The sequence below is a fragment of the Curtobacterium sp. 22159 genome (assembly GCF_052045775.1).
Lineage (GTDB): Bacteria > Actinomycetota > Actinomycetes > Actinomycetales > Microbacteriaceae > Curtobacterium.
The window spans coordinates 225,441-270,330 of record NZ_JBQEPN010000004.1; the positions used below are offsets into that span (position 1 = coordinate 225,441).

46 protein-coding genes (1 of these 46 running past the window's edge) are annotated in these 44,890 nt (G+C 70.3%); 27 read left to right on the plus strand and 19 right to left on the minus strand.

The genetic code is table 11. The annotated features are described in order from the left end of the window. From glmS to ACTJKO_RS06860, 6 genes are all read left to right on the plus strand, one after another. A protein-coding gene (glmS, locus tag ACTJKO_RS06835; RefSeq protein WP_440687006.1) for a glutamine--fructose-6-phosphate transaminase (isomerizing) crosses the window boundary here: on the plus strand, nucleotides 1-408 show its end. 1,440 nt of this gene lie to the left of the window's left edge; 408 of the gene's 1,848 nt are visible here — the last part of the coding sequence; the start codon falls outside the window, past its left edge; the stop codon is at nucleotides 406-408. Between the two features lie 6 nt (nucleotides 409-414). Beyond that, complete coding sequence (locus tag ACTJKO_RS06840) at nucleotides 415-789, plus strand: holo-ACP synthase (RefSeq protein WP_440687008.1); 375 nt, start codon at nucleotides 415-417, stop codon at nucleotides 787-789. Nucleotides 790-939: 150 nt separating this feature from the next. Further along, nucleotides 940-2,043, plus strand: a complete 1,104-nt coding sequence (gene alr, locus ACTJKO_RS06845; protein ID WP_440687010.1) for an alanine racemase — start codon at nucleotides 940-942, stop codon at nucleotides 2,041-2,043. After that, nucleotides 2,040-3,200, plus strand: a complete 1,161-nt coding sequence (gene alr / locus ACTJKO_RS06850; protein ID WP_440687012.1) for an alanine racemase — start codon at nucleotides 2,040-2,042, stop codon at nucleotides 3,198-3,200. The genes alr (ACTJKO_RS06845) and alr (ACTJKO_RS06850) overlap by 4 nt, the downstream gene beginning before the upstream one ends. Before the next feature lie 41 nt (nucleotides 3,201-3,241). Next, a complete protein-coding gene (gene tsaE, locus ACTJKO_RS06855) occupies nucleotides 3,242-3,697 on the plus strand; it encodes a tRNA (adenosine(37)-N6)-threonylcarbamoyltransferase complex ATPase subunit type 1 TsaE (protein WP_440687097.1) in 456 nt (151 codons plus the stop codon). Nucleotides 3,698-3,837: 140 nt separating this feature from the next. Continuing rightward, complete coding sequence (locus ACTJKO_RS06860) at nucleotides 3,838-5,340, plus strand: hypothetical protein (protein ID WP_440687014.1); 1,503 nt, start codon at nucleotides 3,838-3,840, stop codon at nucleotides 5,338-5,340. Nucleotides 5,341-5,401: 61 nt separating this feature from the next. On the opposite strand, the gene ACTJKO_RS06865 is transcribed toward ACTJKO_RS06860, so the two are convergent. After that, nucleotides 5,402-6,214: a DNA/RNA non-specific endonuclease gene (locus ACTJKO_RS06865; RefSeq protein WP_440687016.1), complete on the minus strand. Its 813-nt coding sequence runs from the start codon at nucleotides 6,212-6,214 to the stop codon at nucleotides 5,402-5,404. A gap of 76 nt (nucleotides 6,215-6,290) precedes the next feature. Between ACTJKO_RS06865 and tsaB the strand changes: the two genes are divergently transcribed. The 4 genes from tsaB (at nucleotide 6,291) to ACTJKO_RS06885 (ending at nucleotide 9,352) form a co-directional block, all read left to right on the plus strand. After that, a complete protein-coding gene (gene tsaB / locus ACTJKO_RS06870) occupies nucleotides 6,291-6,917 on the plus strand; it encodes a tRNA (adenosine(37)-N6)-threonylcarbamoyltransferase complex dimerization subunit type 1 TsaB (protein WP_440687018.1) in 627 nt (208 codons plus the stop codon). Then, nucleotides 6,914-7,444, plus strand: coding sequence for a ribosomal protein S18-alanine N-acetyltransferase (gene rimI, locus ACTJKO_RS06875; protein ID WP_440687020.1), 531 nt, complete (start codon nucleotides 6,914-6,916; stop codon nucleotides 7,442-7,444). The genes tsaB and rimI overlap by 4 nt, the downstream gene beginning before the upstream one ends. Then, on the plus strand, nucleotides 7,431-8,486 hold the full coding sequence (tsaD, locus tag ACTJKO_RS06880; protein WP_440687022.1) for a tRNA (adenosine(37)-N6)-threonylcarbamoyltransferase complex transferase subunit TsaD: 1,056 nt from the start codon (nucleotides 7,431-7,433) through the stop codon (nucleotides 8,484-8,486). The genes rimI and tsaD overlap by 14 nt, the downstream gene beginning before the upstream one ends. Nucleotides 8,487-8,569: 83 nt before the next feature. Further along, nucleotides 8,570-9,352, plus strand: a complete 783-nt coding sequence (locus ACTJKO_RS06885; protein WP_440687024.1) for a DUF4190 domain-containing protein — start codon at nucleotides 8,570-8,572, stop codon at nucleotides 9,350-9,352. A gap of 83 nt (nucleotides 9,353-9,435) precedes the next feature. Here the strand turns inward: ACTJKO_RS06885 and ACTJKO_RS06890 are convergent, their stop codons facing one another. Next, entirely contained in the window at nucleotides 9,436-10,638 is a 1,203-nt protein-coding gene (locus ACTJKO_RS06890; RefSeq protein ID WP_440687026.1) for a class I SAM-dependent methyltransferase, read from the minus strand. A gap of 160 nt (nucleotides 10,639-10,798) precedes the next feature. Between ACTJKO_RS06890 and groES the strand changes: the two genes are divergently transcribed. Both groES and rarD read left to right on the plus strand, forming a co-directional pair. Then, complete coding sequence (gene groES / locus ACTJKO_RS06895) at nucleotides 10,799-11,095, plus strand: co-chaperone GroES (protein WP_440687028.1); 297 nt, start codon at nucleotides 10,799-10,801, stop codon at nucleotides 11,093-11,095. A 134-nt stretch (nucleotides 11,096-11,229) separates the two neighbouring features. Further along, nucleotides 11,230-12,192, plus strand: coding sequence for an EamA family transporter RarD (gene rarD / locus ACTJKO_RS06900; RefSeq protein WP_440687030.1), 963 nt, complete (start codon nucleotides 11,230-11,232; stop codon nucleotides 12,190-12,192). Between the two features lie 186 nt (nucleotides 12,193-12,378). Here rarD and ACTJKO_RS06905 read toward each other — a convergent pair whose 3' ends face one another. Continuing rightward, the gene (locus ACTJKO_RS06905; protein ID WP_440687032.1) at nucleotides 12,379-13,710 is read right to left on the minus strand and encodes an ABC transporter substrate-binding protein; all 1,332 of its coding nucleotides are present in this window, start codon (nucleotides 13,708-13,710) and stop codon (nucleotides 12,379-12,381) included. Between the two features lie 242 nt (nucleotides 13,711-13,952). Between ACTJKO_RS06905 and ACTJKO_RS06910 the strand changes: the two genes are divergently transcribed. Then, nucleotides 13,953-14,753: an SDR family oxidoreductase gene (locus ACTJKO_RS06910; protein WP_440687034.1), complete on the plus strand. Its 801-nt coding sequence runs from the start codon at nucleotides 13,953-13,955 to the stop codon at nucleotides 14,751-14,753. Between the two features lie 68 nt (nucleotides 14,754-14,821). Here the strand turns inward: ACTJKO_RS06910 and guaB are convergent, their stop codons facing one another. Continuing rightward, on the minus strand, nucleotides 14,822-16,324 hold the full coding sequence (gene guaB / locus ACTJKO_RS06915; protein ID WP_440687036.1) for an IMP dehydrogenase: 1,503 nt from the start codon (nucleotides 16,322-16,324) through the stop codon (nucleotides 14,822-14,824). Nucleotides 16,325-16,665: 341 nt separating this feature from the next. Between guaB and ACTJKO_RS06920 the strand changes: the two genes are divergently transcribed. From ACTJKO_RS06920 to ACTJKO_RS06950, 7 genes are all read left to right on the plus strand, one after another. Continuing rightward, nucleotides 16,666-18,015 carry a branched-chain amino acid ABC transporter permease gene (locus ACTJKO_RS06920; protein WP_440687038.1) on the plus strand — a complete coding sequence of 450 codons (1,350 nt, stop codon included), beginning with the start codon at nucleotides 16,666-16,668 and terminating at the stop codon, nucleotides 18,013-18,015. 12 nt (nucleotides 18,016-18,027) lie between these two features. Continuing rightward, a complete protein-coding gene (locus tag ACTJKO_RS06925; RefSeq protein ID WP_440687040.1) occupies nucleotides 18,028-19,014 on the plus strand; it encodes a branched-chain amino acid ABC transporter permease in 987 nt (328 codons plus the stop codon). After that, complete coding sequence (locus tag ACTJKO_RS06930) at nucleotides 19,007-19,891, plus strand: ABC transporter ATP-binding protein (protein WP_440687042.1); 885 nt, start codon at nucleotides 19,007-19,009, stop codon at nucleotides 19,889-19,891. The genes ACTJKO_RS06925 and ACTJKO_RS06930 overlap by 8 nt, the downstream gene beginning before the upstream one ends. Continuing rightward, complete coding sequence (locus ACTJKO_RS06935; protein WP_440687044.1) at nucleotides 19,888-20,697, plus strand: ABC transporter ATP-binding protein; 810 nt, start codon at nucleotides 19,888-19,890, stop codon at nucleotides 20,695-20,697. Before ACTJKO_RS06930 ends, ACTJKO_RS06935 begins: the two co-directional genes overlap by 4 nt. Nucleotides 20,698-20,920: 223 nt before the next feature. Next, on the plus strand, nucleotides 20,921-21,145 hold the full coding sequence (locus ACTJKO_RS06940; RefSeq protein ID WP_440687046.1) for a hypothetical protein: 225 nt from the start codon (nucleotides 20,921-20,923) through the stop codon (nucleotides 21,143-21,145). A 9-nt stretch (nucleotides 21,146-21,154) separates the two neighbouring features. Then, entirely contained in the window at nucleotides 21,155-22,276 is a 1,122-nt protein-coding gene (locus tag ACTJKO_RS06945) for a GuaB3 family IMP dehydrogenase-related protein (protein ID WP_440687048.1), read from the plus strand. 61 nt (nucleotides 22,277-22,337) lie between these two features. Continuing rightward, nucleotides 22,338-24,230 carry a glycerol-3-phosphate dehydrogenase/oxidase gene (locus ACTJKO_RS06950; protein ID WP_440687050.1) on the plus strand — a complete coding sequence of 631 codons (1,893 nt, stop codon included), beginning with the start codon at nucleotides 22,338-22,340 and terminating at the stop codon, nucleotides 24,228-24,230. 68 nt (nucleotides 24,231-24,298) lie between these two features. Here the strand turns inward: ACTJKO_RS06950 and ACTJKO_RS06955 are convergent, their stop codons facing one another. Beyond that, complete coding sequence (locus ACTJKO_RS06955; protein WP_440687052.1) at nucleotides 24,299-24,838, minus strand: hypothetical protein; 540 nt, start codon at nucleotides 24,836-24,838, stop codon at nucleotides 24,299-24,301. 76 nt (nucleotides 24,839-24,914) lie between these two features. Between ACTJKO_RS06955 and ACTJKO_RS06960 the strand changes: the two genes are divergently transcribed. From ACTJKO_RS06960 to guaA, 5 genes are read left to right on the plus strand one after another with little or no spacing between them, the layout of a single operon-like run. Continuing rightward, entirely contained in the window at nucleotides 24,915-25,445 is a 531-nt protein-coding gene (locus ACTJKO_RS06960; protein WP_440687054.1) for a cation:proton antiporter regulatory subunit, read from the plus strand. A gap of 3 nt (nucleotides 25,446-25,448) precedes the next feature. Then, nucleotides 25,449-26,927, plus strand: a complete 1,479-nt coding sequence (locus ACTJKO_RS06965) for a cation:proton antiporter (RefSeq protein ID WP_440687056.1) — start codon at nucleotides 25,449-25,451, stop codon at nucleotides 26,925-26,927. A gap of 5 nt (nucleotides 26,928-26,932) precedes the next feature. Beyond that, on the plus strand, nucleotides 26,933-27,712 hold the full coding sequence (locus ACTJKO_RS06970) for an SURF1 family cytochrome oxidase biogenesis protein (protein WP_440687058.1): 780 nt from the start codon (nucleotides 26,933-26,935) through the stop codon (nucleotides 27,710-27,712). A 10-nt stretch (nucleotides 27,713-27,722) separates the two neighbouring features. Next, nucleotides 27,723-28,169, plus strand: coding sequence for a DUF3817 domain-containing protein (locus tag ACTJKO_RS06975; protein WP_440687060.1), 447 nt, complete (start codon nucleotides 27,723-27,725; stop codon nucleotides 28,167-28,169). Beyond that, the gene (gene guaA, locus ACTJKO_RS06980) at nucleotides 28,166-29,761 is read left to right on the plus strand and encodes a glutamine-hydrolyzing GMP synthase (protein WP_440687062.1); all 1,596 of its coding nucleotides are present in this window, start codon (nucleotides 28,166-28,168) and stop codon (nucleotides 29,759-29,761) included. The genes ACTJKO_RS06975 and guaA overlap by 4 nt, the downstream gene beginning before the upstream one ends. Before the next feature lie 272 nt (nucleotides 29,762-30,033). On the opposite strand, the gene ACTJKO_RS06985 is transcribed toward guaA, so the two are convergent. After that, nucleotides 30,034-30,894: a Bax inhibitor-1/YccA family protein gene (locus ACTJKO_RS06985; protein ID WP_440687064.1), complete on the minus strand. Its 861-nt coding sequence runs from the start codon at nucleotides 30,892-30,894 to the stop codon at nucleotides 30,034-30,036. Nucleotides 30,895-30,925: 31 nt separating this feature from the next. After that, nucleotides 30,926-31,966: a DUF817 domain-containing protein gene (locus ACTJKO_RS06990; protein ID WP_440687066.1), complete on the minus strand. Its 1,041-nt coding sequence runs from the start codon at nucleotides 31,964-31,966 to the stop codon at nucleotides 30,926-30,928. Nucleotides 31,967-32,102: 136 nt separating this feature from the next. Between ACTJKO_RS06990 and ACTJKO_RS06995 the strand changes: the two genes are divergently transcribed. Both ACTJKO_RS06995 and ACTJKO_RS07000 read left to right on the plus strand, forming a co-directional pair. Next, a complete protein-coding gene (locus ACTJKO_RS06995; RefSeq protein ID WP_440687068.1) occupies nucleotides 32,103-33,113 on the plus strand; it encodes a glycerophosphodiester phosphodiesterase family protein in 1,011 nt (336 codons plus the stop codon). Nucleotides 33,114-33,125: 12 nt separating this feature from the next. After that, a complete protein-coding gene (locus ACTJKO_RS07000; protein ID WP_440687070.1) occupies nucleotides 33,126-35,576 on the plus strand; it encodes an ATP-dependent helicase in 2,451 nt (816 codons plus the stop codon). A 72-nt stretch (nucleotides 35,577-35,648) separates the two neighbouring features. Here the strand turns inward: ACTJKO_RS07000 and ACTJKO_RS07005 are convergent, their stop codons facing one another. From ACTJKO_RS07005 to ACTJKO_RS07060, 12 genes are all read right to left on the minus strand, one after another. Then, nucleotides 35,649-36,287 (minus strand): pyridoxal 5'-phosphate synthase, encoded by a 639-nt coding sequence (locus ACTJKO_RS07005; RefSeq protein ID WP_440687072.1) that lies wholly within the window; start codon nucleotides 36,285-36,287, stop codon nucleotides 35,649-35,651. A gap of 18 nt (nucleotides 36,288-36,305) precedes the next feature. Then, on the minus strand, nucleotides 36,306-36,959 hold the full coding sequence (locus ACTJKO_RS07010; RefSeq protein ID WP_440687074.1) for an NUDIX domain-containing protein: 654 nt from the start codon (nucleotides 36,957-36,959) through the stop codon (nucleotides 36,306-36,308). Beyond that, nucleotides 36,956-38,512 (minus strand): nicotinate phosphoribosyltransferase, encoded by a 1,557-nt coding sequence (locus tag ACTJKO_RS07015; RefSeq protein ID WP_440687076.1) that lies wholly within the window; start codon nucleotides 38,510-38,512, stop codon nucleotides 36,956-36,958. Before ACTJKO_RS07015 ends, ACTJKO_RS07010 begins: the two co-directional genes overlap by 4 nt. Further along, the gene (locus ACTJKO_RS07020; RefSeq protein WP_440687078.1) at nucleotides 38,509-39,339 is read right to left on the minus strand and encodes a ribose-phosphate pyrophosphokinase; all 831 of its coding nucleotides are present in this window, start codon (nucleotides 39,337-39,339) and stop codon (nucleotides 38,509-38,511) included. The genes ACTJKO_RS07015 and ACTJKO_RS07020 overlap by 4 nt, the downstream gene beginning before the upstream one ends. 341 nt (nucleotides 39,340-39,680) lie before the next feature. Next, entirely contained in the window at nucleotides 39,681-39,842 is a 162-nt protein-coding gene (locus ACTJKO_RS07025; RefSeq protein WP_440687079.1) for a hypothetical protein, read from the minus strand. An 8-nt stretch (nucleotides 39,843-39,850) separates the two neighbouring features. After that, nucleotides 39,851-40,318, minus strand: a complete 468-nt coding sequence (locus tag ACTJKO_RS07030) for a hypothetical protein (protein ID WP_440687081.1) — start codon at nucleotides 40,316-40,318, stop codon at nucleotides 39,851-39,853. Nucleotides 40,319-40,480: 162 nt separating this feature from the next. Then, entirely contained in the window at nucleotides 40,481-40,915 is a 435-nt protein-coding gene (locus tag ACTJKO_RS07035) for a hypothetical protein (RefSeq protein WP_440687083.1), read from the minus strand. Nucleotides 40,916-41,067: 152 nt separating this feature from the next. Then, nucleotides 41,068-41,766, minus strand: coding sequence for an enhanced serine sensitivity protein SseB C-terminal domain-containing protein (locus ACTJKO_RS07040; protein WP_440687085.1), 699 nt, complete (start codon nucleotides 41,764-41,766; stop codon nucleotides 41,068-41,070). A gap of 222 nt (nucleotides 41,767-41,988) precedes the next feature. Further along, on the minus strand, nucleotides 41,989-42,267 hold the full coding sequence (locus ACTJKO_RS07045; RefSeq protein ID WP_440687087.1) for a YrhB domain-containing protein: 279 nt from the start codon (nucleotides 42,265-42,267) through the stop codon (nucleotides 41,989-41,991). A 211-nt stretch (nucleotides 42,268-42,478) separates the two neighbouring features. Further along, nucleotides 42,479-43,312, minus strand: coding sequence for a hypothetical protein (locus tag ACTJKO_RS07050; RefSeq protein WP_440687089.1), 834 nt, complete (start codon nucleotides 43,310-43,312; stop codon nucleotides 42,479-42,481). Then, nucleotides 43,303-43,791: a hypothetical protein gene (locus ACTJKO_RS07055; protein WP_440687091.1), complete on the minus strand. Its 489-nt coding sequence runs from the start codon at nucleotides 43,789-43,791 to the stop codon at nucleotides 43,303-43,305. The genes ACTJKO_RS07050 and ACTJKO_RS07055 overlap by 10 nt, the downstream gene beginning before the upstream one ends. Nucleotides 43,792-43,921: 130 nt before the next feature. After that, the coding region (locus ACTJKO_RS07060; protein ID WP_440687093.1) for a hypothetical protein at nucleotides 43,922-44,890 on the minus strand (969 nt) is incomplete at its 5' end.

Genomic DNA, 44,890 nt, shown 5'->3' on the forward strand with positions numbered 1-44,890 from the left:
ATCGCGCTCGAGGGTGCGCTCAAGCTCAAGGAGCTCGCGTACATCCACGCCGAGGGCTTCGCCGCCGGTGAGCTCAAGCACGGCCCGATCGCGCTGATCGAGCCGGGGCAGATCGTGTTCGTGATCGTGCCGTCGCCGCGTGACCCGCGGTCGCTGCACCCGAAGGTCGTGTCGAACATCCAGGAGATCCGTGCCCGCGGTGCTCGGGTGATCGCCATCGCCGAAGAGGGCGACGCCGCCGTGCTGCCCTTCGCGGACGAGGTCCTGCGGATCCCGCTCGCGACGCCGCTGTTCGAGCCGCTGCTGGCCGTGGCGCCGCTGCACATGTTCGGCATGGAGCTCGCGGCTGCGAAGGGTCTCGACGTCGACCAGCCGCGCAACCTCGCGAAGTCGGTCACCGTCGAGTAGTCGGCGATGATCATCGGCATCGGGGTCGACGTGGTCGACCTGGACCGGTTCGAGCGGGTGCTCGGCCGGACCCCGGCGATGCGCACGCGGCTCTTCACGCCGTCCGAGCTCGTGCGCGACGGGGAACCGCGGCCGATCGCGTCGCTCGCGGCACGGTTCGCGGCGAAAGAGGCGCTGATCAAGGCGTTCGGGTCGAGCGCGGGGCTGAGCTGGCAGGACCTCGAGGTCGTGTCGGACGACCAGCGGAACCCGTCGCTCACACTGCACCAGGGGGCGCGGCAGGTCGCCGAGCAGCGCGGCGTCTCGACCGTGCACCTGTCGCTGTCGCACGATGGAGGGATCGCGACGGCGTTCGTGGTCATCGAAGGGAAGTCGGATTGACCAGCCACACACGCAGGCCGCGCCGATCGGCGCGGCGGAACCAGCGCCTCCGGGCAGGGGGTGCGCGGTGAGCGCGTTCACGGGGAACGCCCTCGATCGTCCGGTGTTGGTCCGGTCGCTCATCGCCGAGCCGGGCGAGGGGGTCGCGTCGTGAGCGCGTTCACCGGCATCACCGTCGACCGGGAGGCGCTCATCGCCAACTACGCGACGGTCGCCGAGCGGGTGGCCCCGTCCGGCGTCATCGCGGTCGTCAAGGCCAACGGGTACGGCCACGGCGCAGCCGAGGCCGCGCAGGCCTTCGTGGACGCCGGCGCGGAGTGGCTCGGCGTCGCGGACATCGACGAGGGCATCGCGCTCCGGCACGCGGGCATCGACGAGGGCGTCCGGATCCTCGCGTGGCTGCACGCCCCCGACGAGGACTTCCGGCGCGCCGCCCAGTACGGCATCACCCCGGCGGTGTCGAGCGTCGACCAGCTCTCCGCCGCGGCCGACTCCGAGGTCCCCGCGGTGCACATCTGCGTGGACACCGGACTGAGCCGCAACGGTGCGGTCGAGTCCGAGTGGGCGGAGCTGTTCGCCACGGCGGGGCGGATCGTCCGGAGCGGCGGCCGGACCCACGTCGAGGGGCTCATGTCGCACCTGTCGAACGCGTCCCGCTCGGACGACCTCGACCAGGACGCTGCGCTCCAGCGTGCCCTCGACGGTCTCGCCGCGAACGGCATCGTGCCCGACATGGTGCACCTCGCCGCCAGCGCCGCGAGCATCGCTGTCCCCGAGACCCGACGCGACGTCGCCCGGGTCGGACTCGCGCTCTACGGGCTCAGCCCGTTCCCGGACCGCACCTCGGCGGACCTCGGGCTGCGTCCGGCGATGCGCGTGACCGCGTCGGTCCTGCGCACCGTGCCGGTCCGCGCCGGTGAGGGCGCGAGCTACGGGTACACCTGGCGGGCGACCGAGGACACCCGACTCGCGGTGATCGGTCTCGGGTACGCCGACGGGTTCGACCGCGACTTCGGCAACCGGGTGTCGGTGCGGATCGGCGACCGGATGTTCCCCGTGGTGGGTCGGGTCGCGATGAACGCGATGCACGTCGACATCGGTGACGCCGACGTCCGGACGGGCGACGAGGCCGTGCTCTGGGGCGACCCGGCGAACGGCGACCCCGCGGTGGAGGACTGGGCGGCTGCGGTCGGCACGATCAACTACGAGGTGGTCGCCCGGGTCGGCCGCAGCGTGGAACGGAGGACGACGTGAACGCCCCGCTGCGACGGGCCCAGATCGACCTCGACGCCTACCGGGCCAACCTCGACCTCGTGCGGGAGTGGATGGACCCCGTCGAGCTGATGGCCATCATGAAGGCCGACGCGTACGGGCACGGCCTCGAACCGATCGCCCTCGCCGCCGTCGACGCGGGCATCCGGTGGATCGGCGTGCTCACGGTCCCGGCAGCCCTGCGGCTGCGGTCGGTCGGTGTCGGCGAGGACGTGCACCTCTTCACCTGGCAGCACGACCCTGCGCTCGACTTCCGCGACGCCGTCGACTCGGCGGTCGACCTCGGCGTCTCGAACGTGCCGGAACTCCAGCGGGTCATCGACGCCGTCGACCAGCGGCCCGCCCGCGTGCACCTCGGGTTCGACTCGGGGCTGCACCGCGACGGGGCGACGCCGGACGACTGGCCCGCACTCGTGTCGCTCGCCCTCGACGCCCAGCGTGCCGGACGCATCGAGGTCGTCGCCGCGTACACGCACCTGGCGGAGTCCTCGGACGACGAGGACGCCTCGGCGGTCGCGCTGTTCGACGCGGCGGTCGAGCAGGCGGAAGACCTCGGGCTGGACATCCCGACGGAGCACGTCGCGGCGTCGCTCGCCGGTCTGGAGCGCAAGGAGTTCCGCAAGGACATGGTCCGCATGGGTGCCAACCTGTTCGGCATCCCCGGCGCCGACGGCGTCTCGGCGGCCGACCTCGGGCTCGAACCCGTGATGACCCTCACCGCGTCGGTGGCGAAGACGAAGCGCGTCCCCGTCGGCACGGGTGTCTCGTACGACTACACGTACCGGACGACCACCGAGACGACCCTGGCGCTCGTGCCGGTCGGGTACGCCGATGGTGTGCCACGCCTGGCGCAGGGGCGGGTCGAGGTGGCGATCGGCGGCAAGCGCTACCCGATCGCCGGACGGGTGGCGATGGACCAGTTCCTCGTCGACGTCGGGGACGACGACGTGCGCACCGGCGACACCGTCGTGCTGTTCGGCACGGGGGAGCACGACGAGATGACCGTCCTCGAGTGGGGTGACGCGCTCGGCACCATCGGTGAGGAGATCGTCTGCCGCATCGGCTCCCGCGTCCCCCGCGTGTACGAGGGGCACCGGGTGGAGGGGCGCGTCGCCGAGTACCTCCGGGGCGAGCAGTGAGCACGGTCCTGCTCGACACCGTCGTCGCGTCCACCGCCGAGATGGGTGCACTCGGGGCTCGGCTCGCCGCGGTCCTGCGCGCCGGCGACCTCGTCGTGCTGACCGGCCCGCTGGGCGCCGGGAAGACGACCCTGACGCGTGGGCTCGGTGCGGCCCTCGGCGCTCGGGGTCAGGTGTCCAGTCCGACGTTCGTGCTCGCGCGGACCCACCCGACGACGGCCGGCCCGGACCTCGTGCACGTGGACGCCTACCGCCTGTCGGACCCGGTGGAGCTCGACGACCTCGACCTCGACTGGGACGCCTCGATCGTCGTGGTGGAGTGGGGGCGGGGCTTCGTCGACGGCATCTCCGACAGCGTGCTCGACGTCGAGATCGTCCGGACGACGGGTGCAGGAGCGGACGCTGCCGACGAGCTCGACCCCGACGACGTGCCGGACGAGCCGCGTCGCGTCGTCGTCACGGCGACGGGACCTCGCTGGGACAGTGTGCTCCTGTGACCTGAAGCTGAGGCTCGGCGGAGAACGAGTTGGGCCGCCGCCCGAAGCCCCACGGCATAACTTGGGGAACTCTCACGAACAGGGTGGTTCTCACAGACCGCGTGGCGGCCGCCGTTGACGCTGCAGGCCAGCCTGAGTCCATGACGACAGGGGAAGCGCCGGTCACACGGCGCAGGGGAACGACGTCCATCAAGGTGCTCGGCGGCCTCGCCGCGGGCGTACTGGTCATCGCAGGGGCTGCGTTGACCACCACCACGCCCGCCTCGGCGGCGTCCGGCGGGAGCGGAGCGCTCTCGTACGCAGCGATCGAAGGGTTCTGGATCGACGCGGGCGGCACTGCCGCGAGCGCGCAGACCGCGGCGGCGATCGCCATCGAGGAGAGCGGGGGCAACCCGGGCGCGATCCAGCAGGGAGTCGGCTACTGCGGGAGCGGGAGTGACCGAGCGGGATGGGGGCTCTGGCAGATCACCTGCGGCGATTCGGTCCCGCAGTACGGCCAGGACTTCCAGATGCTCGACCCGTGGAACAACGCAGAGGCCGCGTTCGCGAAGTACGTCGCGGCCGGCGAGTCCTTCAGCCCGTGGACCACGTACAACGACGGTGCCTACAAGGGCGCGCTGCAGTCCGTGGCCCCGGCGTTCATCGCGGACCCGGGTCAGTGGACCCCTCGCGGAACCGCCCCGGCGGGGACGCACAACTCGTCGGACCCGGGTGCGACGTACGGCCCTGGCATCCCGAACGCGCCGACGCCGACCGGGTCGTACGTGACCGCCGGCCACGTCAAGCAGACCGGGCTCTGGAGCATCACCGCGGGCAAGGCGGCGACGTCCTTCCCCGTCGGTGTCGCGGCGGGTACGAGCCCGGCGATCGCCAGCCTTTCGAGCAGCTCGTACGTCATCGCGTTCCAGGCGTCCGGAGGTGACCTCTGGTCCATCACCTCCGGCGGAGCCGCGACGCACTTCCCGGTCGGCATGAAGGCGGGCACGAGCCCGTCCATCATCGCGACGTCCGGTGGCGGGTACGTGATCGCGGTGCAGACCAACGGCGGCAAGCTGTGGACGATCACGAACACGCAGGCTGCGACGTCGTTCGACGTGGGCATGGCAGCCGGCACGAGCCCATCGATCGTCGCGACTCCGGGCGGCTACACCGTTGCCGTGCAGACGAACACCGGCAAGCTCTGGACGATCACGAACACGAAGGCCGCGACAGCGTTCGACGTGGGGATGGCTGCCGGCACGAGTCCTTCGATCGCGGCGACCTCCGGCGGGTACACCGTGGCGGTGCAGACGAACACGAACGTGCTGTGGACGATCACGAACACGCAGGCGGCCACCGCCTTCCACATCGGGATGCAGGCCGGCACCAGCCCGGCGATCCTCGCCACGTCGAGCGGGTACGTCGTCGCTGCTCAGGCGAACAACGGCGACCTGTGGAGCGTCACGAACGCGAACGCGGCGACGCACTTCTCGATCGGGATGGCGTCGGACACGAGTCCGTCGATCGCGGCGGTCGGCAGCGGCTACGTCATCGCGGTGCAGACGAACTCCAGCGACCTGTGGACCGTGACGAACACGAACGCGGCGACCTCGTTCGGAGTCGGCCTCGCGAGCGGCACGAGCCCGGCGATCCTCGCGCGCTGAGCACGCCGGACGGGGCCGGGTCGCGATGCGGCCCGGCCCCGTCCCGTGCCACCCGCGCCGCTCAGAGCATCGTGTCGGCCAGCGTCCTGAGCTCCCGCCAGCCACCCCGCTCCTCCGCCACAGCCGAGGGCACCGGCGGCATCCGGTCGGCTGCCACGAGCGGCCCGAGGTCGAGGTCGGTCAGCGCAGCGATGTGCGCGACCGGCACCTGGAACGTGCGGAACGGCCCGAGCGGCGGAGGATCGCCGGCGCCGACCGATTCGAGGTCGATCCGGTCGAGCGACGGGGTCTGGTCGAGGACGAACCCGGCCGCCGCCAGATCGGCGCCACCGCTGGTCGCCCACGCCGCGACCTTCCAGAAGAGCCGCGGGATCCGAACGCCCCGGTACAGCGGATCGTCGTCCGCGAAGACCGGCCCGGTGAACACCGAGACGCGCAGCCGGTTCACCTCCGCGTACTGCAGGACGTGGTCCTCGACGCCCGCCCACAGGTTCTCGCCCTGGTTGAACGCAGCGGCCTGCGGAGCAGCGTTCGTGTAGACGAAGGTGTCCTCGTTCGCTCGGGCCCCGTCATCGCCCCACACGGGATCGCGTCGCCGGACGAGGTGACCTCGGTCGAGGTCGTTCCGCGCGTACACGTCAGGCCCGGCCTGCTCGTCCGCCGGCACGCGGGGATCGAGGTGCCAGTCGTCCGCTCGGTCCAGGTCACGGACCGCCCCGCCGTCGAGGTTCGCGGCAGTGGAGGCAGCGAGTCTGCGCGCCGGCTCGAACACGACGGTGAAGTGCGTGTACGGCAGCACGGTCGTCGGTCGTACGGACGGCGGGAGCGGCAACGCCACGTCGGGGCCGAGGAATCCGGGGTCGTATCCGTCCATGCAGCAGGTTCTACCGCCCGCCGATGACGCTCAGGTGGCCGCGGGGTGTTCACGCGGTACCGCCTACGATGGACGGGTGCTGCTCGCGATCGACACCTCCGCCGGGACCTCCGTCGCCGCGGTCGACCCGAGCACAGGTCTGGCACGAGCGACCCGCAGTACCGAGGACAGCCGCCGTCACGCCGAGGTCATCGGCCCCTTCCTCGCCGAGGTCCTCGACGAGGCCGGCATCGCCGCCGCCGACGTCACCGGCGTGGTCGCCGGCATGGGCCCCGGCCCGTTCACCGGCCTCCGCGTCGGCATCGCGGCCGCCCGCACCTTCGCAGCGGCACGCGGCGTCCCGTTCCTGCCGCTCGTCAGCCACGACGCCGTCGCGGCCGACCAGGCGCAGCAGGGCCCGTTCGTCGTCCTCACGGACGCCCGTCGGCGCGAGGTCTACTGGAGCGCCTACGACGAGGCCGGCACGCGGGTCGCGGGTCCCGGACTCGCGAAGCCAGCGGATCTGGATGAGGCGATCCGCGCCTCCAGTCCGACAGCCGTGGGCTGGGACCGCGTGACGGCAGCGTCGATCCCGGCCTGGAGGCTCGGCGCGCTCGCCGCGGACCGGCTCGCCTCCGGTGCGCCCTTCGCCGAGGACGCGCCCCTCTACCTCCGCGACCCCGACGTCACGATGCCGGGGGCGCCGAAGCGGGTGAAGCAGTGACCCTGCCCGACGGGCTGCGCCTGCGGCGCGCCCACCCGCAGGACCTCGACGACGTGATGTGGCTCGAGCACGCCTCGTTCCCGACGGACGCGTGGTCCGCGTCGCAGATGTCCGGCGAGCTGTACTCACCGCACGGCTACTACGTCGTTGTCGAGACCACCGAGGACGGTGCGCCGACGATCGTCGGGTACGCGGGCCTGTCGTCCCTCGCGGGCAACCCCGTCGCCGACGTGCAGACCATCGCGGTCGCCGCGGACCATCGGGGCAAGGGCATCGGACGTGTGCTCTTCACCGAGCTCCTCGGCGAAGCACGTCGTCGTGGCGTGCACGAGGTGTTCCTCGAGGTGCGCGCCGACAACCCGGTCGCGCAGGCCATGTACGCCGCGTTCGGGTTCGAGCGGATCGCCGTGCGCCCCCGCTACTACCAGCCCGACGGGGTCGACGCGTGGGTGATGCGCGCATCGCTGACGCCGCCGACGGAGGGGCCCGGGCCGATCGGACAGGAGACACTCGATGAGCACCGCTGAACCACTCGTGCTCGGGATCGAGACGAGCTGCGACGAGACCGGCGTCGGGATCGTCCGGGGGAGCACCCTGCTCGCGAACGTCATCGCGTCGAGCATGGAGGAGCACGCGCGGTACGGCGGTGTCGTGCCGGAGGTGGCAGCGCGGGCGCACCTCGAGGCCATGACCCCGACGCTCGAGGCCGCGCTCCAGCAGGCCGGTGTGACCCTCGACGAGCTCGACGCCGTCGCCGTGACCGCCGGCCCGGGGCTCGCCGGCGCGCTCATGGTCGGGGTCGGGGCCGCGAAGGCGCTGGCGGTGGCGACGGGCAAGCCGCTGTACGGCGTGAACCACCTCGTCGGTCACGTCGGCGCGGACGTCCTGCGTGCGGACGGCAGCGAGATCGAGCTGCCGACGGTGGCGCTCCTCGTCTCCGGCGGACACACCTCGTTGCTGCTCGTGAAGGACCTCGTCGGGGACGTCGAACTGCTCGGCGAGACGATCGACGACGCCGCGGGGGAGGCGTTCGACAAGGTCGCGCGGCTCCTCGGTCTGCCGTACCCCGGCGGTCCGCAGATCGACAAGGCGGCTGCCGAGGGTGATCCGACGGCGATCCGGTTCCCGCGCGGACTCACCCTGCCGAAGGACATGGCTGAGCACCGGTACGACTTCTCGTTCTCGGGGCTCAAGACCGCGGTCGCCAGGTGGGTCGAGCGCTGCCGTGACGAGGGGCGCGAGGTCCCCGTGGCGGACGTCGCCGCCAGCTTCCGTGAGGCCGTGGTCGACGTGCTCGTCACGAAGGCGATCAACGCCTGCCGCGACGCCGGGGTCGACCGGCTCCTGCTCGGCGGTGGGGTGGTGGCGAACGCCCGCCTCCGCCAGGTCGCCACCGAGCGGTGCGCGGCGGCGGGCATCGAGCTGCGGATCCCGCCGTTCGACCTCTGCACCGACAACGGAGCGATGATCGCGGCGATCGGGGCCCGGCTCGTCGCGGAGGGGCACGCCCCGAGCGACCTCGGGATCGCCGCCGACTCGACGCTGCCGGTGACGACCGTCCAGGTCTGACCGGTCTTCTCCGCGCGCTCCTGAGGGCGTCTGTGGGAGGATTCACAGGGCACCGACGAACGCGGTGCCGAGAGGGGTGGACGGTGTCCGATCAGAACGAGTGGCCGAAGCCGGGCGAGACGAACCCGGGCAACGACGCGTCCGCGCGGGAGCAGGCACCGTCGAGTGCCGCCCAGCCCGGATCCGGCGGTCCGCAGCAGTACGGCGCATCCGCCCCCGAGGCCCCGTCGGCGGCTCCGACCGATCCGTGGGCACAGTCCGGCCAGGGCGCGGCGGCCCAGGGAGTGTCGGAGGGGCACACGGCCCCGCAGAACCCGTACGGGGCGCCGCAGAACCCCTACGCGGCTCCGCAGAACCCCTACGCCGCTCCGCAGAACCCGTACGCTGCTCCCGGCCAAACTGGTTACGGCGCACCCCAGAACCCGTACGCCGCACCGCAGGGGCCGAACGGCAACCCGTACGGCGCGCAGGGCGGCTCGAATCCGTACGCCGCCCCGCAGAACCCCTACGCCGCTCCCGCCGGGTACGCCTCGGCTGGCTACCAGCCCTACGCGCAGCGCCCGAAGACGAACGTCCTCGCGATCCTCTCGATCATCTTCGCGTTCGGCGGCGTCATCATCTGGCCGCTCATCATCCTGACGAGCCCGGCCGGCGCGATCATGGGCCACATCGCCCTCGGCAAGATCAAGCAGAGCGGCGAAGGCGGACGCGGGCTCGCGCTCGCGGGCGTCATCGGCGGGTGGATCATGACCGGCCTGTTCATCCTGTTCGTCGGGGCCTTCGTGATCTTCGGCATCATCGCCGGCACGCACGGCGGGTACTCCGACTACGACTCCGGCTACGACTCCGGCGCCTTCATCGGCTAGGCACCGCCGCAGGACCACCACGACCCCGTCGGCCACCGGCCGGCGGGGTCGTGCGCGTCCGGTCTTCCCGGACCGTGTCGGTCCTACCCGGCCACGTCGGCAACCCGCTCGCACAGGATCGCCGCGTGCCGCCCCTCCAGTCGGGTCAGCACGAGCGTCACCCGCCCCGTCCCCCGCAACCGCAACCGCTTCCGGAACTGCGCCGGGTCCACGTCGACCCCGCGCTTCTTGATCTCCACGGTGCCGATGCCGTCGGCGGCCAGCCGTGCGGCGAGCTGCTTCACGTCGAGCGGCATCGTGTCGAGCACCCGGAAGGTCTGCGCGAACGGCGTCTGCACGGCTCGGTCCGAGGCGATGTAGGCGATGCCGTCGGACAGCATGTGCCCGTCGATCGACCGCGCGACGTCGCCGATGAGCCGTGCGCGGATGACGGCGCCGTCGGGCTCGTACAGGTACTGTCCGATGCCGCCCACCGGGACGTCGGGAGCGTCGGACGCGCCCGTCAGCTCCGCCACGCCGTGCGCACCGATGACGGTCGCGGCACGACGGACCCCCGGCCTGGCGAGCGGCCCGAACCACAGGGCGAGCTCCACGACCTCGCGGTCGACGGACGTCCACTGCGCCTCGGCGGTGTCGGGGATGAGGTCGCGGTCGACTCCCGGTCCGAGCTTCACGCCGGTCGGGGTCGTGGTGGCGGCGGCGAACACGGTGTCGAGCGACGGCGACCAGTCGTCGGGGTCGGCGAGCCGATTCGTGTTCGCGTGCCCCGCGGTGCGACGTGCTGGGTCCATCCAGACGCCGTCGACGCGTGCGAGGTCGAAGTCGGCTGCGTCGCCGAGCTCGACGCGGGCGGTGTCCCAGGGCGACAGGTTGTGCGTGGCGACCGCAGCGGTCACCTCGTCGCGGTCGACCGCGGTGACGTCGAGGTCGAGCGCGGCCATCGCCATCGCGTCGCCGCCGATCCCGCAGCCGAGGTCCGCGACGCGTGTGAGGCCCGCGGCCGCGAACCGACCGGCGTGCTGTGCGGCGACCTGCAGTCGGGTCGCCTGCTCGAGTCCGGCTTCCGTGAAGAGCATCCGGCTCGCGAACGCGCCGAACTTCGTGCGGGCCTTCTGCCGGAGCTTCGCCTGCGTGAGGACCGCGGCCACCAGGCCCGGGTCGTGCCCCTCCGAGCGCAGCCGCGAGACGACCCGGACGATCTCGCCGCCGTCCGAGACGGCAGGCGTACGGTCGAGCAGGGCCATCCCCTCGGGGGTGAGCAGCTGGGCGAGGTCGGCGGCTTCCACCCGTCGATCCTCCCAGGTCGCCCGGTCCGGGAGTTGTGCTGGCACTCGGATTGACCGAGTGCCAGCGGACGCCCTAGAGTTGGCGTTGGCACTCTCCTGTGCGTAGTGCCAACCCGGTTTTCATCTCTACCGAGTCAGTACCGAGAAAGAAGAGGTCACCGTGGCCGTCAGCATCAAGCCGCTCGAGGATCGCATCGTCATCCGCCAGGTCGAGGCGGAGCAGACCACCGCTTCCGGTCTGGTCATCCCGGACACCGCGAAGGAGAAGCCCCAGGAGGGCGAGGTCGTCGCCGTGGGTCCGGGTCGTATCGACGACAACGGCAACCGCGTCCCGCTGGACGTCGCCGTGGGTGACAAGGTCATCTACTCGAAGTACGGCGGAACCGAGGTCAAGTACTCCGGCGAGGACCTCCTCGTCCTCTCGGCCCGCGACGTCCTCGCAGTCGTCGTCGGCTGAGTCCAGCCGTCACTCCACGAACGCCCCGTCCGGCTCGCAGCCGGCGGGGCGTTCGTGCGTCCGGCGGTCGTGGGCGCGGGCCTGGAGGCGCGGTGCCGGTCCGCAGCGTCGGCGGCCCTTCCTAGGATGGTTCCGTGAGTGAACCGACCCCCGCGCGTCCCGTCCGGAGTGAGGCATCCGTCGGTGTCGTGCAGGCGGTCGTCGCGTACGGCCTGTGGGGACTCATGCCGTTGCTCTTCGCGGCGATGGCCCCCGCCGGCGCGTTCGAGATCGTCGCCTGGCGGATCGTCTTCGGCCTGGTGTTCTGCGCCGTCGCGATCGCCGTCACCCGGTCGTGGCTGCGGACCCGTTCCCTGATGGCGCAGCGCCGGGTGATGCTCGTGATGGGGCTCGCCGCGGTGCTCATCCTCGTGAACTGGACGGTGTACGTCGTGGCGACCACGACGGGCCACACGGTCGAGGCGGCACTCGGGTACTTCATCAACCCGCTCGTGACGATCGCGCTCGGGGTCGTGGTGCTCCGCGAACGCCTCCGTCCCCTGCAGTGGACGGCCGTCGGCATCAGTGTCGTGGCCGTCGTCGTCATCGCGGTCGGCTACGGGCGGATGCCGTGGATCTCCCTCGCGCTCGCGTTCTCCTTCGGCCTGTACGGCCTCGTGAAGAAGCGCGTCGGCGGCACGGTCGACGCGCTGAGCGGGCTGACGATCGAGACGGTGTGGCTCCTCCCGATCGCGGTGGTCGCCCTCGTGGTGCTCGGTGTGACGGGGCTCGACGGCGGTGTGACGTTCGCGGGTGCGGGCTGGGTGCACGTCCTCGTGACGGTGCTGACCGGGCCGGCGACGGCGGTGCCCCTGCTCCTGTTCGCGTCGTCGGCGCGGCGGGTGAGCCTGTCGACGCTCGGGCTGACGCAGTACCTCGCGCCGATCATGCAGCTGCTCGTGGGTGTCGTCGTGCAGCACGAGCCGATGTCCGGGGCGCGGTGGTTCGGCTTCGGGATCGTCTGGCTGGCGCTCGTCCTGCTGACGGTGGACTCCTTCGCGGCCGCTCGGGCATCGAGGCGCCGGGCCCTGGCACCCGCCGCGGCGGAGCCCGCCTGACGGAGCCGCACCGCGCCTCCCGTCCGTGCCCGCTCCCCGCTGCCGGCCCCGGGACTCGGCCCGCGCACCCCGAGCCCCGTCCTGGGCGACCGATCTCGCGCGGCACAGCCCGAGGAACGTCGCTGGGCCCGGGTCTCGGCGTCGCGCAGCCGAGACTCGGGCCCAGTGGGATCGACCGGATCCGCCCTACTTCACCGAGCCCTGGATGGCGCTCTGGTAGACGGGCTTGTTGTCACCGTCGAACTTGTAGATGCCGATGTAGGCGCTCGACGGGTCGTTGTTCGCGTCGAACGGACCGATGCCGGACGGGCCCGTGTAGTGGATGTCCTCACCCTTGTCGAGCAGGGCCGCGCAGGCCTTGAACGACGCGCACGTGGTGCCGCCGTCCTTCCCGGAGACCGCGGCCATGTTCGCCTGGATCGTGCCCGAGTCGGTGCCCTTGCCCTTCACCGCGGCGAGGGCGGCGAGCACGGTGGCGTCGTACGACTCCGCGGCGTACGAGTAGTCGGCGAGGTCCTTGCCCGACGACTGCTTGTAGAAGTCGGCGAGCTGCTTCTTGAAGTCGTCCTTCGGCGAGGCGCCCGGGATCGTGCCTTGTGCGCCGGTGAGCGTGCCCTTGTCGAAGTCCTTCGAGTAGTCGGCCGTGTTGCCGTCCGACATGTAGATCTTCGACATGTCGGCGTTCTGCGACTTCAGCTCGGGGATGATCGACTTCGTCTCGTCGAACGCCAGGATCACGATCGCGTCCGGCTTCGTGGCGAGCGCCGCGGTGACCTCGGACGAGAACGTCGTCTGGCCGGGCGGGAACTCCTGCCCCTTGCCCTTCGCGCCGTAGACGACGGTGCCGCCGGATGCCTCGACGGCCGCCTGGACGCTGTTGCGCAGGCCGGTGCCGTACGTGTCGTTGAACACGAGGAAGGCGACCTTCGCGTTGCCGTCACCGGTGACGAGCTGGCCGAGCGCCGAGCCCTGCACCGAGTCCGGCGGAGCGGTCCGGAAGTAGTACGACGAGTAGCCGGAGAGGTCGGTCGCCGTGTTGGCGGGGGAGATCTCCACGATGCAGTTGCTCGTGAGCTGGTCGATGACGTTGAGCGTGACGCTGGAGGACTCCGCGCCGATCGCGACCGGTACCTTCGCGTTGACGAGCTTCGTCGCGGCGGAGTTCGACACGGTCATGTCGTTGCTGTCGCCGGAGTCCGTGGACGGGGCGATCGTGACGTCCTTGCCGAGCACACCGCCGGCCGCGTTGATGTCCTTGACCGCGAGGCCGACGCCGGACTCGGCCGGCGGGTTCAGGTACGCGAGGGAGCCGGTCAGCGGGAGGATCGTGCCGATCTTCAGCGCCTCCGTGCTGGGGGTGTCGGGGGCCTTGCAGCTCGCGGCGGGGTCCTTCTTCGCGCCGCCGGAGGCGGAGGAGGACGGAGCGGTGTCGCCGGAGGTGGTGGAACACGCGGCGAGGAGGAGCGCTGCCGCTCCCGCCACCGCCAGTGCCGTGGTGGCACGGGTGGTTCGGATCATCCGTGGTGCCCTTTCTCTGAGCGGGACTTCAGGCCCGCTGGGGATGTGAGAGAACGTAGGGTCACGGTGTTTCGGTCGCGTGACGGGGCGGTACGCAAAGTGTTTCGTTACCCAGACGTGACGCGGGGCTGTGGCGGCCGTGGCTGTCGCCCTTCGGCCGTCTCGTGCCCGTCTCGTGCCCGTCTCGCGCTCGGTGGACGGCCCGGCAGGGCGTCCTGGAGGCGCGGCGTACCTTCCGCACCATGAGTGACTTCCAGCCCACGAGGGCGATCATCACCGGTTCGGAATCAGGGATCGGTCGCGCGACGGCCGTGGCGCTCGCGAGCGCGGGCATGGACATCGGCATCACCTACCTGTCCGAGCCCGAGCGCGCCGAAGCGACCGCCGCCGAGGTCCGCGAACTCGGACGCCAGGCGTACGTCGAGCAGATCGACGTCTCCGACCTGGCGTCCGCCGGAGCCGTCATCGACCGTCTCGTCGACCAGCTCGGCGGCGTGGACGTCATCGTCGCCGACGCCGGGACGGGCGACAACGCGCCGTTCCTCGAGATGACGCTCGAGCAGTGGCGGCACACCGTCTCGACCGACCTCGACGGGGCGTTCGTCACGATCCAGGCGGCGGCGAAGCACATGGTCGCCGCGGGGAACGGCGGGCGGATCATCGGCATCACGAGCGTCCACGAACACCAGCCGCGGTACGGGTCGAGCGCCTACGACGCCGCGAAGCACGGGCTCGGCGGGCTCCTCAAGACCGTCGCGATCGAGCTCGCGCAGTACGGGATCACCGCCAACGCGGTCGCCCCGGGGGAGATCGCCACGCGGATGACCGGCGCCGAGGACGAGGACCCGCAGACCATCGACCGACCGGGCGTCCCGCTCGGGCGTCCGGGCAACGCGTGGGAGATCGCGGCGGCGGTCGCGTTCCTGGCCTCACGCGCGTCGTCGTACATCACCGGGGTGTCGCTGCCGGTCGACGGCGGGATGCTCCAGATGGGCCCGCACGGCGGCAGCCACATCACGTCGAACGACTGGCGCTCGGCGTAGCGCCCTCGGCGTAGCGCGACGAAGGGCCCCGTTCCGTGACGGAACGGGGCCCTTCGTGCGCGCTGGGGTCAGCGGCTGTAGTTCGGCGCCTCGACGACCATCTGAACGTCGTGCGGGTGCGACTCCTTCAGCCCCGCCGCGGTGATCCGGACGAACTTGCCGCGGGCCTTGAGCTCCGGGACGGTCCGTCCGCCGACGTAGAACATCGACTGCCGGAGGCCGCCGACGAGCTGGTAGACGACGTTCGCCACCGAGCCGCGGTAGGGCACCTGGCCCTCGATGCCCTCGGGGATGAGCTTGTCGTCCGAGGGGACGTCCGCCTGGAAGTACCGGTCCTTCGAGTACGACGTCTTCTTGCCGCGCGTCTGCAGCGCGCCGAGGGAGCCCATCCCGCGGTACGCCTTGAACTGCTTGCCGTTGACGAACACCAGGTCGCCGGGGGACTCGTCGGTGCCGGCGAGGAGCGACCCGAGCATCACGGTGTCGGCACCGGCCACGAGGGCCTTCGCGATGTCGCCCGAGTACTGCAGGCCGCCGTCGGCGATCACCGGCACGCCGGCCTCGCGCGCGGCCAGGGATGCCTCGTACACCGCGGTGACCTGCGGCACGCCCACACCGGCGACGACGCGGGTGGTGCAGATCGAGCCCGGTCCGACGCCGACCTTCACCGCGTCGACCCCGGCGTCGATGAGCGCCTGCGCGCCGGCACGGGTCGCGACGTTGCCGCCGATGACGTCCACGCCCGCGAACGCCGGGTCGGCCTTGATGCGCCGGACCATGTCGAGCACACCCTCGCTCTCGCCGTTGGCGGTGTCGACGACGAGCACGTCCACACCGGCCTCGAGCAGGGCGGTCGCGCGCTGCCAGGCGTCCCCGAAGAAGCCGATCGCCGCGCCGACCCGGAGGCGGCCGCCCTCGTCCTTCGTGGCGTCCGGGTACTTCTCGCTCTTGTCGAAGTCCTTGACGGTGATGAGGCCCTTGAGCTTGCCCGACTCGTCGACGAGGGGCAGCTTCTCGATCTTGTGCTCCGCGAAGATCGCGACCGCGTCGTCCGGGTCGATGCCGACCGGGGCGGTCACGAGCGGTGCCTTCGTCATGACGTCGCGCACGAGCGTGGACTGCTGCTCGAACGGGGCGACGAAGCGCATGTCGCGGTTCGTGATGATGCCGACGAGGGTGCCGTCGCCCTCGACCACCGGGAGGCCCGAGACCCGGAACTGTCCGCAGAGTGCGTCGACCTCGGCAACGGTGGCGTCCGGCGACGTGGTCACCGGGTTCGTGATCATGCCCGACTCGGACCGCTTCACCTTGTCGACCGCGGCAGCCTGGTCCGCGATGGACATGTTGCGGTGCAGGATGCCGATGCCGCCCTGGCGCGCCATCGCGATCGCCATGCGGGCCTCGGTCACCGTGTCCATCGCGGCCGACAGCAGCGGCACGTGGACGTCGATGCGCTTGGTGAGCCGGGACGTCGTGGACGCCTCGCTCGGGATGACGTCGGTGTGCCCGGGCAGGAGCATGACGTCGTCGTACGTGAGTCCGATGAATCCGAACGGATCCGGCTGGTCCATGGGTCCCCTTCGTGGGCGAGGTGAAGTGGTGGGTGCCGGGGGCGCGCCGTCGAGATCCCGGTGAGCCATGGTAACGCGCAGGTCCGCGCGCGCATTCCGTCGCGCGGCACGCGCGGGGGCCGGGAGGCGCGGCTCGACTCCGTCACGCAGCCATCCTGCGCAATGTCACAGTTCCGGCACGAATCGTGCAGGGAACGTGATGGAAACATGGGTGTCACACAATCCCCATAGCGTCACTCGTCATCCGAACGAGAGGCTCTTCCGTGGGATCCATCACTCCTCCGGGACCGGTGCACGCGCACCGGTTCCGCCTCCGTCGGGGGCGCACGCGACCGGTCGTCATGGCCGTCCTGATCGTGGCGTTCCTGGCGACCTTCCTCATCGACTGGGCGGTGACCGCGCCCGCGAACGGCGCGACGGCGTCCCCGACCGCGAGCGCGTCCGCGAGCACCGGCGCAGGGACGAGCACGCAGCCCTGCACGGTCAGCCCGACGAACGGCTGCATCCAGGGCACGATCACCGACTCCGACCGCCGACCGGTCGAGGGCGTGGACGTGGCCGTCGCCGGTCCGGGCGGCTTCGCGCAGACCGCGACGACGCGCGACACCGGCCGCTGGTCCGTCCGGGTCGAGACGGCCGGGCGGTACACGGTGAGCGTCGACCAGGACACGCTGCCGAAGGGCCAGTACCTGACGAACGCCGCCGACGCCAAGCGCACCGTGCAGGCGAACCTCAACCAGAACGTCGGGCAGATCTTCCAGCTGTCCGACCAACAGGGCGTCACCACGACCGACGACTCCTCGAGCGTCACCCCGGCGCGCGCCTGGCAGCAGTTCGCGTCCGGCATCCGGCTGGGGCTCCTCATCGCCCTCGCGTCGGTCGGGTTGTCGCTCATCTACGGCACGACGGGACTGTCGAGCTTCTCGCACGGCGAGCAGGTCACGCTCGGCGGCCTCCTCGCGTACGTGTTCGCGAACCAGCTCGGGTGGAACATCTGGCTCACCGGGATCGTGGTCACGCTCCTCTGCGCCGCGACCGGGTACCTCCAGGACGCCGCGATCTGGCGCCCCCTGCGCCGCCGGCGGATCAGCCTCACGCAGCTCATGATCGTGACCATCGGCCTGTCGATCGCCGCGCAGTACGCGTTCCAGTACTTCTTCGGGGCCTCGACGGTCCGCATCCAGCAGGGCAACCCGCAGACGGTCACGTTCGCCGGACTCACCTTGACGGTGCAGTCCTACGTCGCCATGGCCATCGCACTGGTCGTCCTCGTCGGCACCGGCCTGTTCCTCGCGAAGACCCGCTTCGGCCGCGCGACCCGGGCGGTGTCGGACAACCCCGCCCTCGCCAGCGCGTCCGGCATCGACGTCGACCGGGTCATCCGGTTCGTGTGGACGCTCGCCGCCGGCCTCGCGGGGCTGTCCGGCGTGATGCTCGGCCTCGTGCTGAACGGCGTGAACTGGCAGACCGGGCTCCAGCTGCTCCTGCTCATGTTCGCCTCCGTCACCCTCGGCGGCCTCGGCACCGCGTACGGCGCGCTCGCCGGTTCGATGATCATCGGCGTCGTCGTCGAGCTCACGAACCTGGTGCTGCCGGGCGACTTCAAGTACGCCACCGCGCTCGTGATCCTCATCCTCATCCTGCTGTTCCGGCCGCAGGGCATCTTCGGCCGTGCCGAGCGGATCGGCTAAGGAGCGACCGTCATGGACTACATCCTCTCCCTCCTCTCCTCGTTGACCCAGGAGGCCCTCGCCCCGACCACGGCGGCGTTCGCCCTCGCCGCGATCGGCCTCAACGTCCACTTCGGCCTGACCGGCCTGATCAACATGGGCCAGGCGGCGTTCCTGCTCCTCGGCGCCTACGGCTTCGCGATCTCGATCACGAACGGACTGCCGTTCGTCGTCGCGGTCCTCGTCGCCCTCGTCGTGGCCATCGTGTTCGCGGTCATCCTCGGCATCCCGACGCTCCGGCTCCGCGGCGACTACCTGGCGATCGTCACGATCTCCGGCGCGGAGATCATCCGCATGGTCGGACGGTCGAGCCTGCTCACGACGACCACCGGCGGTTCGAACGGCATCACCGGATCGAGCTACCGCGCCCCGTTCACCGCGCTCAGCCCGCTGCCCGACGGCACGACCTCGGTCCTCTGGTTCAGCTACGCCAACAACGGCGTCAACGGCTGGTGGATCCGGATCGTCGCGTGGGGCCTCGTCGCCCTCTTCACACTCGTGCTGTTCCTCCTCATGCGGAGCCCCTGGGGTCGCGTGGTCAAGGCCATCCGCGAGGACGAGGACGCCGTCCGCTCCCTCGGCAAGAACGTCTACTCGTACAAGATGCAGGCGCTCGTGTTCGGTGGCGCACTCGGGGCGCTCGCCGGGATCGTCTACGTCCTGCCGAGCTCCGTCCAACCCGACGCGATGGGCCGCTCGATGACGTTCTTCATCTGGACGGCGCTCATCCTCGGCGGCGCGGCGACGGTGTTCGGTCCGGTGCTCGGCGCGGTGCTGTTCTTCGTCGTCCGGCTGTTCATCCGGACGGTGGCGAGCGACTTCATCCCCGACTCGATCATGAACCAGCAGCAGGCGGAGCAGTTCTCCTACGTGCTCGTCGGCGTCGCCCTCATGCTCCTCATCGTCTTCCGTCCACAGGGACTCCTCGGCAACAAGAAGGAGCTGACGTTCAGTGTCTGAGTACCGCCACCCCAAGGCCGACCCGATCCTCACGGTCGACGGCGTCACCCGGCACTTCGGCGGCATGACGGCCGTCGACGTCGACCACCTCGAGGTCCAGCGGGGCTCGATCACCGCCCTCATCGGACCGAACGGCGCCGGCAAGACGACGTTCTTCAACCTGCTGACCGGCTTCGACAAGCCGAGCCCCGGCGCCCGCACCACCTTCGCGGGCGAGGCCCTGCAGAAGACGAGCGCCGTGCACATCGCGAACAAGGGCATGGTCCGCACGTTCCAGCTCACCAAGGCGCTCAGCCGTCTGACCGTGATGCAGAACATGCTCCTCGGCGCCCGCGACCAGCCCGGCGAGAACTTCTTCGTCGGCCTCGTCCCGGCACTCTGGCGGGGACGCGAGCGCGAGATCACCGCGAAGGCGGAGGACCTCCTCGCGCGGTTCAAGCTCGACACGAAGCGCGACGACTACGCCGGCTCGTTGTCCGGCGGCCAGCGCAAGCTCCTCGAGATGGCGCGGGCGCTCATGTCCGATCCGACGATGATCATGCTCGACGAGCCGATGGCGGGCGTGAACCCGGCCCTCACCCAGTCGCTCCTCGGGCACATCCAGTCCCTCCGCGACGACGGGATGACCGTGCTCTTCGTCGAGCACGACATGCACATGGTCCGGCACATCTCGGACTGGGTGGTCGTGATGGCCGAGGGCAAGGTCGTCGCCGAGGGACCGGCCGACACCGTGATGGACGACCGGGCCGTCATCGACGCGTACCTCGGCGCCCACCACGACACCGACCTGGGCGACGACTCGCTCCTCACCGAGGAGACCTACGAGGAGCTGGCCGAGGAAGTAGCAGAGGAAGACGAGCAGGAGGCGACCCGATGACGGACGCGACGGACCCCACGAACGCCAGCAGCGCCTCCAGTCCGGCCCCGGCCGCGACCCTGGACCGCGGCGAACCCGTGCTCAGCGCCAAGAACCTCGTCGCCGGCTACCTGCCCGGGGTCAACATCCTGAACGGCTGCGACCTGGACTGCTACCCGGGCGAGCTCATCGGCATCATCGGCCCGAACGGCGCCGGCAAGTCGACGCTCCTCAAGGCGCTGTTCGGCCTCGTGTCGATCCGCGAGGGGTCGGTCAGCCTGCAGGGCGAGGACATCACGAACCTCAAGGCGAACAAGCTCGTGCAGGCCGGCGTGGGCTTCGTGCCGCAGACGAACAACGTGTTCCCGTCGCTCTCCATCGAGGAGAACCTGCAGATGGGGCTGTACCTCCGCCCGAAGAAGTTCGCCGAGCGCCTCGAGGTCATCTACGACCTCTTCCCCGTCCTCGGGCAGCGGCGCGGGCAGCGTGCCGGTTCGCTGTCCGGCGGCGAGCGGCAGTCGGTGGCGATGGCGCGGGCGCTCATGATGGACCCGAAGGTCCTGCTGCTCGACGAACCCTCCGCCGGGCTGTCGCCGGTACGACAGGACGAGACGTTCATCCGCACCCGACGGATCAACAAAGCCGGAGTGTCGATCGTCATGGTGGAGCAGAACGCGCGACGCTGTCTGCAGATCTGCGATCGTGGGTACGTGCTCGACCAGGGGAGGAACGCGTACTCGGGCACCGGGAAGGAGCTCGCCGACGACCCGAAGGTCATCGAGCTGTACCTGGGGACGCTCGCCAAGGACGTCGACGCCGCGCGCTGAGCGAGCGGGGTCGACCGTGGGCGCCGCTGTGGGGGCGGTGCCCGCACCGAGCGGGGTCGTGCGTGGTCGCTCAGCGCCGCACGGCCCCGCTCCTCACCGCTGGGGGCAGGGCCGGGAGGCGCGGCCCTGCCACGCGGGTCGGCCCCCGAACGCGGGCGGTGCGGCCCGCAGCACGGCCCGGAACTGACGCTGCGCCACCCGCGGCGCCTGGTAGGTTCCCGCCGTGCGGAGAGTGTCGGCGGTCGCGGCGGACGCCCTGGTCTGGGTGGTCTTCGCCGTGCTCTTCGTCGGGGCCGCGTTCCTCGTCAAGGTGGCAGCGGCGCTCCTCGTCGTCCTCGTGGCGCTCGCGCTCCTGCTCGGCCTCGTGCTCCGCACCCTCCGGCGGCGGAGGCGTCCGGGGGCACCGCTGCACCGACCGCCCGGGTCACCGGACCACGGCGACCGGTAGGCTTGCCGGGTGAGTGAAGTCGAGATCGGTGCTGGCAAGCGGGGACGTCGAGCGTACGCCTTCGACGACATCGCGGTGGTCCCCTCGCGACGGACGCGTGACCCGCGCGACGTCAGCGTGCAGTGGTCGATCGACGCGTTCACCTTCGAGTCGCCGATCCTCTCGGCCCCGATGGACTCCGTCGCCTCACCGGCCACGGTCATCCAGATGGGCAAGCTCGGCATGCTCGGCGTCCTCGACCTCGAAGGCCTCTGGACCCGCTACGAGGACCCGACGCCCCACTACGACGAGATCAAGACGCTCACGGACGGCAACGTCACCAAGCGCATGCAGGAGATCTACTCCGAGCCGGTCAAGGCCGAGCTGATCACCGCGCGTCTCGCCGAGATCCGCGCCGCGGGCGTCCCCGTCGCCGGTTCGCTCAGCCCGCAGCGCACCGCGGAGTTCTCGCAGACCGTCGTCGACGCCGGTGTCGACCTGTTCGTCATCCGCGGCACCACCGTCTCGGCCGAGCACGTGTCGCAGAACACCGAGCCGCTCAACCTCAAGAAGTTCATCTACGAACTCGACGTGCCGGTCATCGTGGGCGGTGCCTCGACGTACACGGCCGCGCTGCACCTCATGCGCACCGGTGCCGCCGGCGTGCTCGTCGGCTTCGGCGGTGGCGCAGCCTCGACCACGCGGGCCGCGCTCGGCATCCACGCTCCGATGGCCACGGCCGTCGCGGACGTCGCCGGCGCTCGCCGCGACTACATGGACGAGTCCGGCGGCCGCTACGTGCACGTCATCGCCGACGGCGGGCTCGACACCGCCGGTGACGTCGTCAAGGCGATCGCCATGGGTGCCGACGCCGTGATGCTCGGCACCGCACTGGCCCGGGCGACCGAGGCACCCGGTGGCGGGTTCCACTGGGGCGCCGAAGCGCACCACCCGGAACTGCCGCGCGGTCGCCGGGTCGAGGTCGGCACGATCGCCCCGCTCGAGAACGTCCTCAACGGCCCGACCCCGTCGTGGGACGGCCGTGCCAACATCGTCGGCGCCCTGCGTCGGTCGATGGCGACGACCGGATACTCCGACGTCAAGGAGTTCCAGCGAGTAGAAGTGGTCGTGGCGCCGTACCACCGGAACTGACGGTGGCACCCGGGCACGCGCCCGGGTGACGCCCGGCGTCGACGGTGACACGGAGGCGACGATGGCGAAGACCAGCACCACCAGCACGTCGAGTGCGACACGGCCCGCGCGGGCGGAGAACGCCGCGCCGGGCGTCGGGTTCGACCCGTCGGCGAAGCTCGGTCCGGACGACCGCACCGCCGCGATCGAGGCGCTCCGGTCGAAGGAGCTCGACGTCCTCGTCGTCGGCGGGGGCATCGTCGGTGCGGGCAGCGCCCTCGACGCCGCCACCCGCGGTCTGAGCGTCGGCATCGTCGAGGCCCGGGACTGGGGTTCCGGCACGTCGAGCCGGTCGTCGAAGCTCGTGCACGGCGGCATCCGCTACCTCGAGCAGCTCAACTTCGGGCTGGTGCGTGAAGCCCTCATCGAGCGTGGCCTGCTCCTGCAGCGCATCGCCCCGCACCTCGTGAAGCCCGTGCGCTTCCTCTACCCGCTCAACCACCGCGTGTGGGAGCGGTTCTACATCGGCATCGGCATGGCGATGTACGACGCGTTCAGCTGGTCCGGCGGACGGCCCCCGGGGGTCCCGCACCACCGGCACCTCAGCCGGACCCAGGTCCTCCGGTCGATGCCGTCGCTCAAGAAGGACGCCTTCGTCGGCGGCATGACGTACTACGACGCGCAGGTCGACGACGCCCGCTACGTCGCCTCGCTCGTCCGTACCGCCGCGTCCTACGGTGCCCACGCCGCCAGCCGGGTCCGCATCGAGGGCTTCATCCGCGTCGGCGAGCGCGTGGTCGGCGCGCACGCACACGACATCCAGACGGGCGAGCACTTCGAGATCCGGGCGAAGCAGGTCGTCAACGCGACGGGCGTGTGGACGGACGACACCCAGGCGATGATCGGGACGCGGGGGCAGTTCAAGGTGCGGGCGTCGAAGGGCGTGCACCTCGTCATCCCGCGCGACCGGTTCCAGTCGAACATGGGCATGATCCTCCGCACCGAGAAGAGCGTGCTGTTCGTCATCCCGTGGGGTCGGCACTGGCTCGTCGGCACGACGGACACCGACTGGTACCTGGACAAGGCGCACCCGGCGGCGACCGCGGCGGACATCGACTACATCCTCGAGCACGTCAACAAGGTGCTCGCGGTCCCGCTCACCCGCGAGGACGTCGAGGGCGTCTACGCCGGACTCCGACCGCTGCTGGCGGGGGAGTCGGACCAGACGTCGAAGCTCAGCCGCGAGCACGTCGTCGCCCACACCGTCCCGGGGCTCGTCGTGGTCGCCGGCGGCAAGTGGACGACGTACCGCGTGATGGGCAAGGACGCCATCGACGAGGCCGTCGCGGCGATGGACGGGAAGATCCCAGCGTCGACGACCGAGGACATCCCCCTGCTCGGCGCCGAGGGCTACCCGGCCGCCTGGAACCGCCGCGGCCGCACCGCCCGGACGTTCGGGTTGCACAAGGTCCGCATCGAGCACCTGCTCAACCGGTACGGCACCCTCGCCACCGAGGTCCTGCAGCTCGTGAAGCAGGACCCGTCCCTCGCCGAGCCGCTGCCCGGCGCCGACGACTACATCGGAGCCGAGGTGGTGTACGCGGCGTCGAACGAGGGTGCGCTGCACCTCGAGGACGTCCTCGCCCGCCGGACCCGCATCTCGATCGAGGCCTGGGACCGCGGCGAATCCGCAGCGCCCGTCGCCGCGAAGCTCATGGCGGACGTGCTCGGCTGGGACCAGGAGACCACCGAGAACGAGGTCTCGAACTACCTCAAGCGTGTGGCAGCCGAACGCGAGTCGCAGCTCCAGCCCGACGACGAGTCCGCGGACCGCGTCCGCCTCGAGGCGCCGGACATCGCGTTCGGGTTCGACGAGGACGACGTCGTGGTCGGCGGTGGCCGGTCGAGCGGCGCGGAGGGTGCGAAGGCGTCCGACGCGCAGGTCGTGGGCGAGAAGACGAGCGAACCCGAGTAGGACGCGGCCCGCGTCGCCGACGGGTGTCGCGCCTCCCGGTCGGGGCCTGGAGGCGAGACACCCCTCGGTCAGGCAGCGCGCGTCCGGCCCGTGGTGCGTCGGACGTGCCGTGCCTGACCCACCACGAGGACGAACGGGAGCGCGACCAGCGCGACCGCGCTCGTGGCGTAGAGGACACCGGCCCAGATGGTGTGGTCCGCGCCGCCCACGCCGTACCCGTCGGCGACGTCCATGCCGAGCTGGAAGCCGCTCCACCACGACATCGGAGCGCCCATGACGACGACCGCGAGCAGGACGGCCGCGAGCACGTGTGCCGGTGCCCGGGTGACGAGCAGGGACGACGCGAGCCCGACCGCCAGGGCGACGCCGACGACGGCGATCCCGACCACGACCGCGATGTCCGTCCGCACGTGGAAGCCCTGCCCTTCGAGGTGCGCGTGGATCTGCGCGAGCGATGCGCCCGGCACCGCTGCCAGGGGGTCGAGGACCAGCGACTCGACGGCCAGCAGTGCGGCGTAGACGGCCACCACGACGACCCCGATCACGGCGACGACCACGCGGGTCCGCGCAGTCCGCTCGTCCCCACCCCTGCCCCCTGTGTTCCCCATCCTCCGGACTGTAGCGGACCGGAATGGACGGGCCGCGTCGGTGGTTATCATCGGGGTACTCGAAAAGGGAGCCATCATGGTCGACGTCCATCGCGTCAAACTCCCCGGAGTCGGCGTGCTGCACAGCTTCTACACCGACGACGGTGGCAAGTGCGGTGTCATCACGCACCGGTCGGGTCACTCCGACCTCATCTCCTTCGCCGACGTCTCCGACGGCGCCGACAAGTCGGAGAAGGTGTCGCTGCGCCTCAGTGAGGACGAAGCGCACACCCTCGCCGAACTCCTCGGCGGCACCCGGATCACCGAGGGCCTCGACAAGCTCGACGAGATCCCGGGTCTCAGCATCGACTGGTTCTCGGTCGACTACGACGACGCCATCGCGGGCAAGCCCCTCGGTGACCTGCACGACTCGGGCTTCATCGGCCTGACGGTCGTCGCGGTGGTCCGCGGCGACAGCGCCAACCCGGCCCCGTCGTCGGACTTCGTCGTGTTCCCCGGCGACACCATCGTGGTCGCGGGTTCCCCCGAGAAGGTCGCGAAGGCGTTCTCGTTCTACCGCAGCGGAGAGCTTGCGGCCGCTGCGGCCGAGGCCCCGTCGGGGAGCTAGCCCGTGCACCTGGGTGGTGAGCTGCTCACCATCGGCGTCCTGTTCCTGATCGCCTACGTGCTGGGCCGACTGGGCAAGACCATCGGCCTGCCGGCGATCCCGATCTACATGATCGTCGGGCTCATCGCGAGCCCGCACACCCCGTGGATCGGGCTGAGCGTCGAGTCGCACACGATCGAGCTCATCGCGACGTTCGGGCTCATCCTGCTGCTGTTCAACCTCGGCTTGGAGTTCGACCAGGAAGAGTTCTACGGCAACGCCGGCAAGCTCCTGGTCTCCGGCGGCACGTACGTCGCGATCAACATGGGCGTGGGGTTCGCGTTCGGGTTCTCGCTCGGGTGGGGCACCCGGGAAGCCCTGATCATCGCGGGCATGACCGCGACGTCGTCGAGCGCGATCGTCACGAAGCTCCTCATCGAGCTGCGACGCCTGGCGAACGACGAGACGCCGATGATCCTCGGCGTCACCGTCATCGAGGACGTCTTCATCGCGATCTACCTCGCGATCGTGTCCGTGGTGCTCTCCGGCGACACGAACGTCTGGGCGGTCGTCGGCAAGCTCGCGCTGGCGTTCGGGTTCCTCGTCGTGATGTTCACCCTCGCCCGGTTCGCCGGCAAGTGGGTGTCCCGGTTGTTCGCGACCCGTGACGACGAGCTCTTCACCGTGCTGTTCTTCGGCCTCGCGGTCATGTTCGGCGGCATCGGCGACCTGCTCGGGGTGACGGACGCGATCGGAGCGTTCGTGATCGGCCTGCTCTGCGGTGCGACGCGCTACCGCGACCGCATCGAGCAGCTCGCCCTCCCGATGCGCGACGTGTTCGCGGCGTTCTTCTTCGTGAACTTCGGGCTCGGCCTCGACCTCACGACTTTCGGCGAGGTGCTCTGGCCCGTGCTCGGCGCCATCGGCATGACCGTGGCGCTCAACGCCGTCGCCGGACAGCTCGTCGCCCGCATGAACGGCTTCAACGTCCAGCAGGGCATCAACACCGCGGTCATCCTGGTGAACCGCGGGGAGTTCGCGCTGATCCTCGCGACGCTCTCGGCCGCTGCCGGACTGGAGGCGCGGATCACCGCGTTCGCGGGCCTCTACGTCCTCGTCATGGCGATCCTCGGACCGCTGCTCGCGGTGAACTCGGACCGGATCGGCCGCCTCGTGGTGCGTCCCGCCCGCGTGGCGCGGCTCCGCTCGCGCCTGCGGGACCGGCTCGGCCGACGGTCCGGGGCCGCTGCGGGACCCGCCCTCGACGAGGCGATCGACACTGCGGCCGAGGCAGGGATCGCCGATCAGGACGCCGCCCGCGCCGCACGCCGTGCCGAGCGGGACCGCCAGTTCGCGGAGGAGTTCGCCCTGGTGGAGGCCGCTGGCAGGGAAGAGCGGGAGAATGGATCCCCGGAGGCGACGTCCGAACCCGTGACGTCGTCGGTCGAGATCCCCGCCGAGCGCCCCGAACGCCCGGTCCGACAGCGCGATCCGGAGTACTGATACGAATGTGGGCCGTAGCCCGACGACCGAGGTGGATCGCGCTGCTGTTGCTGGCGCTCGTGCTCGCGGCGGTCTTCGCCGGGCTGGGCAAGTGGCAGCTCGAACGGAGCATCGCCAACGGCAAACCGCTGCCCACGACCACCGAGACCCGCAAGGTGCTCGACCAGGTCACCGAGCCGGGGAAGCCGACGAGCGAGACCCTGGCCGGCCAGAAGGTCACCGTCACGGGCACCTTCGTCGCGGGCGACACCACGGTCCTCACCGGCCGCAGCGGTGGTGGGACGTACCAGACCGTCGGACACCTGGTGGACGCCGGGAGCGGCGTGAGCGTCCCCGTCGTCCTCGGCTGGTCCGACCAACGGTCCGCAGCCGTCGCCGGTGGTGACCGGATGGCGGACGGTCAGCGGGTCACCGTCGAGGGACGCTACTACCCGGCCGAGTCGCCGGACCAGGACAGCTACGCCAAGGGCGAGTACTCCGCGGTCGCTCCGGCACGGTTCGTGAACACGTGGAAGGCGTTCGACGACCGCATGTACCTCGGGTACGTCGTCGCCGACGGGACCACCGCGAAGGCAGCAGATCTCGGCACCATCGCGGACCGCGCTCCCACGCGCGAGGTGCAGTTCGACTGGCTGAACCTCTTCTACGCCGTCGAGTGGGTCGTCTTCGCCGGGTTCGCCGTGTTCCTCTGGTACCGCTTCGTGAAGGACGCCTGGGAGCGTGAGGAAGAGGAGCGCCGTGAGGCCGCTCTCAGCGTCGACGGGGCCCTCGCCGACCGACGGTAGGATGGCCGATATGGCTCTGACCGTCCGTACCCGCGACATCCCGAAGATCCCGGGCGCGGTGAAGTGGTACCGCGTCTCGGCGTACATCACCGGTGTGCTGCTGCTCGCCCTCGTGGTCGAGATGATCCTCAAGTACACGCCGCTGCACCTCGAGATGCAGCTCGGCGGCGGCGCGTTCTTCGTGCCGGAGGGCACCGCGGGCAAGGAGCCGGGCACGTTCAACCTGTCCATCGGCATCCTCATCGCTCACGGCTGGCTGTACGTGCTCTACCTCTTCACCGACTTCCGTCTGTGGAGCATCATGCGCTGGAAGCCGATCCGCTTCCTGCTCATCGCCCTCGGGGGCATCATCCCGTTCATGTCCTTCGTGGTCGAGCACCGCATGCAGCAGATCGCGATGGACACGTACCACGAGCTGACCGCTGCCCAGCAGCGTGAGAAGGAGGCCGCTCGGTGAGCGAGACCGAACAGCGTCCCGTCCTCGTCGTCGACTTCGGAGCCCAGTACGCGCAGCTCATCGCGCGTCGGGTCCGTGAAGCGAACGTCTACAGCGAGATCGTCCCGCACTCGATCACCGCGGACGAGATCCGCGCGAAGGACCCGGCGGCGATCGTGCTCTCCGGTGGTCCGTCGTCCGTGTACGAGCAGGGTGCCCCCGCGCTCGACGGCGGGATCCTCGAGCTCGGCGTCCCGGTGCTCGGCATCTGCTATGGCTTCCAGGCCATGGCGTCCGCGCTCGGCGGCGAGGTCGCGCACACCGGGCTGCGCGAGTACGGCGCCACGGACGTCACGGTGTCCGGTTCGGGCAGCGTGCTGCTCGGCGACCAGCCCGAGTCCCAGGTCACGTGGATGTCGCACGGCGACTCCGTGGCGAAGGCACCGGAGGGCTTCGAAGTCCTCGCGTCGAGCGCCTCGACCCCCGTCGCCGCCTTCGCGTCCGACGAGCGCAAGCTCTACGGCGTGCAGTGGCACCCCGAGGTGAAGCACTCCGTGTACGGCCAGGCCGTGCTCGAGAACTTCCTCCACCGTGCCGCCGGGCTCCCGGGCGACTGGAACTCCGCCAACGTGATCGAGGAGCAGGTCGAGCGCATCCGTTCGCAGGTCGGCTCCGCGCGGGTCATCGCCGGGCTCTCGGGCGGTGTCGACTCCGCCGTCGCCGCGGCCCTCGTGCACAAGGCCGTCGGTGACCAGCTCACGTGCGTCTTCGTCGACCACGGGCTCCTCCGCGCCGACGAGCGCAAGCAGGTGGAAGAGGACTACGTCGCCTCCACCGGTGTCCGGCTCGTCACGGTCGACGCGGAGCAGCAGTTCCTCGACGCCCTCGCCGGTGTCAGCGACCCGGAGCAGAAGCGCAAGATCATCGGCCGCGAGTTCATCCGCACGTTCGAGGCCGCTGCCGAAGCCCTCGTGCTCGAAGCCCGCGCCGACGCCGCTTCGTCGGACTCCGAATCGGGCGAGGTCAAGTTCCTCGTCCAGGGCACGCTCTACCCCGACGTCGTCGAGTCCGGCGGCGGATCCGGCACCGCGAACATCAAGTCGCACCACAACGTCGGCGGACTGCCCGAGGACATGACGTTCGAGCTCGTCGAGCCGCTCCGCACGCTGTTCAAGGACGAGGTCCGCGCGGTCGGCCGCGAGCTCGGGCTCCCCGAGGTCATCGTCGGGCGTCAGCCGTTCCCCGGGCCCGGTCTCGGCATCCGCATCGTCGGCGAGGTCACGAAGGACCGCCTCGAGCTGCTCCGCGCGGCCGACAAGATCGCCCGTGAAGAACTCACCGCGGCCGGCCTCGACGAGGAGATCTGGCAGTGCCCGGTCGTCCTCCTCGCGGATGTCCGTTCCGTCGGCGTCCAGGGTGACGGTCGGACCTACGGCCACCCGATCGTGCTCCGTCCGGTGTCGTCGGAGGACGCGATGACCGCCGACTGGACCCGCCTGCCGTACGACGTGCTCGCGAAGATCTCGAACCGCATCACGAACGAGGTGCAGGACGTCAACCGCGTCGTGCTCGACGTCACGTCGAAGCCGCCGGGAACCATCGAGTGGGAGTAGTCCTCCCGTCCTGAACGGCCCGGCACGCCTCTGCGTGCCGGGCCGTTCTGCGTCCGCGCCGCCCGTCCGCGGCGCCCGTCCGCGCCGCCCGCCCGCGGCTGGTTCGCCGAGCGGTCAGAACACGCCGCGCGTGATCCGCCGAACGGGCAGAAGATGCCGCCGGGGGCGCCCGAGCGTGACGGAAAAGGCACATTCGCCGACCGCACCCCCGGCGGCGGGAACGACGAAGGGCCCCGGCGACGCCGGGGCCCTTCGTTCGCGAGTGGTACCCGCTAGTTGCGCTGGCTGCTCGCGATGATGGCGAGGATGCGCAGGATCTCGAGGTAGAGCCACACGAGGGTGACGATGAGCCCGAAGGCCGCAGTCCACGCGTAGATCCGGGGAGCGCCGCGCTGGACGCCCGTCTTGATCTGGTCGAAGTCGAGGATCAGCGAGTACGCCGCCATGACCACCACGAAGATGCCGATCACGACGCCCCACGGGATGCCGAACAGGAAGCTCGGCTGGCTCATGATCCCGAAGGTGCCGCTCGTGACGCCCGTCCACATGAGCACGAGGTTCACGAGCTGGAAGACCATGTAGCCGACGATCGCGACCAGGAAGAACCGCGTTGCCTTCGGGGTCGCCCGGACCTTGCCGGAAGCGAAGAGCGCGAGCGTGATGCCGAACACCCCGAGCGTGCCGAAGACGGCCTGCGGGACGATGCCGCCGAACGCCGCCTGGTAGTACCCGGAGATGCCACCGACGAACAGCCCCTCGAAGAACGCGTACGTCAGCACGAGTGCCGGCGACGGCTTCTTCTTGAAGGTGTTGACCAGCGCCAGGACGAACCCGACGAGCGCGCCGACGATCCAGACGACCGGAGGCAGGTTCCACCCCGCGACCGCGCCCACGACGAGCACGCCGAACGCGAGCAGCGTCTTGACGATGGTGTCCTCGTACGACATGCGGTCCGTGTCGACCGTGCTGGCCGAGGGGCGGTCGTACAGGTACTGCAGCTGCTCGGGGGTCATCCCGCCCTGCTGCGGCGTCTGGCCCCAGCCTGCCTGCTGCTGACCGGCACCGGTGCCCCAGGCGTTCCGGCCGGCGTCGTTGAAGGCGGGGGACTGGTCGAAACCGGGCTTGAAGGCCATGGTGTCCTCTTCCTTGGAGATTCGAGTCCTCTCAGCCTAGGGGCGCTCGATCGCGGAAGGCTGAGGATTCGCGGCGAGCGGAAGCGGTCCCTCGGGGACCCCACGGGTGGAGCCTACGGGCGGGGGCTGCGCGCCCGCCCCGAGTTGGACGAGAGCCAGCCGACCGCCCGTCGGGCGCGGCGGGACGGGGGTGCGCCGCGCCTCCTGGCCGGATCGGCGGCGACGGCGGGACCGGCGGGTACACCCACGTGACCATCGCGACGGAGATGACCATCAGCAGGAGCCAGGCGACGATCTTGGTCGGCGCGACCGGCTGCCACCCTGCCGCCTGGGCGGGATAGGCCCAGGCGCCCGCCCAGGTCGCCACGTTCTCGGCGAACCAGATGAACAGCGCGACGAGCGCCATCGCGACCAGCACCGGCATCCGCAGGGTGGCGCGGTGCACGCGCGCGTGCATCGTGGTGCGGGCGAACAGCAGCACCACCGCCGTGAGCAGCACGGACCGGGCGTCCCACACGAAGTGGTGCGCGAAGAAGTTGGCGTAGACCCCGCCCGCGACGACCGCGAGCAGCCACTGCCGCGGGTACCGGTCGAACCGGAGGTCGAACAGGCGGTACACACGCACCAGGTACGACCCGACGGCGCCGTACATGAACCCCGAGAACAGCGGGACGCCGGCCAGGACGAGTGCGCCGCCCGACCCGTAGGTCCAGGAGCCGACGTGCACCTTGAAGACCTCCATGACGGTGCCGACGACGTGGAAGAGGAGGACGACGCGGAGCTCTCGGACGGTCTCGAGGCCGAACACGAGCATCCCCACCTGCAGGAGCACGGCGGCGATCGTCAGCACGTCGTTCCGCGCGCCGACCGGGACCGTGAGGTGCACGATCGCCATCGTCCCGAGCAGCAACGCTCCGAAGGCGCACGCCCACGCTTGCTTCGCGCCGAACACGAGGAACTCGGTGACGAACAGCCGGACGGGCCGGTGCGGCTGGTGCCCGGCGTCGAGCAGGCGGCGCGCGGCCCGGTCGATGCGGTGCTCGACGACGGTGGAGAGGGAACGGACGGTCACGCGGCGAGCATCGTTCCCGTTCCTGGGGAGCGGGGTGGCCATCGGACGCGTTGTGTCCGGCGACACACGGACGCCGCGCAGTGCTGCCCGGTCGCCATCGCGGGGCGTGGTCACCCGGGATCGGTATGGTGCCGCCATGACCCTGGTGATCGCCCACCGTGGCGCCTCCGGCTACCGGCCCGAGCACGCTCGCAGCGCGTACGAGCTCGCGTTGGAACTGGGTGCCGACGCCATCGAGCCGGACCTCGTGCCCACGAAGGACGGGGTGCTCGTCCTCCGCCACGAGAACGAGATCTCCGGCACGACCGACGTGGCCGACCACCCGGAGTTCCGGCACCTGCGGACGCGGAAGACCGTCGACGGGCGTGCCCTGTCCGGCTGGTTCACCGAGGACTTCACCTGGGCCGAGCTGCAGACCCTGCGGACCCGGGAGCGCCTGCCGGCGCTGCGGCCGGAGTCGGCGGCGCACGACGGTGAGGAACCGATCCTGCGGCTGGAGGACCTCCTGGCGATCCTCGACGGCGCGGGTCGCCCGGTCGGCCTCGTCGCGGAGGTCAAGCACGCCGCGTACTTCGAGCGCGCGGGCTTCCCGATGGGCGAGCTGCTCGACGACGTGCTCGGCGAGGCGGGCTGGCGCGGGGACGACCGGCTGACGGTCGAGAGCTTCGAGAAGGGCGTGCTCCGCGACCTGCGGACGCGCGGGACGGGTGGTCGGATGGTCTACCTCCAGGAGGCGCGGGGCAGCGCCGCCGACGAGGTCGCGTTCCACGGGTCGCTGGCTCCGACCTACGCGGCGGAACGCTCCGACGACGCGCTCGCGGCGTTCGCCTCGGAGTTCCACGGGATCAGCGTCGACCTGGCCACGCTCATGGCGGGGGTCGACAGCCGTGCGCTCGAGGACCCGGCGCCGGTGCGGAGTGCGATCGTCGAGCGGGCGCACGGCGTCGGCCTCGCCGTGTACGCCTGGACCCTGCGCCCCGAGAACCGGTTCCTGCCGGCGCCGTTGCGGCGGGGCGGCGAGGTCGCGGCGTTCGGTGACTGGGAACGGTGGTTCACGTCCGTCGTCCGGACCGGACTGGACGGCGTGTTCGCGGACCACACCGACCTGGCGGTGCTCGCCCGCTCGGCTGTCGGGGGTCGCGCCTAGACTGTTCCGGACATGACGATCGTGCTGGACCCATTCGACTCGTCCCCCGAGCAGGGTGGCGGGGCCGCCTCGTACGAGGACCCGTTCACCGCGGGTCTGAACCCCCAGCAGAAGGAAGCCGTCGAGTACCGCGGCGAGTCCCTGCTCATCGTCGCGGGTGCGGGCTCCGGCAAGACGAGCGTGCTCACCCGCCGCATCGCGCTCCTGCTGGCCAACCGAGAAGCCTGGCCGTCCCAGATCCTGGCGATCACGTTCACGAACAAGGCCGCCGCCGAGATGCGCGAGCGCGTGCAGGCCCTGGTCGGTCAGGCGGCCGAGGGCATGTGGATCTCCACGTTCCACTCGGCGTGCGTGCGGATCCTCCGGCGTGAGGCCGAGCGTTTCGGCTTCGCGCAGTCGTTCACGATCTACGACTCTGCCGACTCGCGGGCACTGCTGAAGCGGATCATCAAGGAGCTCGAGGCGGACTCGCTCGGGCTGACGGTGGGCGCCGCCGCCTCGAAGATCTCGAAGCTCAAGAACGAACTGCAGGACATCGACTCCTACGCGCGGAACATCAACGCGAACGACCCGCAGGAAGTCATGTTCACCGAGGTCTTCCGGCGTTACACGAACGAACTGCGCCGGGCGAACGCGTTCGACTTCGACGACCTCATCGGTCAGACGGTGTTCCTGTTCCGCGCGTTCCCCGAGGTCGCCGCGCTCTACCAGCGGCGCTTCCGGTTCATCCTGGTCGACGAGTACCAGGACACCAACCACGCGCAGTACGCCCTCATCCGCGAGCTCACGCGCCCGATCCCGGTCGAACAGGTCGACAAGCTCGAGGACGCCGGCCAGCACGTCGCCCGCATGCGCGAGGCCGACGGGTCGATCGCCCCCGCGTCGCTGACGGTCGTCGGTGACTCGGACCAGTCGATCTACGCGTTCCGTGGTGCCGACATCCGCAACATCGTCGAGTTCGAGCGGGACTTCCCGAACTCGAAGGTCGTGCTGCTCGAGCAGAACTACCGGTCGACGCAGAACATCCTCGACGCGGCGAACGCCGTCATCGCGAACAACTTCGACCGTCAGGCGAAGAACCTGTTCACGGATGTCGGCGCCGGCGACAAGATCGTCGGGTTCACGGGCTACACCGGGCACGACGAAGCCCAGTTCGTCGCCGACGAGATCCAGCGCCTGCACGACGAGGGCATGTCCTACCGGGACATGGCGGTGTTCTACCGGACGAACTCCCAGACCCGTGCGCTGGAGGAGATCTTCATCCGCGCCGCGATCCCGTACCGTGTGCTCGGCGGCACGAAGTTCTACGAGCGTGCCGAGATCAAGGACGCGATGGCGTACCTGATCACCGTCGCGAACCCGGCTGACCCGATGGCCCTCCGGCGGATCCTCAACGTGCCCAAACGCGGCATCGGCGCCGTCACCGAGACGACCCTGCAGCGCTACGCCGACGAGCACGAGACGACCATGCGGGACGCCCTCCGCCACGCGGACGAACTCGGGTTCGGGCCGAAGGTGCGCAACGCGATCACGGCGTTCGCCGCGCTGCTCGACGACGTCGCGTCGCGCTCGGACAGCCAGCCGGTCGTCGACACGCTCACGCAGTTGCTCGACGGCTCCGGTCTGCTCGAGAACCTCCGGAAGTCGCCCGACGCGCAGGACGCCGCGCGCGCGGACAACATCGACGAACTCGTCGCGGTGACGCGCGAGTTCCAGAAGAACAACCCCGACGGCACGCTGACGGACTTCCTGACCGAGGTGTCCCTCGTCGCGGCTGCGGACGAACTCGACGACTCGTCGGGCACGGTGTCGCTCATGACGCTGCACACCGCGAAGGGCCTGGAGTACGACGCCGTCTTCCTCACCGGCGTCGAGGAAGACCTGTTGCCGCACCGGATGTCGGCGAACGAACCGGGCGGCCCCGCCGAGGAACGCCGGCTCTTCTACGTCGGCATCACCCGTGCCAAGAAGTCCCTCTTCCTGTCCCTCGCGATGACCCGCGCCCAGTTCGGTGACGTCAACGTGGCGATGCCGTCCCGCTTCCTGCAGGAGATCCCCGAGGGGCTCATCGAGTGGAAGCAGTCGCCGGGCATGGCGAACAGCCGTGGTGGCACCGAGCCCCGCGCTCTGAACGCCCGTCGTGGCGGGGGCGCCGGCGGGTTCGGCGGCGGTGGCGGTGGCTACCGCGGGGGCGGCGGGTTCGGCGGCGGCTCGTACGATCGCGCGGCCGCCGCAGCGAAGACGCGCCCGAAGACCGAGTGGGCGAACCGGGTGTCCGGGCAGGTGCGCGACAACGGCGACATGGAGCTCGTGGCCGGTGACCGGATCAAGCACGTCGACTTCGGTGAGGGCACGGTGTCCGCGGTGACCGGGCAGGGGGCGAAGCGGATCGCCGAGATCGCGTTCGACTCCGCCGGTCGGAAGAAGCTGCTGATCAAGATCGCGCCGATCGAGAAGCTGTAGCGCCCGTGTCGGGGGACCGACCGGTCGTCCCTCGTATCGCCGCAGCCGGTGCCGCTCACCGCGATCCGGGCGCTACGGCTGCAGCCGAGCAACGTCCCACGCGCCGCCGCTTGCCTGCACGTACTGCAGCCGCCGGTGCATCCGGTCACGGCTGCCGTGCCAGAACTCCACCACGTCCGGCTCCAACCGCCACGCCACCCACTCCTCGGGGCGGGGCACGTCGTCGTCGGACTCGTCGAGCAGGACGTTCGCGTCATCGATGAGGTCCTGCAGGGTCCGGGGCTCGAGCACCGCTGACTGATCGGCGATCGCGGTGGCGGCGCGGGACTTCGGCGACCGATCGGCGAACAGCGCGTCGGACTCCTCGTCGGAGAGCCGCACCGCCCGTCCCTCGAACCGCAGCTGCTGCATCGTCTCGCGCCAGTACACCTGCAGTGCCGCGTGCGGGTTCTCGGCGAGCTGCCGCCCCTTCGGGCTGAGCGTGGAGGTGCCGAACACGAGCCCACGGTCGTCGAGGCGCTTGACGTCGACGGTGCGCGCACTGACCCGGCCGTCGGTCCCGGCGGTCGCGAGGGTCATCGACATCGGCTCGGAGACGTCGCGTGCGGAGGCGTCGTCGAGCCACTTCCGGGCGAGGTCGATCGGCGACGCGGGCGGCGCGTCGAACTCGGGCAGGTGCAGGGAGTCGTCACCGGACAGCGAAGCGGACATGCCCCCAGACAACCGCGCTCAGTCGGTCCACGTCCAGGTCGCCGGGGGACGGCCACCCCGACCGGTCGACGTCGGCGGCGCATCGGTCCGCACGAGCAGCGGGTTCGTCCGCAGCGCCCGGTTCAGGTTGCCGGCGTCCGGCGCTCCGCCGTGCAGCGCGGTGTGCAGTGCCGCCGCAGCGCTCGTCGGGAACACGTCCCCGAGCAGCGCACGCGTGAGCGGGACGTCACGCCACAGCCGGGTGCGCACCTGGTCGACCGCGGCACGCACGATGGTGTCGTGGTCGAACGGGAGGCCGTGGTCGCCCCCGTCGACCGGGCGCCACACTGCGCGCCCGCCGTCCACGGCCGGAGCCACGACCGCCAGGAACGCGATGCTGATCGCGGTCTCCCGCGGATCGCGCGACGGCCCGTCGAACGCACCCACCTGGGCGAGGTGGCGGACTGCCGACGCCGCGATCCCCGTCTTGGTGCGCAGTGCGCGGTGCGCACCGTCGGCGAGGCGTTCCGCAGCGTCCAGGAGCACGCCGGGCAGTGCCTCCCGTCCGGCGTACGGGTCGTACGCACGGCGCGCGGTGGCGACCCGCAGACCCTCCGCGGTCGAGAACGACACCGGGACGACGTCGATCGCGATGAGCGGTTGGTCGCGGGCCGCCGTGGGGGTGTCGGTCACGCCGCCGCCCGACGCGAGGCGCGGGCGGCCCGCTCGGCGCGGAGCGTGTCGCGGACGTCGGCGAAGGACTGGTGCACTTGGAAGCGCCCGTCGACCCAGACGGGCTGGAGGAGGCTGGTCGCCTCGTCCTCGGCGGTGGCCTCGTCGACCTGGCGGATCTCACCGTCGGCGTCGCGGTGCAGGGCGATGCGGCCTTTGGCGCTCTTCTTGCCGCTGCCCGTCTTCGGGTCCTTCTGGATGTCGACCGGCTGGCCGTCGACCAGGGCCCAGGTTGCCTTCACCGCGCTGCCGAGGTTGTCGCGGGTCATGTACTGGTACGTGTACGAGCCGATGCCGAGCACGATGTTGTCGCTCGCGTAGCCCTTCGCGGCCAGGCGCTCGTAGATGCGGCGCGCACGGTCGAGGGTGATGCTGTCGCCGTAGATGACGCCGATGTGCTGGTCGAGCACCTTGAAGCCCCGCTCGTTGACGGTGTGGCCGAACAGCTCGTCGAGGAGCTCGACGACGCCCTTCTCCTCGTGGCTGCGGTCGGCGCGCAGCAGTTCGTCCTCGGGCACGCCGTGGACCGTCCCGGTGACGATGTCGACCGGGTCACCGGAGTCCGGTCGGATGACGAGCTTGCCGTCGCGGCCGGTGATGCGGTCCTTGAGCTGGGGGAGCGTCTCGGTGATGACCTTGAACAGGTCGAAGCCGTCGCTGACCGCCGACACGATGCCCGTCGGGTACACGTCGAGGATCTGCTCGAAGGTCTCGAGCTCGCCGTCGGCACCGCGGACGCACATCACGCTGTGCTCGGTCGCGGGGACGCTCGCCGCCACCCAGCCGTTGTCCCCGGGGTAGTAGCGGTCGATGAAGTCGAGCGACGGCATCGAGTCGGTGCCGAGGAACGAGAGCAGGTGACCGGCCCCACCGGCGGCGGCGGACTCGATGCTCGACTGGCCGCGGAACGAGAAGTCGTGCGCGGCGAAGTCGATGCTCGCGGGGTCGGCGCCGGTGCGCTCGGCCCATTCCTCCATGAGGTCGCGGTACTCGAGAGCCTTCGTGGCCACGGTGGACGGGTGCCAGATCGACGCCGACAGCGCGGTCTCGATGTAGTTCGGCAGCCAGAAGAACTCGTCGACGGTGTTCTCGACGGTGAGCGTGGCGACGCCGATCGGGGCGAGCGTGCCCTCGGGGAGCGCCCGGATCTCGAGCGGCAGGTACCCGAGGCGGTGCAACGCCCGGACGTGGTCGACGCCGATGTGGTTCGGGCCGAAGTAGCCCTGCAGTGCCTGTTCGAACAGGTCGGCGACCTCGTCCTCGTCGGCGGCGAAGAACGGCGCCCACGCCTCGACGAGGTACCGCTGGATGAAGGCCTGTAGCCCGAAGACCACCGCGTGCGTCGACTCGGGCATGTGCGCGTTCGAGCGGTTCGTCCAGTTGATCAGGATCCGGGTGGTGCCCTCCGGGTAGACCTGCCGGTGCGAGTGCTTGTAGCCGTCGACCGCCAGCAGCGGCGCGATCGGGCTCGCGGTGGTGATGCGGGGCTCGAGGCCCGTCGTCGTGGTGGTCATCGGATCTCCTTCGTGAGGTAGGGGCTGAGCGGGACGGTGCGCAGGCCGGGCACGGTGTTCTGCGCCGGGTAGCTGTCGGTCGTGACGATCTCGCCGAAGTGCTCGGCGAGCTGCGGGGCCCGACCGGAGAAGACGCCGTGCGAGACCCAGAGGCCGAGGCGCTCCGCAGGCAGGCCGGTCGAGCCCGCGAGCCCCATGAACGTGCCACCCCCGTCGCAGATGTCGTCGACGACGAGCAGCCGGCCGGACTCCGGGAGCGGCTCGCACGAGAAGCCGTCGAGCTTGCCGGTGTCGGGGTTGCGGTGCTTCTCGGCACGGAACAGCGGCAGGCCGGCTGCCTCGGCGACCAGGGATGCCCGTGCGACCGCGCCCTTGTCGGGGGCGAGGATGCCGCTGTAGTCGGACCCGGCGAGGACCGCGTCGTGCACGACCTGCTCGCTCGGCACGACGGTGAGGCGCTCGACGAGGTCGACGATCACCGGGGAGTGCGGGTCGAAGGCGATGACCTGGTCGATCCGGAAGCCGTTCAGGACGTCCGCGTAGACCTTGGCGCCGAACGGGAGCCCGCGGTCCTGCCGCGCGCCGGGGAGGTAGGGGACGAGGGCGACCGAGCGTGCCCCACGCTGCCGGACGGCGTCCGCCCACATGCCGAGCATGAGGAGGTCGTCGCCGCTGGTGCCGCGCAGGGTCGCGATCTCGGCGGTCGCCCCCGCGTCGGCGTCGTCCTGGACCTTGACGTGGGCTTCACCGGCGGGGAACCGCATGGTGGAGAACGTCGGGGTCGTCGGTGTGCCCTGGGCGTCCCAGGTGCTGAGTTCGACTGCCATGAGTCGACCGTAGCACGGTATTTGTCGCTGTGACAAGAATCGGCGCGGAGCGGCTCCTGCCCCAGGGCCGTCTCGGGAAGTGTTCGCCGCCCGCGACTCAGGATGAACGACCACCGAAGGCAACCGCGATCCGCGAGATCAGGAAAGGCTCCGGTGCCGAGTGCGAGCGGCATCCGCCTGCTCGGCGAGTGTCACCCCGAGGTCCGCCGGAGCGAGCACGTCGGCCATCGCCTCAGGTGCCGCCGAGTGTCCAGGACGCACACGGGAGCCTCGGCGTCCCTGGCCCGTCTGGCGGCCCATCGGACTGACCACGACATCACGCTCGGCGCCGGTGACCTGGATCACGTCGAGCCGTCGCCCTGGAAGCGTTCGCCTTCCACCTCGCAGACGAGCGCGAAGCGGCCACCGCCGTCGTCGGAGCGCTGCTCGATCAGTGACAGCTGCCCGGCGACAACGAGTCCCCTTCGGACGAGGGCGACCGGGGCAGCCCCGGCGTCAGGCATCCGCGATGTCATCGACGGCGTCCCAGCGGGTCCGACACGGTTGGCTCGTGCCGCTTCACCCATGCTCGTGCGGAACGTGGCAGCGCCTTGCCGCGAGCGAACGTGGTGTTCACCCACATGCCGGGATCTACCTCGTCGCAGAGCGCGACGGCGAGGTCGGACACCGGCGTGAAGTCCTCGGGATCGCTGTCGATCATGAGGGTCAACCACGGATCGCCGTCCCTGTGTTGCGTGACTGCCGCATGGACGGTCACCGGCTTCCCGGTCTTCGAGACGCGCTCGCGCAGGGCCGACAAGTACGTCGAGGCGGTGGCTGGCGGCTCGGACAAGGCCGTGCGTGTCAGGGGAGGGAACGGGTTCGACAGCTCGAACGGCGTTCCACGATCGACTCCTGGTTGCACCACGATGGGGTCCGGCTCGGTCGGGTCGATGAGCAGGTACTGCTCGGGCCCGAGCTGCTTGAGGACCTGACGCATCGACCCGCGCGTGCTTCGGGGGATGTGGGGTCCACTCGCGTCTCTCTCGTTCGTTCGTACCCGTCGGCCCTGTCCCGGACCGTGTCAGCGGCTGCACCGTGGTTCGCGGGACCCAGGCGGCCGATCCGTCCCTGTCTCGACCGGCCGGGGATCGATCGACGGTCACCACTGGCTCACCTCGCGCAGGAGTGGGTCGTCAGAGGCAGCGAGCGCGTTGCGGAGTCGGGCCGGGAGGTCGCCGTGTTCGGGGAGGAAGATCGCTGGGTGTGCCACGCTCCCCAGACGTTCGCCGAGCCGTGCCTTGACGGTCGAGCTGGCCTCGGTGAACACGAGAGCGAACCTGACCGTGCTCGACCGACCTTGGAGGGCGACGACGCCGGTTGTGCTCGTCGCGTCGAGCAATGCAGGCAGCAGCTCGGCCCAACTCCCGACACTGACCTTGTTGAACGGACGGAGCCGCACCGTCCCGAGACGCAATGGGATGGTCTTCGGGTCCGGAAACGCAACATCGGGATCCAGGCCGACCAGGCTTCTCCCTGGATCTACCTCGCCGACATTCGGGCTTGCCGCGAGGTCGCGGAACGCTTGGAAGCTCATCGTGTCGGTCGTGACGCCGGCAGGGACTGCCAGCGCGCTCGAGTAAGCGACGTAGCGACGTCCTCCATGGTCCCGACTCGTCGACTGCACCCGGCCCCGCCCATCCACCGGAACGAGGACTTCAGTGCCGATGGGCACAGCGGCGACGCGGTCTATGAGGTGCCCCGCACGAAGAAGGGCGTCGTGTTGGAGGACATCCAGCCGGTGAAGGTGTCGTTGTCATTCGTGAAGACGACGTCGACGGTGAAGTCGGGCGCGGCCTGACGCACGGCCTCATCGACCGCTCGGAGAGCTTGCTGGCGAGTATCGGGACTGTCGGGATCGACGTCCAGACCGAGAACGAGACCGGCTGGCGCTTCGTCGATGGATGCCCAGCAACGGCGGCCTGCCACGACAGCGGTCGCGCTCACCAGATGACTGGCCAGCGCTGCTTCGAGCTCGTCCGGCTCTGTTGCGGGGTGACCGATCCGGATCCGCGCCCCGGTGGACAGCTGCGTCGTCATACCGATCGCTTGGCGGAGCGATTCAGCGAACACCGGCATTCCGAGGTCGCCACCGACGTTCACGGCGAAGCCCACGTGACCGGGGAGCGTCGAGAGGAGCTGCTTCGCCGCGACGACCCTGAAGGGCCCTTGTTCGCCGGCAGCATCAGCCTGCTCGTGAGAGCTGAAGACCTTGACGTACGCCCGGTTGTCGATGGTCAAGACAGCGAGCGTGCCTCCCTCGTCCGTCGAGTTGCTGACCGGAACGACGAGGTCCGATTGAACGACCGCGCTCAGCACTGAAGCAGGCCCGGTGGCTCCCCGCGCCGCGGATGCCATCACCGCTTCGAGATCATTACTGGGGAACATCGTTCTGACCGGTCACCTTCCTCGGCATGTCCGGGCTGTACGCCTTCGGCAACCAGTCTCGGCCATCCTCGCGGAGGACCGGTCGCAAGTACTCATCATCGTGACGGATCACCAGCGGCTCGCCGAGATGGTCCCTCTGCTTGACACGCGTGACCGGGGGTACCGCGAGAGCGAGCACATCGACCATCGCGTTGCGGTCGGCGGTTCGCGGACCGTGCGGTCTCACGCTTCCGCCACGATCCGCTGACCGTGCTCGTTGAGCTGCGACTCGACGCTCGTGTTCGTTCGGAGGTGGAACGTTGCTCCGCCGTCCTTCGGGGCAACGAAAGGCGCGTTGCCCGCGAGACCGAATAGCGGGTTCTGCGTTTCGTAGTACTTTCGAGTGTTGTAGAAGACGATCCACCAGTCATCCGTCTCGATCCAACCTCTGTCCCAGATCAGGTCCTCGTCAGGTTGAAGCGTTGCCGCGAACTCGTCCTGGGCGTCCTTCAAGGTGCGCACGATGCCTCGGTTCGTCTGGAGGAGGGACCTCTGGTGGAGCCGTTCCGATGCGGCTGAAATCCTGGGCCCGGCGTCGCGAAAGACGATGCCGTTCTGGCGCGGCCTGGCCGTCGCCAGCAACCGGGAGGTCGAGCACCTCGGGGAGCGGCGCGGGAGGCACGTTGGTCGAGCCCCGGCGGAGGCGAGCACAGCCCTTCGACGCTGGCGGAGGTCACGGCGATGAGCGCTCGGCGCGGCCGAGCTCCCACGCTCGGGACGGTGATGACTGACGTGCGAGCACGAACACCGGAAGTGGGACAAGCGAGCCGAGCTGGCCACGGAGGCGAGCCAGCTCGTCTTGGTCATCGGAGTCGACCATCAGGACGATCCGTTCGGACACTCGCTCCACGATCACCCCGACCGTGCTGAGGACGGCGCCCTCGTAGCGATCCCGGAAGTCGAGCACCGCGGGGTACTCCTCCGGCTTCGGAGCACCGACGACGATGTCGAAGCCGGTGGGGAACGGGCGTGCAGCTCGCACGAGCGCCGAGACGGTCGGGGCGTCGAGCTCGACAGGCATGGACGGGCCCGCGGCCAGCGTCAGCGGTGCCGCGGCGTGTTCGGGGCTGCCGAGGAGCAACCCGACGGGCGTCCCGTCAGGGCTGGGGACGACGGTCCCGTTCACGATCGACGCCGGGATCATCGACGTGATCGCCAGATCACGGGGGGACAAGACAGGAGCTCGGTCTCGCGGTTCCCCGATGATCTGGTCGATGTCGTCGGGGAGCAGGATCTGCTCGTCGGCTTGGCCGGGTTGCAGCAGGACGGCTACGTCGGCAGGCGTCGCACGCAGGGCCGACCACAGCGTCGTGCGGAGCAACACCGCATCGGGCGGAGCGATGCCCGCAGCGACGTCCCGGTCGAGAAAGGCGAGGGAGACCGCGTCGGCGGGCTGATCGTCGAGTGTGATGACGACCGGCTCGCCGTCGTCCGTCGCGATCAGCCAGACGTCGAGTTCGACCACCTGACGCCAGATGGTGAGCTGCTCCGGCGTGATCAGGTCCACGGCCCCTCGAGCGCACGTTCGGCAGCTCCGCTCTTCCGTTCCCACCGTTCGAGCTGCTTGTCCCAGAGCCGCGCTCGTCGATCTGCTTCGCGCTGATCGCGAACGGTCGCAGCGCCGGCGAACGAGAGCAGTTGGTCGAAGTAGTCGCGTTCGCCGCCCGCGTACCACGCAACGCCGGGTCCGAACTGCTCGACGACACGGCCCGACCGCGGGTACCGCAGCGCCCTCTCGTCGTTGGCAGGACCTTCCGGTACCCGGTTGTGTGTCAAGACCGCACGCTCGCCGAGGAGAACCATGTCGAGGGGGAAGGTCACCAGGGCGCCGTATGCCTTTCGCTCCGGAGGTGTGAGCCCCCCTCTCGTGTCGACCCGGCCGTCGACTCGGCTGTTCAGCACGAAGCGGTGTTCTGCACCGACGTGCGCATCGACAGCGGGATCCAGGACGTCCATGACGAGCGCGAGCGCTGCTGCGCTCGACACCAGCCCTTCGATCGGTGTCCCGATCCACGAACCCTGCTCGACCCCGTCGATGGGGATCACGAGGCGGTCCTGCTCGTCGAAGCGTCGGGCCGTGACCGGGCCGACCCGGATGAACAGCGGCGCCGTCGATTCAGTCACCGGACACCGCCGGGGCGACGTACGCCGTTGCCCGCCAGGGAGCATGCAGGAGGTGGCGCAGGGCGATCGACTCACCCATGGTCCGCACTTGCGGGCTCATCTGGGACGTTGCGTCGGCGGTGCCTGCGGCTGGTGCGAAGGGAGTCGGGGCGTGCGTCACCATGCCCTGATGGAAGATCTGCTGCCCACCGCCCCCGCCGAACTGCGGGTTCGCGTGCGCTGTTCCGACGGCTACCGTCGAGCCGGCATCGAGTTGCGTCGACGACACGAACTCCCGGTACGGAGTCTGGTACCCGTACGTGGCGCCCACCTGCACCGATTCGTGGAAGGTGGCGGAGTCGGTCGTCGGAGCATGCGGGACCGCGTAGTTCGCGTGGGCGCCGTCGAAGCCGGGTGTAGAGGCGAAGAACGAGGTGTCGTGGTCGAGCGTCACGTTCTCGAGCTTGTCGACGCCGTAGTAGCCGTCACCGCCTTGCCACAGGGCGCTCGCTCTCGCCGGGTCCGTCCTCGAGATCGCCGACACGTGCTCGTTGTACTTGGCGTTCAGCGTGTCGGAGAACCTCCGCTCCGACGTCGAGACCGCGCCTGACAGGCGTTCGAACACGGACTTGCCCTTGTCCGCTGCCTGCGCGTACCCCTCGCCGAGTCCGCGTACTGCGCTCAGGGTGCTCTTGACGGCGTTGACCGGGGTCAGGTACCGCACCTGCAGCGCCATACGTTCCAGGCGCCGTGCCGGGCTCGACGCGAACTGCTTCACGGCCAGTGGCAGCTCTCGCAATGCCATCGTTCCGTACCGTCCGGCCCCGTGGAGGGTGCGTCTGGCGAGGGAGCCGAGCGTGCCGGTCGAGCGGGCGAGCGAGAACGCCTTCCGCGCATCGCCTGCAGCGGAGAGCAACCGACCGGCTGTCGTGATCCCCTTGGCGCCGGGGATGCAGTCGAGGAGTGCGAAGGCGAGGTCCCA

Excerpts from the sequence above, each read along its gene's own strand:
- ACTJKO_RS06995 (WP_440687068.1), top strand. The coding sequence starts at position 32,103 with ATGACCCTGGTGATCGCCCACCGTGGCGCCTCCGGCTACCGGCCCGAG.
- ACTJKO_RS07005 (WP_440687072.1), bottom strand. The coding sequence starts at position 36,287 with ATGTCCGCTTCGCTGTCCGGTGACGACTCCCTGCACCTGCCCGAGTTC.
- ACTJKO_RS06865 (WP_440687016.1), bottom strand. The coding sequence starts at position 6,214 with ATGGACGGATACGACCCCGGATTCCTCGGCCCCGACGTGGCGTTGCCG.
- ACTJKO_RS06920 (WP_440687038.1), top strand. The coding sequence starts at position 16,666 with ATGGCCGTCCTGATCGTGGCGTTCCTGGCGACCTTCCTCATCGACTGG.
- guaB (WP_440687036.1), bottom strand. The coding sequence starts at position 16,324 with ATGGACCAGCCGGATCCGTTCGGATTCATCGGACTCACGTACGACGAC.
- ACTJKO_RS06970 (WP_440687058.1), top strand. The coding sequence starts at position 26,933 with ATGTGGGCCGTAGCCCGACGACCGAGGTGGATCGCGCTGCTGTTGCTG.
- ACTJKO_RS07020 (WP_440687078.1), bottom strand. The coding sequence starts at position 39,339 with ATGGCAGTCGAACTCAGCACCTGGGACGCCCAGGGCACACCGACGACC.
- tsaD (WP_440687022.1), top strand. The coding sequence starts at position 7,431 with ATGAGCACCGCTGAACCACTCGTGCTCGGGATCGAGACGAGCTGCGAC.
- ACTJKO_RS07040 (WP_440687085.1), bottom strand. The coding sequence starts at position 41,766 with ATGTTCCCCAGTAATGATCTCGAAGCGGTGATGGCATCCGCGGCGCGG.
- ACTJKO_RS06905 (WP_440687032.1), bottom strand. The coding sequence starts at position 13,710 with ATGATCCGAACCACCCGTGCCACCACGGCACTGGCGGTGGCGGGAGCG.
- ACTJKO_RS06975 (WP_440687060.1), top strand. The coding sequence starts at position 27,723 with ATGGCTCTGACCGTCCGTACCCGCGACATCCCGAAGATCCCGGGCGCG.
- ACTJKO_RS06955 (WP_440687052.1), bottom strand. The coding sequence starts at position 24,838 with ATGGGGAACACAGGGGGCAGGGGTGGGGACGAGCGGACTGCGCGGACC.
- ACTJKO_RS06925 (WP_440687040.1), top strand. The coding sequence starts at position 18,028 with ATGGACTACATCCTCTCCCTCCTCTCCTCGTTGACCCAGGAGGCCCTC.
- ACTJKO_RS07000 (WP_440687070.1), top strand. The coding sequence starts at position 33,126 with ATGACGATCGTGCTGGACCCATTCGACTCGTCCCCCGAGCAGGGTGGC.
- ACTJKO_RS07035 (WP_440687083.1), bottom strand. The coding sequence starts at position 40,915 with ATGAGCTTCCAAGCGTTCCGCGACCTCGCGGCAAGCCCGAATGTCGGC.
- ACTJKO_RS06860 (WP_440687014.1), top strand. The coding sequence starts at position 3,838 with ATGACGACAGGGGAAGCGCCGGTCACACGGCGCAGGGGAACGACGTCC.
- tsaE (WP_440687097.1), top strand. The coding sequence starts at position 3,242 with ATGGGTGCACTCGGGGCTCGGCTCGCCGCGGTCCTGCGCGCCGGCGAC.
- ACTJKO_RS07015 (WP_440687076.1), bottom strand. The coding sequence starts at position 38,512 with ATGACCACCACGACGACGGGCCTCGAGCCCCGCATCACCACCGCGAGC.
- ACTJKO_RS06950 (WP_440687050.1), top strand. The coding sequence starts at position 22,338 with ATGGCGAAGACCAGCACCACCAGCACGTCGAGTGCGACACGGCCCGCG.
- ACTJKO_RS06840 (WP_440687008.1), top strand. The coding sequence starts at position 415 with ATGATCATCGGCATCGGGGTCGACGTGGTCGACCTGGACCGGTTCGAG.
- ACTJKO_RS06960 (WP_440687054.1), top strand. The coding sequence starts at position 24,915 with ATGGTCGACGTCCATCGCGTCAAACTCCCCGGAGTCGGCGTGCTGCAC.
- ACTJKO_RS07025 (WP_440687079.1), bottom strand. The coding sequence starts at position 39,842 with ATGCCTGACGCCGGGGCTGCCCCGGTCGCCCTCGTCCGAAGGGGACTC.
- ACTJKO_RS06910 (WP_440687034.1), top strand. The coding sequence starts at position 13,953 with ATGAGTGACTTCCAGCCCACGAGGGCGATCATCACCGGTTCGGAATCA.
- ACTJKO_RS06935 (WP_440687044.1), top strand. The coding sequence starts at position 19,888 with ATGACGGACGCGACGGACCCCACGAACGCCAGCAGCGCCTCCAGTCCG.
- ACTJKO_RS07030 (WP_440687081.1), bottom strand. The coding sequence starts at position 40,318 with ATGCGTCAGGTCCTCAAGCAGCTCGGGCCCGAGCAGTACCTGCTCATC.
- ACTJKO_RS06985 (WP_440687064.1), bottom strand. The coding sequence starts at position 30,894 with ATGGCCTTCAAGCCCGGTTTCGACCAGTCCCCCGCCTTCAACGACGCC.